The organism is Rhizobium sp. NPDC092011, assembly GCF_044756305.1.
Taxonomy (GTDB): domain Bacteria; phylum Pseudomonadota; class Alphaproteobacteria; order Rhizobiales; family Rhizobiaceae; genus Rhizobium.
Genome location: NZ_JBIVSO010000023.1, coordinates 1 through 56,049 on the forward strand (window position 1 = coordinate 1; position 56,049 = coordinate 56,049).

Annotated in this window: 53 protein-coding genes and 6 pseudogenes (1 of these 59 only partly in view); 16 read left to right on the top strand and 43 right to left on the bottom strand. The window is 58.8% G+C overall.

Annotated elements, in window-relative coordinates:
• The 9 genes from ACIQJ2_RS35700 to ACIQJ2_RS35740 form a co-directional block, all read right to left on the bottom strand.
• A partial coding sequence (locus ACIQJ2_RS35700) for an ACT domain-containing protein (RefSeq protein WP_400677111.1) occupies positions 1-122 on the bottom strand: 122 nt, incomplete at its 3' end.
• A gap of 26 nt (positions 123-148) precedes the next feature.
• The gene (locus tag ACIQJ2_RS35705; RefSeq protein WP_400676930.1) at positions 149-1,297 is read right to left on the bottom strand and encodes a glycine betaine/L-proline ABC transporter ATP-binding protein; all 1,149 of its coding nucleotides are present in this window, start codon (positions 1,295-1,297) and stop codon (positions 149-151) included.
• Positions 1,298-1,307: 10 nt separating this feature from the next.
• Positions 1,308-2,180 (bottom strand): ABC transporter permease, encoded by an 873-nt coding sequence (locus ACIQJ2_RS35710; protein WP_400676933.1) that lies wholly within the window; start codon positions 2,178-2,180, stop codon positions 1,308-1,310.
• Positions 2,181-2,266: 86 nt separating this feature from the next.
• On the bottom strand, positions 2,267-3,262 hold the full coding sequence (locus ACIQJ2_RS35715) for a glycine betaine ABC transporter substrate-binding protein (RefSeq protein WP_400676936.1): 996 nt from the start codon (positions 3,260-3,262) through the stop codon (positions 2,267-2,269).
• A 109-nt stretch (positions 3,263-3,371) separates the two neighbouring features.
• Entirely contained in the window at positions 3,372-4,382 is a 1,011-nt protein-coding gene (locus ACIQJ2_RS35720) for an Ldh family oxidoreductase (protein ID WP_400676939.1), read from the bottom strand.
• Positions 4,383-4,392: 10 nt separating this feature from the next.
• Positions 4,393-4,959, bottom strand: coding sequence for a DUF3726 domain-containing protein (locus ACIQJ2_RS35725; protein ID WP_400676941.1), 567 nt, complete (start codon positions 4,957-4,959; stop codon positions 4,393-4,395).
• Positions 4,956-6,605: a hypothetical protein gene (locus ACIQJ2_RS35730; protein WP_400676944.1), complete on the bottom strand. Its 1,650-nt coding sequence runs from the start codon at positions 6,603-6,605 to the stop codon at positions 4,956-4,958. Before ACIQJ2_RS35730 ends, ACIQJ2_RS35725 begins: the two co-directional genes overlap by 4 nt.
• Before the next feature lie 41 nt (positions 6,606-6,646).
• Positions 6,647-7,642, bottom strand: coding sequence for a membrane dipeptidase (locus ACIQJ2_RS35735; RefSeq protein WP_199150457.1), 996 nt, complete (start codon positions 7,640-7,642; stop codon positions 6,647-6,649).
• A 4-nt stretch (positions 7,643-7,646) separates the two neighbouring features.
• On the bottom strand, positions 7,647-9,098 hold the full coding sequence (locus ACIQJ2_RS35740; protein ID WP_199150458.1) for an aldehyde dehydrogenase family protein: 1,452 nt from the start codon (positions 9,096-9,098) through the stop codon (positions 7,647-7,649).
• A gap of 99 nt (positions 9,099-9,197) precedes the next feature.
• On the opposite strand from ACIQJ2_RS35740, the gene ACIQJ2_RS35745 reads away from it, so the two are divergent.
• Complete coding sequence (locus ACIQJ2_RS35745; protein WP_400677113.1) at positions 9,198-10,091, top strand: LysR family transcriptional regulator; 894 nt, start codon at positions 9,198-9,200, stop codon at positions 10,089-10,091.
• A gap of 206 nt (positions 10,092-10,297) precedes the next feature.
• Here the strand turns inward: ACIQJ2_RS35745 and ACIQJ2_RS35750 are convergent, their stop codons facing one another.
• The 3 genes from ACIQJ2_RS35750 to ACIQJ2_RS35760 all read right to left on the bottom strand — a co-directional run bounded on the left by ACIQJ2_RS35750 (position 10,298) and on the right by ACIQJ2_RS35760 (position 12,676).
• Positions 10,298-10,864: a DUF4337 family protein gene (locus tag ACIQJ2_RS35750; protein WP_199150460.1), complete on the bottom strand. Its 567-nt coding sequence runs from the start codon at positions 10,862-10,864 to the stop codon at positions 10,298-10,300.
• Positions 10,865-11,555: 691 nt separating this feature from the next.
• Positions 11,556-11,840 (bottom strand): hypothetical protein, encoded by a 285-nt coding sequence (locus ACIQJ2_RS35755; RefSeq protein WP_400676949.1) that lies wholly within the window; start codon positions 11,838-11,840, stop codon positions 11,556-11,558.
• Positions 11,841-12,079: 239 nt separating this feature from the next.
• The gene (locus ACIQJ2_RS35760) at positions 12,080-12,676 is read right to left on the bottom strand and encodes a TetR/AcrR family transcriptional regulator (protein ID WP_199150462.1); all 597 of its coding nucleotides are present in this window, start codon (positions 12,674-12,676) and stop codon (positions 12,080-12,082) included.
• Positions 12,677-12,779: 103 nt separating this feature from the next.
• Between ACIQJ2_RS35760 and ACIQJ2_RS35765 the strand changes: the two genes are divergently transcribed.
• A complete protein-coding gene (locus ACIQJ2_RS35765; protein WP_400676952.1) occupies positions 12,780-14,210 on the top strand; it encodes an MFS transporter in 1,431 nt (476 codons plus the stop codon).
• A 753-nt stretch (positions 14,211-14,963) separates the two neighbouring features.
• Here the strand turns inward: ACIQJ2_RS35765 and ACIQJ2_RS35770 are convergent.
• Positions 14,964-15,131, bottom strand: coding sequence for a hypothetical protein (locus ACIQJ2_RS35770; protein WP_400676955.1), 168 nt, complete (start codon positions 15,129-15,131; stop codon positions 14,964-14,966).
• Positions 15,132-15,427: 296 nt separating this feature from the next.
• On the opposite strand from ACIQJ2_RS35770, the gene ACIQJ2_RS35775 reads away from it, so the two are divergent.
• Positions 15,428-16,663 (top strand): glycosyltransferase, encoded by a 1,236-nt coding sequence (locus ACIQJ2_RS35775; RefSeq protein WP_400676958.1) that lies wholly within the window; start codon positions 15,428-15,430, stop codon positions 16,661-16,663.
• Here the strand turns inward: ACIQJ2_RS35775 and ACIQJ2_RS35780 are convergent.
• From ACIQJ2_RS35780 to ACIQJ2_RS35795, 4 genes are all read right to left on the bottom strand, one after another.
• Positions 16,616-17,521 carry a glucosyll transferase family 2 gene (locus tag ACIQJ2_RS35780; protein ID WP_199150465.1) on the bottom strand — a complete coding sequence of 302 codons (906 nt, stop codon included), beginning with the start codon at positions 17,519-17,521 and terminating at the stop codon, positions 16,616-16,618. The genes ACIQJ2_RS35775 and ACIQJ2_RS35780 overlap by 48 nt on opposite strands.
• Positions 17,522-17,527: 6 nt before the next feature.
• The gene (locus ACIQJ2_RS35785) at positions 17,528-18,910 is read right to left on the bottom strand and encodes a hypothetical protein (RefSeq protein ID WP_400676962.1); all 1,383 of its coding nucleotides are present in this window, start codon (positions 18,908-18,910) and stop codon (positions 17,528-17,530) included.
• Between the two features lie 541 nt (positions 18,911-19,451).
• Positions 19,452-19,982, bottom strand: a complete 531-nt coding sequence (locus ACIQJ2_RS35790) for a chromate transporter (RefSeq protein ID WP_199150467.1) — start codon at positions 19,980-19,982, stop codon at positions 19,452-19,454.
• Positions 19,979-20,545, bottom strand: coding sequence for a chromate transporter (locus ACIQJ2_RS35795; protein WP_400676965.1), 567 nt, complete (start codon positions 20,543-20,545; stop codon positions 19,979-19,981). The genes ACIQJ2_RS35790 and ACIQJ2_RS35795 overlap by 4 nt, the downstream gene beginning before the upstream one ends.
• 104 nt (positions 20,546-20,649) lie before the next feature.
• Between ACIQJ2_RS35795 and ACIQJ2_RS35800 the strand changes: the two genes are divergently transcribed.
• The 3 genes and pseudogenes from ACIQJ2_RS35800 to ACIQJ2_RS35810 form a co-directional block, all read left to right on the top strand.
• A complete protein-coding gene (locus ACIQJ2_RS35800) occupies positions 20,650-21,567 on the top strand; it encodes a LysR family transcriptional regulator (protein WP_400676967.1) in 918 nt (305 codons plus the stop codon).
• A 158-nt stretch (positions 21,568-21,725) separates the two neighbouring features.
• A pseudogene (locus ACIQJ2_RS35805) lies at positions 21,726-21,983 on the top strand (hypothetical protein); the annotation flags it as partial.
• Positions 21,883-22,209: pseudogene (locus ACIQJ2_RS35810) on the top strand (MFS transporter); the annotation flags it as partial. The pseudogenes ACIQJ2_RS35805 and ACIQJ2_RS35810, both read left to right, overlap by 101 nt.
• 346 nt (positions 22,210-22,555) lie before the next feature.
• On the opposite strand, the pseudogene ACIQJ2_RS35815 reads toward ACIQJ2_RS35810, so the two are convergent.
• A pseudogene (locus ACIQJ2_RS35815) lies at positions 22,556-22,804 on the bottom strand (type II toxin-antitoxin system RelE/ParE family toxin); the annotation flags it as partial.
• 31 nt (positions 22,805-22,835) lie between these two features.
• Positions 22,836-23,573 carry a response regulator transcription factor gene (locus tag ACIQJ2_RS35820; protein ID WP_400676969.1) on the bottom strand — a complete coding sequence of 246 codons (738 nt, stop codon included), beginning with the start codon at positions 23,571-23,573 and terminating at the stop codon, positions 22,836-22,838.
• Positions 23,574-23,787: 214 nt separating this feature from the next.
• Here ACIQJ2_RS35820 and kdpF point away from each other — a divergent pair, with 214 nt between their 5' ends.
• Positions 23,788-23,988, top strand: coding sequence for a K(+)-transporting ATPase subunit F (gene kdpF / locus ACIQJ2_RS35825; protein WP_400676971.1), 201 nt, complete (start codon positions 23,788-23,790; stop codon positions 23,986-23,988).
• A 278-nt stretch (positions 23,989-24,266) separates the two neighbouring features.
• On the opposite strand, the gene ACIQJ2_RS35830 is transcribed toward kdpF, so the two are convergent.
• From ACIQJ2_RS35830 to iaaH, 13 genes are all read right to left on the bottom strand, one after another.
• Entirely contained in the window at positions 24,267-24,977 is a 711-nt protein-coding gene (locus tag ACIQJ2_RS35830; protein WP_400676974.1) for an IS6 family transposase, read from the bottom strand.
• Between the two features lie 655 nt (positions 24,978-25,632).
• Positions 25,633-26,856 (bottom strand): ATP-binding protein, encoded by a 1,224-nt coding sequence (locus ACIQJ2_RS35835; RefSeq protein ID WP_400676977.1) that lies wholly within the window; start codon positions 26,854-26,856, stop codon positions 25,633-25,635.
• A gap of 503 nt (positions 26,857-27,359) precedes the next feature.
• On the bottom strand, positions 27,360-28,382 hold the full coding sequence (locus tag ACIQJ2_RS35840) for a branched-chain amino acid ABC transporter permease (RefSeq protein ID WP_400676980.1): 1,023 nt from the start codon (positions 28,380-28,382) through the stop codon (positions 27,360-27,362).
• Entirely contained in the window at positions 28,379-29,239 is an 861-nt protein-coding gene (locus ACIQJ2_RS35845) for a branched-chain amino acid ABC transporter permease (RefSeq protein WP_400676983.1), read from the bottom strand. Before ACIQJ2_RS35845 ends, ACIQJ2_RS35840 begins: the two co-directional genes overlap by 4 nt.
• A 1-nt stretch (position 29,240) precedes the next feature.
• Entirely contained in the window at positions 29,241-29,936 is a 696-nt protein-coding gene (locus ACIQJ2_RS35850) for an ABC transporter ATP-binding protein (protein WP_400676986.1), read from the bottom strand.
• A complete protein-coding gene (locus tag ACIQJ2_RS35855) occupies positions 29,920-30,678 on the bottom strand; it encodes an ABC transporter ATP-binding protein (protein ID WP_400676989.1) in 759 nt (252 codons plus the stop codon). The genes ACIQJ2_RS35850 and ACIQJ2_RS35855 overlap by 17 nt, the downstream gene beginning before the upstream one ends.
• Complete coding sequence (locus ACIQJ2_RS35860; protein WP_400676992.1) at positions 30,678-31,985, bottom strand: ABC transporter substrate-binding protein; 1,308 nt, start codon at positions 31,983-31,985, stop codon at positions 30,678-30,680. The genes ACIQJ2_RS35855 and ACIQJ2_RS35860 overlap by 1 nt, the downstream gene beginning before the upstream one ends.
• Before the next feature lie 308 nt (positions 31,986-32,293).
• Complete coding sequence (locus ACIQJ2_RS35865) at positions 32,294-32,734, bottom strand: nitrile hydratase accessory protein (protein WP_400676995.1); 441 nt, start codon at positions 32,732-32,734, stop codon at positions 32,294-32,296.
• A gap of 14 nt (positions 32,735-32,748) precedes the next feature.
• Positions 32,749-33,102: an SH3-like domain-containing protein gene (locus tag ACIQJ2_RS35870; protein ID WP_400676998.1), complete on the bottom strand. Its 354-nt coding sequence runs from the start codon at positions 33,100-33,102 to the stop codon at positions 32,749-32,751.
• Positions 33,092-33,415: a hypothetical protein gene (locus ACIQJ2_RS35875; RefSeq protein WP_400677001.1), complete on the bottom strand. Its 324-nt coding sequence runs from the start codon at positions 33,413-33,415 to the stop codon at positions 33,092-33,094. Before ACIQJ2_RS35875 ends, ACIQJ2_RS35870 begins: the two co-directional genes overlap by 11 nt.
• An 11-nt stretch (positions 33,416-33,426) precedes the next feature.
• Positions 33,427-34,035, bottom strand: a complete 609-nt coding sequence (gene nthA / locus ACIQJ2_RS35880; RefSeq protein WP_400677004.1) for a nitrile hydratase subunit alpha — start codon at positions 34,033-34,035, stop codon at positions 33,427-33,429.
• A gap of 66 nt (positions 34,036-34,101) precedes the next feature.
• Complete coding sequence (locus tag ACIQJ2_RS35885; RefSeq protein WP_400677007.1) at positions 34,102-35,250, bottom strand: alpha-hydroxy-acid oxidizing protein; 1,149 nt, start codon at positions 35,248-35,250, stop codon at positions 34,102-34,104.
• A gap of 59 nt (positions 35,251-35,309) precedes the next feature.
• The gene (gene iaaH, locus ACIQJ2_RS35890; RefSeq protein ID WP_400677010.1) at positions 35,310-36,719 is read right to left on the bottom strand and encodes an indoleacetamide hydrolase; all 1,410 of its coding nucleotides are present in this window, start codon (positions 36,717-36,719) and stop codon (positions 35,310-35,312) included.
• 260 nt (positions 36,720-36,979) lie between these two features.
• On the opposite strand from iaaH, the gene ACIQJ2_RS35895 reads away from it, so the two are divergent.
• Complete coding sequence (locus ACIQJ2_RS35895) at positions 36,980-37,705, top strand: response regulator transcription factor (protein ID WP_400677013.1); 726 nt, start codon at positions 36,980-36,982, stop codon at positions 37,703-37,705.
• Positions 37,706-37,956: 251 nt separating this feature from the next.
• On the opposite strand, the gene ACIQJ2_RS35900 is transcribed toward ACIQJ2_RS35895, so the two are convergent.
• A complete protein-coding gene (locus ACIQJ2_RS35900; protein WP_400677016.1) occupies positions 37,957-38,181 on the bottom strand; it encodes a DDE-type integrase/transposase/recombinase in 225 nt (74 codons plus the stop codon).
• Positions 38,182-38,403: 222 nt separating this feature from the next.
• Between ACIQJ2_RS35900 and ACIQJ2_RS35905 the strand changes: the two genes are divergently transcribed.
• Genes ACIQJ2_RS35905 through ACIQJ2_RS35925 form a run of 5 tightly spaced genes read left to right on the top strand, consistent with a single transcriptional unit; the run spans position 38,404 to position 44,552 of the window.
• Positions 38,404-39,357 carry an arginase family protein gene (locus tag ACIQJ2_RS35905; RefSeq protein WP_400677019.1) on the top strand — a complete coding sequence of 318 codons (954 nt, stop codon included), beginning with the start codon at positions 38,404-38,406 and terminating at the stop codon, positions 39,355-39,357.
• Between the two features lie 41 nt (positions 39,358-39,398).
• On the top strand, positions 39,399-40,937 hold the full coding sequence (locus ACIQJ2_RS35910) for an ABC transporter substrate-binding protein (protein ID WP_400677022.1): 1,539 nt from the start codon (positions 39,399-39,401) through the stop codon (positions 40,935-40,937).
• Entirely contained in the window at positions 40,934-41,932 is a 999-nt protein-coding gene (locus tag ACIQJ2_RS35915; protein ID WP_400677025.1) for an ABC transporter permease, read from the top strand. Before ACIQJ2_RS35910 ends, ACIQJ2_RS35915 begins: the two co-directional genes overlap by 4 nt.
• Positions 41,929-42,789: an ABC transporter permease gene (locus ACIQJ2_RS35920; RefSeq protein WP_400677028.1), complete on the top strand. Its 861-nt coding sequence runs from the start codon at positions 41,929-41,931 to the stop codon at positions 42,787-42,789. The genes ACIQJ2_RS35915 and ACIQJ2_RS35920 overlap by 4 nt, the downstream gene beginning before the upstream one ends.
• Positions 42,789-44,552, top strand: coding sequence for an ABC transporter ATP-binding protein (locus ACIQJ2_RS35925; RefSeq protein WP_400746736.1), 1,764 nt, complete (start codon positions 42,789-42,791; stop codon positions 44,550-44,552). Before ACIQJ2_RS35920 ends, ACIQJ2_RS35925 begins: the two co-directional genes overlap by 1 nt.
• A 47-nt stretch (positions 44,553-44,599) precedes the next feature.
• Here ACIQJ2_RS35925 and ACIQJ2_RS35930 read toward each other — a convergent pair whose 3' ends face one another.
• The 4 genes from ACIQJ2_RS35930 to ACIQJ2_RS35945 all read right to left on the bottom strand — a co-directional run bounded on the left by ACIQJ2_RS35930 (position 44,600) and on the right by ACIQJ2_RS35945 (position 49,314).
• Complete coding sequence (locus ACIQJ2_RS35930; RefSeq protein ID WP_400677034.1) at positions 44,600-45,328, bottom strand: response regulator transcription factor; 729 nt, start codon at positions 45,326-45,328, stop codon at positions 44,600-44,602.
• 104 nt (positions 45,329-45,432) lie between these two features.
• Positions 45,433-47,145, bottom strand: coding sequence for a thiamine pyrophosphate-requiring protein (locus ACIQJ2_RS35935; protein ID WP_400677037.1), 1,713 nt, complete (start codon positions 47,143-47,145; stop codon positions 45,433-45,435).
• 191 nt (positions 47,146-47,336) lie between these two features.
• Positions 47,337-48,290 (bottom strand): ketopantoate reductase family protein, encoded by a 954-nt coding sequence (locus ACIQJ2_RS35940; protein WP_400677040.1) that lies wholly within the window; start codon positions 48,288-48,290, stop codon positions 47,337-47,339.
• 16 nt (positions 48,291-48,306) lie between these two features.
• Positions 48,307-49,314, bottom strand: coding sequence for a carbon-nitrogen hydrolase family protein (locus tag ACIQJ2_RS35945; protein WP_400677043.1), 1,008 nt, complete (start codon positions 49,312-49,314; stop codon positions 48,307-48,309).
• Positions 49,315-49,788: 474 nt separating this feature from the next.
• Here ACIQJ2_RS35945 and ACIQJ2_RS35950 point away from each other — a divergent pair, with 474 nt between their 5' ends.
• Positions 49,789-51,237, top strand: coding sequence for an aldehyde dehydrogenase (locus tag ACIQJ2_RS35950; RefSeq protein ID WP_400677046.1), 1,449 nt, complete (start codon positions 49,789-49,791; stop codon positions 51,235-51,237).
• 561 nt (positions 51,238-51,798) lie between these two features.
• Here ACIQJ2_RS35950 and fabZ read toward each other — a convergent pair.
• The 5 genes and pseudogenes from fabZ to ACIQJ2_RS35975 form a co-directional block, all read right to left on the bottom strand.
• Positions 51,799-52,260, bottom strand: coding sequence for a 3-hydroxyacyl-ACP dehydratase FabZ (gene fabZ, locus ACIQJ2_RS35955; protein WP_400677049.1), 462 nt, complete (start codon positions 52,258-52,260; stop codon positions 51,799-51,801).
• A gap of 608 nt (positions 52,261-52,868) precedes the next feature.
• On the bottom strand, positions 52,869-52,994 hold the full coding sequence (locus ACIQJ2_RS35960; protein WP_400677116.1) for a hypothetical protein: 126 nt from the start codon (positions 52,992-52,994) through the stop codon (positions 52,869-52,871).
• 113 nt (positions 52,995-53,107) lie between these two features.
• Positions 53,108-53,278 (bottom strand): annotated as a pseudogene (locus tag ACIQJ2_RS35965) (L-glyceraldehyde 3-phosphate reductase); the annotation flags it as partial.
• A 58-nt stretch (positions 53,279-53,336) separates the two neighbouring features.
• Positions 53,337-53,915 (bottom strand): annotated as a pseudogene (locus tag ACIQJ2_RS35970) (gfo/Idh/MocA family oxidoreductase); the annotation flags it as partial.
• Between the two features lie 251 nt (positions 53,916-54,166).
• Positions 54,167-54,451 (bottom strand): annotated as a pseudogene (locus ACIQJ2_RS35975) (carbohydrate kinase family protein); the annotation flags it as partial.
• Positions 54,452-54,683: 232 nt separating this feature from the next.
• Here ACIQJ2_RS35975 and ACIQJ2_RS35980 point away from each other — a divergent pair.
• A complete protein-coding gene (locus tag ACIQJ2_RS35980; protein WP_400677052.1) occupies positions 54,684-55,130 on the top strand; it encodes a pentapeptide repeat-containing protein in 447 nt (148 codons plus the stop codon).
• Between the two features lie 220 nt (positions 55,131-55,350).
• Here the strand turns inward: ACIQJ2_RS35980 and ACIQJ2_RS35985 are convergent, their stop codons facing one another.
• Positions 55,351-55,833 carry an Lrp/AsnC family transcriptional regulator gene (locus ACIQJ2_RS35985; protein WP_400677055.1) on the bottom strand — a complete coding sequence of 161 codons (483 nt, stop codon included), beginning with the start codon at positions 55,831-55,833 and terminating at the stop codon, positions 55,351-55,353.
• Positions 55,834-56,005: 172 nt separating this feature from the next.
• Here ACIQJ2_RS35985 and ACIQJ2_RS35990 point away from each other — a divergent pair, with 172 nt between their 5' ends.
• Positions 56,006-56,049, top strand: the 5' portion of a protein-coding gene (locus ACIQJ2_RS35990; RefSeq protein ID WP_400677058.1) for an ABC transporter ATP-binding protein. The gene runs 736 nt beyond the window's last position; only the first 44 of its 780 coding nucleotides appear in the window; its start codon is at positions 56,006-56,008; its stop codon lies off the right edge, out of view.

Here is a 56,049-nt window from a genome sequence, read left to right on the forward strand (position 1 = left end):
TCGAGATCGTCGAACTGGCTGGAATCGACGATGTTGCAACCCTGCTCGGCAAGATAGCCGGTGATCGCCGCGACAATGCCGCGCGTCGATTTGCAGGATACGGTGAGGACATGGGAAGTCATCGGATATCTTCTCTTGAAACCAGCCTTTAGCTCATTCGATCTGCACGAGCCGAGCGAGCCAAAGCCTTGAACGCCATTTCGCGCGTAAGGATACCGGTTGGCTTGCCGGACTCGGTGACGAGGATGGCATCCGCCGCAGCGAGTAGCGGAAAACATTGGCCGATCGCTACCCCGGCCTCCACGGACGCTGCCGGAAGAGCCTCAGCGGAGACACCTCGCGAGAGGAGGCGCGGCGCAACGCCATTGGAGACAATCACACCCTGATGCTGACACAGCAACGCGGCAGATCGCTCAACCGTTGCTTCCGCCTCCGTCAACACCGGCACCTTCTCAAAGGCTTCATAGGCGTACATGGCGCGCGACAGGTCCACCTTCCGCACGAACCGCTCGACATAGTCGTCGGCCGGCCGGAATAGAATTTCCTCGCCCGTGCCCACCTGCCGCAGCTCGCCATCCTTGAGGATGGCGATGCGATCGCCGAGATGAAGGGCCTCGTCGAGATCATGGGTGATGAAGATGATCGTCTTCTTCAGCCGTGCCTGGATGTCTTTCAACTGATCCTGCATGTCGCTCTTGATCAGCGGATCGAGCGCGCTGAATGCCTCATCCATCAAAAGCACCTCAGCCTGCGTCGCCAATGCCCTTGCAAGGCCGACACGCTGCTGCATGCCGCCCGACAATTGGCTTGGAAAGCGGTTCTCAAACCCTTTCAAACCAACGAGTTCCAACTGCTCCATGCCAAGCGCCACTGCGTCACGCCGACTGACGCCCTGCAGGATCGGCCCGCAGATCGTGTTTTCGAGCACCGTCTGGTGCGGCAGGAGGCCGAATCGCTGAAACACCATGGAGATGCCGTGGCGACGAAGCGCCAGAAGCTCTTTGGCGTTCATGTCCATGATGTTGCGGCCGTCGACGAGAATTCGGCCGGCCGTGGGCTCGATCAGCCGGTTAAAGTGGCGAATGAGGGTCGATTTCCCGGAGCCGGACAGCCCCATGATGACAAAGGTCTCGCCGCGGCGGATCGAGAAATCGATATCCCTGAGCCCGACGATGCAGCCGGTCTTTTGCAGCACCTCGGCCTTTCGCGCGCCGGCCTTGAGTTCGGCCAGTGCATCGGCAGGGCGGTTTCCGAAGATCTTGTAGACTTTGTCGACCTGGATTTTGACGTCGGACATGATCACGGCCTCACTCTCCGCCTGCACGATGTTTCTGGGCACGTCGTCCATAGGACTGTGCGATGCGGTCAAAAATGACTGCGAGAAAAACGATGGCGATTCCGGCAATGAGGCCACGGCTCACTTCCAGGCGCTGAATACCCTGCAATACCTGATAGCCGAGCCCACCCGCACCGATCATCGAAGCGATGACCACCATGGAGAGCGCCATCATCGTCGTCTGATTGATGCCTGCCATGATGGTCGGCAAGGCAAGCGGGATCTGAACCTTGAAGAGTTTTTGCCGTGGCGTCGCGCCGAAGGCGACAATCGCCTCCACCACCTCGTCATCGACCTGGCGGATGCCGAGATCAGTCAGACGGATTACTGGCGGAATGGCGAAGAACACGGTGGCGAGAATGGCCGGGATCTTTCCAGGTCCGAACAGCATGACGAAGGGAATGAGATAGACGAAAATCGGCAGCGTCTGCATGATGTCGAGAAGCGGGAGCGTCAGCGAACGCAGCCAGTCCGAGCGCGCCATCGCAATGCCGAGCGGAATACCAAGTGCCACGGCGACCACGGTCGCGGCAAGCATGAGTGCAATGGTCGCCATGGCGTCGTCCCACAGACCTAATACGCCGATAAGGACAAGCATAACGACCGCAGCACCGGTCGCCCTCAGGCTTCGTGCCGCCGAGTAGGTCAACACGGCAACCGTAACAATCGTGACATACCAGGGCAGCCATTGCAGGAAAGCCTCCATGGCGCTCAGCAGTTTGAGCAACGGCATCAACAGCCGCTCGAATGTGTCGCCGTAATTCGTCACGACCCAGCTGAAGCCATCGTCGATGGCGGAGCGAAGGCCGTGAGTGTCGATGAGATCGGGAAAATTGTCTGCCACGATGCAAGCCTTTCAGAGATGAGCTGCCTCTCAATGTCCCGGCAGACGGCACAATTGCTTGATTGCGCCGTCTGCCGGGAAGGCCCTTAGAGCGAGGCCTTCACCTTCGCCGCGACATCGGCCGGAACCCATTTGGTCCAGATGCTCTCGTAGTTCTTGAAGAAGTAAGTGGCGACCTCTTCGGGCGAAGCCTTGTTGTCGTCACCCCAGGCGAGCACATCGCTGATCTCGGCATTCGGCACCTGCATCTTCGACAGAAAGTCTGCCACGGCAGGCGCCTTCTTCTTCAAGCTTGTCGTTGCGGCAACGGCCACTTCACCGACGGCCCAGCCGGTCACCTCAGGCTTCTCACATTTGACGTCGGTGAGGCAGGTGAATTTGGCAGCGTCATAGGCCGGCATTTCCAGTCTCTTGAGCTTGTACTTGCCAATGACCTCGGTCGGGCCCCAGTACCAGCCGATGAAGGGCTTTTTGCGCGACACCTGCCTCGCAATGGTCGCCTTGAGGTTGGCGCCGGAACCGGTTGGATAAATCTCGTAGTTCTCGTCGAGGTGAAGCGCCTTGATAAGGTTGTTGGTGATGATCTCGCAGCCCCAGCCGGGAGGGCAGGCATAGAAGCGGCCCTTGCCAGGCGCGGTTTCGTCCTCGAACACCTTCCAATTGCTCTTCAGGTCGTCGACCGAGCGGATTTCCGGGTGCGCGGCGGCGACATAGTCCGGTATCCACCAACCTTCCTGGCCGCCGCTCGCAAAAATGTCACCTGCCTTGTAAACGGTGCCTTTTGCCAACATCTGGTCCCAAGTCGCTTTGACGGTCGAGACCCAGAGTTCGGGCGCAATATCCGGCTGGCCTTTCGCAAGCATGGAGGACGCCGTCGGCACGGTGTCACCCGGCACAATCTCGGCATCACAGCCGTAACCCTTGTTGAGGATGGTCTTGGTCACATAGGCGAGCGTACCCGCAGAAAGCCAGGTCATTTCCGCGATTGTGATCTTGTCGGTCGTACCGCACTCGGCAGCCCGGGCAGCGCTGCCGCCGAGCGCCATGCAGGAGAGAAAAGCTCCCGCAAGAATCGATGCCATGATCTTCATATCCGTTCCCCTTATTGTTTGTGGTGGTCTTGAAGATTACGATGTCGAAACCACGGACTTTTATCAAACCGAAATAACTGATCTGAATTTCAGAAAAACTTTAGCGAATGAACGCCTCGATGCGTTCGATCAACGATGCGTCAACCAGGACGCCGTCGCGCCCGGTGCGTTCGCGCGCAGCCTGCCTGCGGCCACCGGGAAGGCGGGCGCCATGCTGCGCAGTGATCGCCGCAACCAGATTTGTGACCTGCTGCGAGAAACCCGCCGAGAAGGCCGATGGGTCGAAGGCTATGAAGCATTGACCCGTCCTCGGCGGACCACCTGCCGTGCCGGAAAACGGACTTGCATCCTTGCTGAGGACCGCTCCTGACAGGCAGGACGCAAGAATTTCCACAAGGAGGCCCGCACCAAAGCCCTTGTGTCCGCCGGCCGGCACCATCGAGCCCCTGAGGGCCTCTGCAGGATCAAGCGTCTCCGTGCCGTCGGCATCCAGCGCCCAGCCCGGCTCGATCAGTCTTTCCTCGCGCGCGCGCAGAAGGATTTCCGACTTCGCAACGACACTTGCCGACTGGTCGAGCACGAGGGCCGCTGCCGCCCCAACTTGCCCACCAGGAACCCCAAGTGCGAAAGGATTTGTACCGATAAGGGGCACGCGTCCGCCCGGCGGCGCGATTGAAGCCGGTGCGTGCGTGGTGCAGAGGCCAAGCAGACCAGCTTCGGCAATACGTTCGGCGTGATGCCCAAGCACACCGCAATTGTAGGAGTTGAACACCGTCATCACGGCGACGCCGTTTTGTCGAGCGGAGACGATGAAGCGATCCCAACCGGCATCGATGGCCGGGTGGGCGAAGCCAGTTGCGGCATCGACCACCACCGCGCCGGAGCGCGGTTGCGACACCACGGGACGCGCCATGCCATCAACCTTGCCGCAGCGCACATGCTCGGCATAGATCGGCACATAGAGCAGACCGTGGCTGCGAATGCCATCACGCTCGGCCAGCATCGTCGAGCGAGCAACCGCAGCAGCATTGTCGTGGCTCGCTCCCACCATCGTCAGCGCATCGAGGCACAAGCGCTCGACCGCAGCGAGCGTCATCATCTGCTCCGTCATGACATTATCCCTAATCGTTGTCGGTCGTGCCGGCACCCGCACCGCGGGCGCGCGAGAGATCTGAGGCAGGCACATAGGTTTTCGCCGCAAGCTGCAGCGCTGCCGCGTAGGCTTCTGCATCGATTGCAGCCGGTCGTCGCGCCACATCCCTGTCCAAGTCCTCACAACCCGGCATCAGACGCAGGGTTGCCGGCGCCAGCTGGGCGGCATCTCGCAGGCGCGTCAGCGAAAGGCTATCGCCGCCGCCGAAATCCAACGAAAGGCGCAGTCCCGTCTCCCGTGCTGCCGCTCCGGCAAAGCCCAACAATAGCAGGCTCTCAGCACCGCCACGCAGCGGGACGTCGTCCCTCTCGCCGCAGCACAGCGCGTCGATCGCCGCAAAGCCGTCGAGAACGACAGAGACACCCTGTACGGCCAATGTCCCGACGACGACGCTGATGGCGTCGACACCGCGTGCTGACAACCACACCGCGGCCTGGCCGATGTCATCCGCAGCGCCGTGAGGGAACCCTGCCCCGCGCGCCGCCTTGCGCGCGCTCGACTGCACTTCGTTATAGGAAAGAAGGATGGTCTTCATGACAGCACCGGAAGCCAGCAATTGTCTGTTTCACCGGCTGCAATCTCGCCTGCGGTCGGCGCACCCTGGAAGAGGGTGATCCGTGTCCAGCGATCTGATCGGGGATCGAATTTCGAAGCGCCAAAGAAGGCGAGCTTGCAGCGCAGCATGTCGATCGGCAAGCAGCGATCCGAAAGCAGATTGTCGCGGATTTCCGCATAGGGCGCTGAAGCCGTCGTTTGGACACGGCGAACCGTATGGCGATGCTGCGGAAAGCGGGCAAGGAACGACGCAACTGTCTGCATATCCGGCGCGCCCGAAAGGTCTGCCGAAAGTTGCTGCACCTGCCGGGCGATGTCGAGCGGAAGCTCCAGTTCCTCGCCGGGTTCGGCGGCACGCCTTCCAAGACGCGGCTCCAGCTTTTCCTCGGATACATACCAGAACTGAGCGATTTCCGCCGGCGCATCAAAAGAGATACTCATCGCCCAGGCATAGTGCTCGCGCAACAGACCGCGAAGCGATGCGACGCTCATTCCCGGTTGAAATGCGGTCTCCCGCGCGGCAGCCATGCCTCTCGCAAGATCGTCACTGTCCGCACCTGCCATTTCGATCAAAAGTGCCGCCAGCAACTCCTGAAAATCCACGGACAAGGATTGGGAGCGATCAAGCAACGCCGCAATCGGGTACAATCGAGCCTGGAGCCTTGCAGGATTGATCCAGGCTTCGGCTTCAGCCCACTCTTCACGTAAACGCAGAATGCGTGCCATCAGTGCGCGGTCTTCGACCGACCACTGCGCGATATGGTCGGCCGCCTGTCGCCAGAGGCACGCCAAGCGGCTCATCATCTCTGCGTCGAGCTTGTCCTTTGCCCGCACGCGGGCCAAGGCGGTTTCCCGGGCGAGAACCCAATTGTTCAAAAGCACCGGATGGTTTGCGAGGAAAGGCGCCATGCCGAGGCCGGTTGAATTGCCCACTCCGATATGGCGCCGCAGCTTAGGTGCAAGCGGAACGAAGGTGTTTGGCGCCCTGCAGCGCGCGACATGTTCGACCAGATCGTGAGAGAAGTCGCGGATTAGCCAGACCGTCAGCATTTCCGCCTGGAAGGGTCCATCCAGCCCATCGCGCGCAGCCAGCACGGCACGATCGGCAATGCCGAATTTTCCGTTGCCGTAGACGGCTGTGGTTCGCAGCAGGTAGCCGACGTCACAAAGACGCGCCCGTTCGGGCTGGCGACCATGCGCCAATGCGTCGGCCACATGTTCAAAGAAGCGTACTGATTTGTTGGCCCGGCTCAGCACGAGGTCACGAGGGCCGAACCGCCCCGCCTCCTGCCGTGGCGCATTCCGCCGGAGCCGATCGATCTCGGCGGCATCGGGAATGCCGTCAAAGAGCACAAAGCTTGTATCCCAAGCCTCGGCGATCACCCGGTCGGAGCGCAGGTCGTCGGACAGGGGGCAGGAAAAGGCAACAAGGCTGTAATCATGCGAGCCAAGCGTCAGTGTATAGACCGCATCACCGAAGCCCGCGTCATTCATGTCCCAGACAAGACGCCTGACCATAACCTTGCTGGCCGCAAGGCGACGGATCAGGCTGCGCAGGAAACTGAGCCGCGTCGGGAAGGAGGCACCCATCCGCTCAAGACGCATGACGGCATCAGGGGAACGCATGACCAGCGCCGGCCCCGTGGTGAGGTCAGGGGCGCCGGACCTCATGGCAGCGGCCCGAAGGATGCGTGGTAAAACCGCAGCCAGTTTCCGCCCATGATATCGCCCACCTCGCCCTCACTGAAGCCGACGTGTCGCAAGCCATCGCGCAGATTGCCAAGATCGGCGTTGCTGCCGAACCAGGTCGGTTGTCGCGGAAAGCCTGCTGCGGCCGCCGACCCCTCGCCGAAATCCATCACCTTCGACCAGCGGCCATTGCGCATCCATGTCACCACCGAATCCGGCTGATCCTGGCACAGGTCGCTGCCGATTCCGACGTGCTTCACGCCGTAACGCGATGCCGTCTCGGCCACCATCGCACAAAATCCATCCAAGCTGCAATTTGACCCGTCCTTGAGGTGATGCGGATAGAGCGACAAGCCAAGCATGCCCCCCGATGCCGTCAGCGCCTTCAGGACCGCATCCGACTTGTTGCGCAGCGCCGGATGCCACCAGTAGGGGTTTGCATGGGTGATGGCGATCGGACGCCTGGAAATCTCTATCACCTCCAGGGTGGAACGTTCAGCGGAATGGCTCATATCGATAACCATGCCAACCCGGTTCATCTCCGCGATGGCCTGGCGGCCAAAGCGGGTGATACCTGGATCCTCTTCCTCGTAGCAGCCGGTGGCAAGCAATGACTGGTTGTTGTAGCTGAGCTGCATGAAGCGGACGCCGAGCGTGTGGCAGATCTCGATCAGTCCGATATCGTCCTCGATCGGCGACGGGTTTTGCAAGCCGAAGAAGATGGCCGTCCGGCGCTCTCGCATGGCTCTCTCAATGTCGTCGCCGGAGCGGCCCGGAAAAATGAGATCCGAATGGCGCTCGAAATGCCGATTCCAGGCAATGATATTGGCCACCGTTTCGCGGAAATTCTCATGATAGGCGATGGTGGCGTGAACGGCGTGAACGCCGCCGGCCCGCATCTCGGCAAAGACACGCGGGCTCCAATTGGCGTATTGCAGACAGTCAATGAGAGGGCTGGCAATATTCGCGTCCATGGTCTTACTCCGGCTCTCCCGCCCGAATATAGGCGGTCTTGACCTGGGTGTAGAATTCAGCTGCCGAGCGGCCCTGTTCGCGCGAGCCGAAACTCGAGTCTTTCCGGCCGCCGAAGGGGACGTGGTAATCGGTCCCCGCCGTCGGCAGGTTGACGGTGACACAGCCGGTCTCGACATGGCGACGAAAGTGGGTGGCGCGGGCGAGTGAATCGGTAAAAATGCCGGCGACAAGACCAAAGCGCGTATCATTCACGACCGAAAGCCCCTCTTCATAGGAGCCGATCCTTTGTACCGCGGCGACCGGCGCGAACATCTCCTCACGGTTGAATTCCATCGAATTGGAGGTGCCCGTGACAAGCGCCGGCGACATGTAAAAGCCGTCATGCGCAAGGCGCAGGCGTTCACCGCCTGTCGCAATCTCTGCCCCGGACGCGCGGATGCGGTCCATCCAGGCCAAATTCGCGGCAAGCTGGCGTTCGCTGACGACCGGACCGACCTGCGTGCCGTCCGCAAGCGCATGGCCGACCTTCAGCGCCGCAACGGCCGCGGCAAGCTTTTCAGTAAAGATATCGTGGACCCTATCATGGACGACGAGGCGGGATGAGGCGGTGCATTTCTGGCCCGTGCCGGAGTACCCGCCACCGATCGCCGCCGCCACCGCGAGATCGAGATTTGCGTCGTCCATGACGAGCAATGCATTCTTGGAGCCGAGCTCCAGCTGGAACTTCGTAAGGTTCGCCGCGGCGGCCACCGCCACCTGACAACCTATGTCGTAGGACCCCGTGAAGGTGACTGCATCGACTCCACGATGACTGGCAAGGCCGTTGCCGACAACCGAACCCGGCCCCATCAGCAGCTGGAACGTTCCGTCCGGCAGGCCGGCGCGATGGATGATATCGGCCAAGGCCCAGGCGGAAGCCGGCGTTTCGTTAGCCGGCTTCCAGATAACGGCATTTCCATAGGCAAGCGCCGGAGCAATCTTCCAACTGGCCGTTGCCGTTGGGAAATTCCAGGGCGAGATGACGGCGACAAGTCCCATGGGCTCGCGCCGCATGTCAATCTCGACGCCGGGACGCACCGAGTCCGCGTTTTCCCCAAGCTGGCGCAGCGTTTCGGCGGCGTAATACGTAAAGAATTGCCCGGCGCGAAAGACCTCGCCTCGGCCTTCCGCGACCGGCTTGCCCTCTTCGCGCGACAGCAGTTCACCAAGCTCGGTCGAGCGCTCCATGAGCTCGGCGCCGATCCGGTTGAGGATTGCTTGTCTGTGCTCCAGCCCGGTGGCGCGCCACGCTCTCATCGCGACGCGGCCGGCAGAGACCGCCTCTTCGACATCGGCGGCATCAGCCTGCGCATAGAGGCCGATCAGGTCGGTCACATCCGATGGATTGCGGTTTTCGTGGACGCGTTGGCTTTGCCTCCATTGGCCGCCGATCAGGTTGGCGTAGCGTTCTGCCATCTCAAACTCCGTTCTGTTCGAAGGCAAAATCCGTTAACAACCCGCTTCAATCAAGCAGATATTTCTGTTATCAATTTCAGAAGAATTGAAGTGAGAGCCATGATCAAGCTGGAAGCACTGCGGGTCTTCGTCACGGTCGCGGAGAGCGGCAATATCAAGGATGCAGCCGATGCGGTCGGGCGCACGGCTTCGGCCGTCTCCATGACGCTGAAGCAGCTGGAAGACGAAATCGGCGGACCGCTATTCCAGACAGACCGCAAGAACAGTTTGACGTCCCTTGGCAATCTGATGCTCGATCTCGGCCGCGAGCAGATCCGCAGCTTTGACAAGTCCGTGAGTATCATGCGTGCCTTTGCGCATAGCCGCATCGGCAGCCTGTCCGTTGCATCAGTGCCATCGGTTGCGGTGAACATACTGCCTGCGATTTTGCAGCGCTTTCTTGAAGCTCGGCCGCAGGTGCAGATGGAACTGTTCGATATCGACAGCGTCCAAGTGCGGCGCATGGTCGAAAGCGGCGTTGCCGACATCGGTATAGCCGGCGAAAGCCGCGCCGGCGGCGGCGTGGAATTCACGCCGCTTTTCTCGGACCGGTTCAAGTTACTCTGCAAGGACGATCACGCTCTCTGCCGACTGGAAAGACCAGTGGAATGGAGCGATCTCGATGCGGCGACGCTGATCCGCAACGGCGCATCCGACCGGATAGAGGCCGAGGAGTATAAACAGCTTTCGACGCAGTCGCTCATCACGGTCTACAACGTCACCTCGCTGATGGCAATGGTAAAGGCAGGCCTCGGCTTTACTGTCTTGCCGTCACTGACCATGCTCGGCGCGCATGAGGGCGTGGCAGTGCTTGACCTCGCCGATCCCGCGGCAAGCCGGCGAGTGGGCCTGATCGAGAGGCGTGATGTGCCTCCCTCACCCATCGCTACCGCCTTCCGCGCTTTCGCGCTGAAGGAGATTCCGGCGCTTGTTGCCGAGCGACTTTCATCATAGGCCGGCTTCTATTCCAAGCTTAGCCCGTTGAATTGCGGCATGATTTATCCCAGTTTTTCACTTTTCGTCGATCCGCAAAATCGGGCTATCAAATCGTCGGCAAATACCATTTAAAGGTCTGACTGGGCCACCCCGAAATGAAAAACTGGGGCAGGCTCTCGCGGTGATCGACAGTCGCACCCTCATCTGGGTGGTGGGCGGCGCCGCTATACCAGATAGGCGGCTCCGGCGACGATCGTTCCGATGACGCCCAGCGCAAGCGACGTATACCAGGGCCAGCGCCGACCACCGGTAATGATTGCGATCGTTGCAATGGCGATGGCAATATGGAGAAATGTCGCGGCGATCGTCAGGCGATGGTGCCGCGTCTCATGCAGACCTGCTGCCTGAAGGGCCTCTTCCGATTTCGCCTCGAAGTCCTTTGCGACCTGTTGGATGTCTTGGCTCTCGGCCTCATTGCGCCGGGCCTCAGATCGAAACTCATCAGCTCCCGCTCCGCCCTGGGCCGCGGCGATATCGTACATGTTCTTCTTCAGGCTTTTGGCCTGAAAGAAGTTCCAATTGTCGGTCGCCTTGTTTTGAAAGAGAACAGCCTCGGCTTTTGCTGCCGTCGAGGCGCCGCTCTCGATTGTTTCCAAACTGCCAACGCCTGCTGCTAGTACCGCCAGAACGGCGATGCTGACCGCAACACGAGACAGGAACGCATTGCCGCTGTGTGCAGCGTGCTCGGCATGTTCGGCGTGCTCATATGCTTCGGTTGGTTCGTTTTCCATCAGGCGCCTCGTTGTAAACCGGTACAGAACGTAGTCCTTGCCGAGTTTGATGACAATCATCTGAAATTGATGGCAAATTGGAAGATCCCATGGGCTCCAACCGGCCCAGCCGTACCTCTATTTCAATCGTTAGTGCATCCGCACGACGGGTTATTCGTTTGTTCCTTTTTCACTCGCAAGCGACGGTGCGCTGCCGCCGGTTCCCTCTGTGAGGGCTCTACCCCTCACCGGCTTCCGCAGGACCCATCGTGTTGCTTTCCGGCAGCCGTGCATTTGCTGCCATGCAATATGAGACCCTTGCTCATTTTCGGCCATAATGGTCGTCGCAGCTTTTTAAGTGCCGGGCTCGAGGCCGAGAATGATTACGATCACCTTGGCAGCGGACGTTTCGCATGGCTTCAGCATCGCCCCCGATCCGGTCAATCGATAGAAGTTGAAGCTGATTGCAGGAGCACAGCACTCCGTCACCCAATAGCGTTGCGATGGGTTGGGGCGGCCGGATTGAAAGCGCTGCTAGGTCAATGATGCCCACCATCGCTCCGCCAGCCACTTTTAGTCTTTAAGACGGCGATGCTCGCCGTCTTAACTGCAAGGCCTGTTGTGTTGCACGGGGTCGTGTGGCATTCGCCGTGATTGTGCACGTCAAATCATGCCGCCGGTGATCTGAAACACGGCTTCCCGCAGGCGCCCGTCAGTAGCGATAGTAACGGTGATGACCGTGGTGGCGATTTTTGTACCAGCCACGATGATGACCACGCCAGTAGTGGCTCCGGTAGCTGCGATGCGATCGCCAGTGGTGAGGCCGGTGATGCCGATGGCCGCGCCAATGACGACGGTGATGATACCGGACCGGTTGAACAGATGACTGGATCTCCGGCTTCGTCATGTTTGCGATCGGCGCTGCGGATGCTGCGCCCGCACCGATCAGCAAGCCGATACCAAGAAGCGACGCAAGCAGGCTTTTAAAAATTTTCATAGCGAACCTCCATCATGGTCGTCACCCTGAAACCGGACGGCTGAACGGGGCATGAATGCTATGCTCCGACAAGACACGAACCGCCAACCCTGTCATCAAATCTTTCCTACCTATTGGGGCTCGATTGCACGGGCGCATCGGCTGATGCAATGCAAGGTCGTGCGGGGAACGCTATTTCAATAATCACCTCCCTCTCATCCGTGAAGCGCGTGGAACCAAACTAGGGGCTAGAATCCGGATCACGCGAGCTCAGCACGAAGCGCCAGCATGGCTGTCGGAACCGTCGCCAGCAGGCGCTTGCGTGACACGCCATCGCGCGCCTGCACGGCGATGCCGAGCAGGATGGTCGAATAGTGGTCGGCAAGCGCCTCGGCGTCGGTCTGTGCGCGCAACTCGCCTTCGGCGACGGCGCGCTTCAGGCGCTCCAACAACATGGTCGTGCGGCGTTGGCGATATTCGCTGAGCAACAGCCGCACGCCGTCATTCTCAGCGGCACAATTGGTCGCCGCCAGAACCATCATGCAGCCTTGCGGGCGGCCTTTTCGCGTACAATTTTCAACCGCTTCACGCAAGCTACGTTCAATGGCACGCACGGCCGTCGGTTCCTCTGCCACGGCGCGCTCGGCAAAGCCACCTTCCTCGCCCGCGTATAGCGCCACGGCTTCCCGAAAAAGCGCCTCCTTCGACCCGAACGCAGCGTAGATACGTGCCGATGCAATTCCGAGCGCCTCGACCAGATCAGCCATGGATACGCCCTCGTAGCCGCGCGCCCAGAAGGCGTCGCGCGCCTTTGCCAAGGCTACATTTCGATCGAACTCGCGTGGACGCCCAGCCATAGCTTCTCTCCATTTTTGATCGATTAACAAATAATTCGCTTGACGCCGCGATGCAAGCCTGCATTCTTTGTTGATCGACAAAGATTACTCAATGGAGTTTGACATGACCGCTTTGGAACAGGCCGGCACAACACCGGCGTCAAATATCGGCGCGCGAAGGACAGGGGCGCTGGCGCTGCTAGCCTTCGCCCAGCTCATCTATGCCCTCGACATCAACATCGTCTTCGTCGCCCTGCCGAAGATCGGCGCGAGTTTGGGTTTCTCCGGCCAGACCTTGCAATGGGTGGTCAGCGCCTACATGGTCTTGTGTGGGGGCTTCCTGCTGTTCGGCGGGCGCGCGGCAGACCTGATCGGTCAACGGCGCATGTTCATCCTCGCGCTCTGGCTTTACGCCCTGTCTTCGCTCGCCGGGGGGCTTGCCTGGTCGCCGCAGGTGATCGTCGCCGCGCGCGCCGTCCAAGGTATCGGTGCGGCCTTCCTGTTCCCGGCGACGCTTTCGCTCATCAATCGCCTGTTTGCGGAAGGGCGGGAACGCAACCGGGCACTGGCCGTCTGGGGCGGCGCTGGCGCAAGCGGCCTGAGCATCGGTGCATTGGCTGGTGGTTTTTTGACCGCCACATGGGGCTGGCCCGCCGTCTTCTACGTCAATGTGGTCCTTGCCGGCATCGCAATTATCGCCGCCTTCCTCCTGATCCCGCGCGACATCAAGCGCCAGGAGCGCCGCAGCTTCGACCTGCCGGGTGCCCTGAGCGTGACTGTCGGCGCAACCTCGCTGGTCTTCGCGCTGGTGGAAGGGCCCGAGATCGGATGGCACGCTTCAAGCGTAGCCGGTGCTCTTGCCGTCTCGGCCATCTTCTTCATCGCATTTGCGGTCATCGAGGCGCGCAGTACCGACCCGTTGATGCCTCTGCGACTGTTCGCCAACCGCAATCTTGTCGCAAGCATGCTGATCACCTTCCTCTTCATGGGCACATTCGGAGCGTTGCCCTATTTTCTGACCGTGCTGTTCCAGAATGTGAAGGGACTGACGGCACTGGAAACGGGCTTCGCCTTCCTCGTTCCTTCCGTCGCTATCGCGATTGGCACACAACTCGGCGAGCGCCTAGTAAGAACGCTTTCCATGCGCACCACGCTGGTTATAGGCATGGTGGTTGGTGCTGGCGGCACAGCGCTGCTTGTGCCTGGCACACAGGTCGGAGGCAGCTACCTGACCATCGTTCCGGGTTTGATCGTATCTGGTATCGGTCAAGGCATCGTTTGGACAGCTATGTGGATTGCTGCCGCGACAGGTGTGCATCACGACGAACAAGGAATTGCGTCCGGCATGGCGTCCACCACTCTCAGCGTCGGCAATTCCATTGGTCTCGCGGTCCTCATTGCTCTTGCCAATCGCCATGTCGGCGGCCTGGAGGGTGACGCTCTGCGCGCCGCCGTCGCCGAGGGCACGCAACTCGCCTTCTGGCTGGCGGCCGCCGGCATTCTCGTCAGCCTGCTTGCAGCCCTTGCACTACCGGCGCGAGCCAGGGCCGCGTAAGCATTGGCCGGCTCGGCTTCGGCACTCTGCGACCGCAAGTGCCGAGGCAAATTCCATGCTGGTCCTTACGTTTACGATCAGGTCCGTTACGGTGGTTCAGACAATTGCCTTTCTCGCTGACCGATGGTCAGCGAGAAAGGCAAGAAACTCTGTGTCCGATGCATCTTAAAGGCGGATACCGAGAGGGTTTCCCTTAGCTCTTGAACCAAGCTCGAACCGGCAATGCGTGTTAGCCGCAAGCTAAATGCCAAAACTCGATAGCCTACTGAAACTAATATCACAATTTGGTGAGACCACATGTGGATCGAAATACTGACTGGATCCAGCCTATAGCTATGCCGGAGCAATTGTTTCGGTATCATTGAACGGAACCGATTTTATCCGCGACGCGGCCCGCCGCGCTGCAAATGCCGACTACGGGAATGCAACTCAAATCGCTGTCGGAGCCCTTACGGTTGGAATGAACAAAGCGCATTAGCGCGTTTCACTCGCTGACTTAACTCTGGCTGCTGAGCCTGCCCGCCGACCACAATCGACAGATGGTCTCATGGCCGCAGGGGCGGCATTGCCAAATGGAAGATGCGGGGCCTCAGAATGGCATCGCCACCTGGAGCAGATCCCGCTCAATCCGGGCCATCCCCCGGGAGCCCTGAACTGGTTCGCGCATCCTGCGGGAGTGAAGGGGGTATCAAAGCGCCGACTGCGGCCCACAGGGCGTCGATCCTATCCGTTTTGGCAAGAGGGACCCGCTGCTTACACAAACCGCAGCGCCTGGGCTGGGTTGAGTTTGACGCGTAGCGGATCCGCCAATGCTTGCTCGAACTGGTGGTGGTAAGCGCCGGTTGCTTCTTCTTGCCATCCGGACTCGAAGTCCTGGTTCCGTCCAGGCCTGTTGGACAGAAAGGGGCTGATCGCACCCATCGACGATCCTCCACAACCGAGACAACTTCGATCCATCCCTCTCGGCCTGATCCCGGGTGGGCACCCAGGATCAAGCATCTCATGATGCCAAAGCAGGCGAGAAAGTCATAAGACAACCCCATCACAGCCATTTCTGCAGGGCTGTTCCCTGATCGTCAAATTGCCGCTGCACCCTTCAACGAGCGTTAGCACACGACTAAACCCCAGCGTCATATTTGGTACCTTCGCGGGATGAACCCAATGTTAGGAAAGTTGTGCGATAGCGAGTACTCCACCATCGGTATGGTCAAAGGCGTATGCGCTCCTCATCTCCCGCCCCATCCGTCGTCATTTTCGGCTCCGCACGGCCCGTCACCTGCGCGGTGATGGACTATGCCTATCGCCTCGCCGACGCCATCAATGCACTGCGCCCGGGTTTCGTCGCGGTCCGAACAATCGAGCCGGAACAGCCGTTTGCCTTCATTGCCGCCATTGCCGAGGAGTTGCGTCGGGACCGAATTGTGCATCTGCAGCTGCCGATCGAGGGCTGGGGCAACAAAATCCTGCCCGGCTCGGCACTGATGGCGGCGCGGTTGATGACACGCAAGGGACGGATTGCCATCACCTTGCACGAATGGACCTCGCTCAACCGCCTGCGCCATCTCTCGATGGTGCCGGACATCTTAGCCTGCGACGGCTTCATCTTCGTCTCGCCGCAGCAGCGCGAGAGCTTCCAAACGACTCTATTGGTCGGTAAGGCGAAGAAGCAGGCAGCCCCGGTCATCCCGATCGGTCCCAACATAATGCCGGCGCGGATTGATCCGAAGCGAGTCGCCGCGGAGCGGGCCAAGCTCCGTGGCACCGGCGCCGGCGAGGCCGACATCGTCATCGGTTTTTTCGGCGTGCTCTATGCCAGCAAGCGACCCGACGTCCTGCTGCGCACGACGCAAGCGCTGCACAAACGAGGCGTTAAGGCGCGCCTGCTGATTTGCGGCGATTTCCTCTGGGACAAGCCCAAGGATCGTGAGGCTTTCCTGGCGCTGGCACACGACCTCGGCGTCGCCGACTGGCTCGATTTCCGTGGCCGCATCGACGACGAGGGCGCGCTAATGGCGACGCTTTCCGCCGCGGACGTCTTCCTGCTACCGTTCACCGACGGGATCAGTACGCGGCGTGGCAGCTTCCTGGCGGTCAGCCAACTCGCGATCCCGCTGGTTTCGACTGAAGCCGAGAGGCCGGACGAATTCGCGCTCGCCCCGGCACTGAAGGCGAAGATTGACAACCCGTCGACCGTCCTATGCCCAGTCGACGCCACCCCCGACCGCTTCGCCGAGGCCGTGCTCGTCGCCCAGGCCGGCAAGGCAAAGGCGATCGGCGTCGACCTCGCCAGGCTCTGGGACAACGCTGCCCTCGCTCACCTCGATTTCTACGCCCACCTCCAAAGCCCCGCTCCGACAAACACCGTAGCGCAGGAGACGCGATCGGAGGACAGCCGGGCCGAGCTCTTAATCGAGCGACAGAATGCGTCGCGGGTCGAGGCGACCTCGCAATAGATCCCGCAGTGCCAGCAGATTTCCCCTAAGCCGGCCGCGTCGATCAATTCGGCCCTGGGGCAGCAGGCTACCAACGATGTTGGCTATTAGCGGCGCGGAGGACAGGCGCAAGGCACGAGCGCGGCGCATCGTGCCCTTGCGCGCCAGATACACCGTGTTCGCGATTTGTGAGTAGCCGAACCGCAATCCCGAGGTGCGGCCAAGCTTGACGGCCCGATGGACGCCACGCAACGTCGTAGCGTGCACAATCCGCCCCTCGCCTGCGAGCTGGCTGCAGAAGTCAACGTCCTCTTGCCAGCCGTAGAGCGGCAAATTCTCGTCGAAGCGCGCGCCTGTGCGCCGGATCGCTGCCATCCGAAATGCCATGTTGCAGCCATAGGTGTTCTCCACCGGACGAATATCGCCATTTTCCGGCGGCCGGTCGCCGGCCAAAATCGCCAGCGCCTCTTGCAATCCGATTCCAGGCCCATGAACGCTGTCGGCAAGGACATGACCGGTCGCCGCAACGACATCCGGATTTTGCCGGAATATCAGCTCGGTCTCGGCAAGGAAGCGATCCGTCGGCAGGTAATCGTCATCGAGGAACACGAGCAGATCCACATCGCCGGCCGCATCAAGGATGGCGTTGCGCTGAGCGGTTAGCCCCCGAGAGCCATCGATGCGCTCTGCGGGGATTGTCAGGCTTGCCGCATGATCCCAATCGACGTCATCGCTGGAGGACGGGCAGATCAGGATGCGCTGCGGGCGCAGTTCCTGCCGATCGAGCTGGATAAGTGTGTCTCGTAAAACCTCGCGGCGGCCGGAGGTGGCGAAGCCAACGATGATAGTGGTCGGTCGGGTTGGTATCGTGTCAGTCATGATGCCTCAACGTGCGATCCAGCGGAGGAAAACGAAAGAAGGCGCCGCGCCGAAGACGAGCGCGACGGCAAGGGCGACGCCAGTTGCCAGCAGGAGGTCGCCGGCAAACAAACCTGCGCTCAGCCAGGCAACGATCAAGGCCGCGGCAGACGCAAGCACAGGCCACCAGGGCAGAACGAAAGGTTGCCGGCGCAGCATGAATACGCCGAAGATCGCTGCCGCTGCCGCTCCGCCGGCGGTCCCGGCGGCAATGGCGGCACCGGCGCCGGGATAGAGCGCCGCGGCCACGAAGGCTCCAGCGCAAGTCAAGATGCAGTCGAGCGCGGCCAATCCGACGATGGCCGGCAAGCGGCGCTGCAGATGCGCGGGCGTCGACAGTAAAGTTTGAGTGAGGGATCGAAGCAACGCCACCAGCATGATGAGCGGCGCCGTTTGCGCGAAGGAAGCCTGCATGGCAAGCGGAACGACAGTCGCTGTCGCGGCCCCAAGTAGGGCGATTAGACCGGCGGCGCCGAGCAGGGCGGAGCCTGTCAGCAGGGCATAGTAGCGGCCGAGCTCGACCTGGACGTCTTCAGAGCTGCCCTCGGTATCGAAGCGCGTCACCAGCTCAGGGTAACGCACGGCCTGAAGCGAGGTGATGATCATGCCGAATGGCCGCTGCAGCAGATCTAGCGCCAGCAACGGGCCGGCCGCTGCCGCCGGTCCTAGCCCGCTCAAGAAGATCGTCTTGAGCCCGAGCGGCGCCATCACCCCGACGATTGAGGCGCCGGCCGACACACCGCCATAGACCAGGTGACGCTTGACGAGCTTGCCGTCGCTGGCGCGCGACCAGGGCAGGATGTGGCGCGACAGGACGCAGGCTAAAATGCAGTAGACGAGGTTTCCGACCAGGATGCCAGCCACCACATGCTTAAGATCGCCGCCCAGCGCGGCGCCGGCTAGCGTCGTCGCAGCTTGGATTGTCGCGCGCGCGCCTTGGAGGCAAGAGAACAGCCTGAACTCCTGCCGAAAGCGCAGCATGGTCAGATGCAATTCGCCGCCGCCCTGCAGGATCGCTGCGGTGGCGCCGGCTAACCCTAGCCAGAGCGGAACGTCGAATAGCTGCGCGACTAGCGCTCCGAGAAGGCAGAGGGCCGCGCTTGCGATGAACTCGGCGATGATGACGCCACGCTGAGCCAGTTCACTTTCTTCGTCAGGGCCGGGATAAAAACGGCTGCAGGCGGAGCGGAGCCACTGAAAGCAGGCGATGTCGGCGAACTGGGCGATCGAGATGAACAGCGAATAGGCGACGTAGGTCGGCGCCGCGAGCAGGTGGGAGACTGCGATGAGGAGACAGAAGGCGAGAGCTGATTGGTATAGGTACGACCCTAGCGCTGCGATTTTAACCATCAGCGCCTCAGGTAATACGTTTCAGCGCTGCCATGGCCACGCACATTTCAACCCTCCAAAAGGACTTGCTAGCATGCAAGAGTTGAGGAAAGCTTGCCAGCAGACAGCAACTCAACGCAATGCGGCAAACAATATCGGCGCCAATGCCGTCGCCACCACGCGAGATCACCAATATTTCTGGGGTGCGCACGAACTGCTAGTGTCGGCTGGGTCATCTCGGTTGCCTCGACGAAGAGGCAACGATGGCCGTTGAATGGACGATCACGATCAAGGGAAGAGTGATTTCGGTAATACTTGGCGAAAGGAGGTTCACGTCGACGAGAGCTGGAAGCGTTTGTTTGACCATCAATCGATCCATGCCGCGAGAATGTGGATACAGGTCGTAACCACTCGCGGACGAGCGGCAAACTCGAGCGTCCCTGAGAAAGATCAGGGATGAACGGCACCGCCCGGAGGAAAGTGGGCTGACGCCACGACGCAACTGGGCAACGCAGGGGGTGAGAGCCGGCTATCTTCCAGGGCGCCTGCGATCGGACGACGCTCACATCTGTCCGAGACCGCTTAGCCCGATCAGCGCTCCGGCACCCAGAACGAAGAGGGGATGCACGCTAGTCTTCGTTAGGACGACGGCACATGCTCCCGCGACCGCCGCCAGAACCAGACTGGGCGCCGAGGCTTCAGTGATGACGGCGGCGCTCGCCGTCACGAGGCCCGCGGTCATCGGCACCAGCCCGGATTGGACGATCCTGCGCCATGGCCGATCCTTAAAACGGGTCCAGACGTGCAGCGCGATGCCGGTAACGAGCGACGAGGGCCCGAACTTCGCCGCAGAGCTCACGAACACGCCAGCCCATCCGGCGACGTGCCAGCCGACCAGCGGAACCACCATCAAGTTCGGGCCGGGAGCCGCCTGAGCCAGAGCGAAGAGAGCGCTGAACTCCTCGGCTGTCATCCAGTGATGGATGTCGACGACCTCGCGATGCATTTCTGGAAGAATGGAATTACCGCCGCCGAAGGCGAGGAGCGAGAGTTGGGTGAAAATAGTCGCCAGATCAATCAGGTTGGATGTCATGCTTCCAACCTCCAGGTGGCCAGGATGCTGACGGGAGACAGCACCAGCATGGTCGGCAGCAGAGGAAGCTTGAGGATGGCGATCGCGATGAAACACAACACGGCAACGGCAATCGCGACGGGCCGCTTGCGAAGCGGCATGACAATCTTGATGGCCATGGAAATCAGAAGCCCCGCCGCTGCCGCGGCCAGACCTGCAAACATGTGTGTGACATAGGGATTGTCGTGAAACTGATCGTAAAAGATACCCATGGCGATGACGACCGCCGTCGGCGCCGCGATGAGACCGAATAGAGCAGCCAGAGCACCGGCAACGCCTTGAAACCGCAGGCCGATGGCAACCGACATATTGATGATGTTACCGCCGGGCAGGAACTGACAGAGCCCGAGCAGTTCGGAGAATTCCTCAGCTGAAAGCCACTGGCGTTTCTCGACAACCATTCTTCGAGCGAGTGGCAGGACGCCGCCGAAACCCGTGAGGCCGAGAGTAAAAAATCCCCAAAACAGATCCGTCACGGTGGGAGACAAACGCGGGCTTTGGCGCGGGAGAGAAAGAGTATCCATGGATCGGCCTGTCTTTAGGTCACTGCGGTACGGAGAATTTAAACTTCTCTCGCTTGCATGTCTAATATATGGATAATGGTAATTGCATACTTTTAGGATATGGCATGATTGAGCTTCGGCATCTTCGTTACGCCGTGACCGTCGCGGATGAGGGTCATATCACGCGTGCCGCCGAGAGGCTCGGCATCCAACAGCCGCCGCTCAGCCAGCAAATCCGAAATCTGGAGGATCTGGTCGGGGCGACGCTCTTCCAACGCTTGCCGCGCGGCGTCACATTGACCGAAGCGGGACGAACATTCGTCGACAAAGCCCGGATCATTCTGAAGGATGTCGACCTTGCGGTGGAGGCAACACGCCGCAACGCCCGCGGCGAGGAAGGCAGCCTGGCCATTGGCTTCACCAGCTCCGCCGCCTTCCATCCGCTGGTGACGACGGCGGTGCGTTCGCTTGGCGAGATCTCCCCGGGCGTGCGGATCAAGCTCGAGGAATCCAGCACCAGTGATCTCATCGACGCGCTGCGGGCACAGCTGATCGACGTTGCATTCGTCCGCTCGCCAGTCGAGCTGTCGAAAGGATTGACCGTATCTAGGATCCTCGACGAGGAGATGTTCGTCGCATTGCCCGACAGTCATCGACTTGTCGCCAAGAGAGCGAGGCGGGCGTCGCCTATCCAGCTGTCCGAACTGGCAGACGAGTCCTTCATCCTGTACCGGCGTCCATCCGGTCCTGGGTTTTATGATGCGATCATAGCAGCCTGTGGCCGCGCGGGGTTCAGTCCGCGGGTCAAGCATGAAGCACCGCGCCTCATGTCGACCCTCAGCCTCGTGGCAGCAGGCCTCGGCATTTCGATCATTCCGAATTCGATGACGCGGCTTGAGACCAACGGCATCGCCTATCTGCCTCTCGATCGAAAGACACAGCTTGTGGCACCCCTTCATCTTGCCCACAGGGACGAGCCCTCGGGAGGCGCGCTCAGGCTCTTTATCGATATCGTGCGCCGCTCCGCACCAGAGCTCGGATGACAATCGAAAGACCTGAAGGATCCCGGTCCGGATAAATTTTTTTCAATGCTCGACATTTGCGTCTCGAGGTCGGCGGCGAAGCGAATGGCGAGGAAACCGCCCTACCCGCGAAGATGGCCAGCCACACCTTGAGAGGCTGCAGTGGGAGACGGCCAATGATGTGCATCATCACCATTCCCGACCAGTCGCCGGTCGCCAAGGCCTGTCAGGGATTCGACGCCGACGGGCGTATAAAGCCATCCTCGTATCACGATCGCGTTGTCGACGTCTGCGAGCAACTTGTGAAGTTCATCATGCTGACGCGCGACATGTCAGATTATCTCCGCCGTCTTGTTGCCGGGAGCGCTCGTTATCCTGATCGCCACTGTGCCGTCCGTGCGAGGCGCACTGATCTTCGCGGTCGTCTTCGGCCTTAGTTCCGGCCTTAGCAGCATTGTGGAGGGCACCTTGCCGCCTGAACTGGTCTGCAGCGAAGGCTGCGGGCAACGGCAAGGGCAAGTGCTGGCCATCCGGCCGGTGAGCTCCTCCACCGCGCCATTTCTTCTGGCCTTGATGATGCGGAAAATCGGGGTATCGTGGTCGCTTTCTGTCGCTGCACCGCTTGGGATGGTCGCCGTAGCAGCCTTCCTCGGCATTATGTAGCTGATGCGCACATTCGTTCCATCCGAACCCGCTCGCACCAGGCAATAACAGGTCTCACACTTGTGCTGCCAAACCTTGTAGGCCGAAATAAGCAGGATGACTGCAAGGTCTGGAAGGAGATCAGCGTTCGAGGCGATTCCGAGCAGGGATCCGTGCACAAGAGCGCCGCTGAAATGCCAGAATTAAAATACTCGCCGAGCAATCTTGAAACTGCCGTACATCGCTGCTCCTGACGAGAATCGAACCATCGACAGTTCGCCTGATTATCTATCCCATTGACAAACAAACATTCTTGCATCTCTCCTTGCCGACCCGGAGGCGTCAATCTTCGGGAGGTGCATTTAGCCGCCCCGTGGAGGACACGCAGTACTCGCACTGTCGTCTCCATCACGGCATAGGCGGCGACATACGGCTTACCGGAAACGACCAGTTCGCGTGTCCCCACAATCCGGCCGGGACGACCACTCTCCGGAAAATCCTGGAGTCGGCGGGCCGCAGTCACAATCCGTTCATCAACCGTAATTGCGGCGGTAGGGTTATCAGCCTCAAGATGAGTGAATGTATCGTCGCGACGTGTGGCTTGCTTTTTGGCGATTTAAAAATCTTGCTGACTTTAGCCCGGCCACCTAGACGGCGAGTGCGTCTTGCCCGCCACCAGTAACTGCCTCATCTCGTTCAGGCCTATCGGCGCGGAACAGGTACCCTTGGCCGGGCTGAGTAATGATGTAACTGGGCTTGCCCGGATCTGGCTCGATCTTGCTGCGAAGCTGGGAGACATAGACACGAATACATTGCGTATCGACCTGTTCGCTCCATATCTGTGACATCAAAAAACGATGTGACAGCACCACCTCCGGATTCTGCGCGAACACCTGAAACAGTTCGAACTCCTTCCGGGAGAGAACAATGCTGAGCCCGTCGATGGTCACCGACTGACTAGCAGTGTCAAACTCGAACGCCCCCATCTGCATACGCGGATCTCTTCGGCCGGATTTCACCTTCCGTCGCAGTCGAGCGCGGGCCCGCGCGCCCAGTTCCTCAAGATCAATCGGTTTTGTCAAAAAATCGTCCGCACCATCATCGAGAGCTCTGACTTTGGTGTCGGTGTCTGCCTGGTAGGACATTGCGATTACTTCAGACTGCGGGAACCGACGACGAAGTTCGCGGATCGAATGACGGCCAATACCGACATCCGCGCAATGAAAAATTATGAGATCCGGGTCCGCAACCGCCGCATCCAAAGTTTGAGTATCGAAAGCTGCGGTGAGAGATCGATGCCCCGCTGACCTGAAGAATTCCATAAAGGTCTCGCGCAGCGATGTATCCGGTTCGACGATCAGTATCTTAGGCGTATCGGTCAACATGCTGAGCTCCTGTTGTCTTTCGCCTATCGGAAAGGCGATCGTGAAGCCCTTATCAGTTCGTCCGTCAGGATAACGTCGTATTTCAGCCTGTGCTATAAAGATCGTGTAAATCCGTCCCAGGCGGCCGTCGTTCCTTACACCGTTCTTATGTGAACGTATAAAATCTCGGCACCAACCTTACATGCGACGCAATAGATGATTGTCGGCAACTTCGATGGCTCAAGGAGTCGATAATCATGGACACCATACATCCACCCTCTCTTCGGCAACCAGCCCCGCCGCCTTCTTCGGTCACGCAGCCCATCGGCGAGGCAAGGCCATGACCTCCATTCTGATGACCATCCTGACGGGCGTCTGCTCAATCGGCCTTCTCGTCTATCTCTTCTACGCGCTCGTGAAGCCTGAACGCTTTTGAGGCTGGATCAACACCCCACAACAATTTTTTGAGGGCAATCATGGGCGACCTCTTATTCGTCGCGGTCACGCTCGTCTTCTTCGTCATCACCGCAGGGTTCCTCGTAGCCCTGGAACAGATCTGAGGACGCAGACGTGGCACAAGATATCATTCAGTTCGTCATCATCCTGGCGATCATGACCATTCTGGTCGTCGTCCTCGGCAAGTGGATGACGTACCTCTTCACGGCATTGCCAAGTTGTTTGAGGCTGGTAGCGCGCTGTCTCGAGTCGCGTATTTTACGCCGTCATTTCTGCGGTATAGTCGCCCCACATGGAGAATGCGTCAGCCCTTGCATGGCGGTATGAGATAGCGGCGAGATTGTACCGGCGAGGACGGAAGATCGTATTGATTTGCTCATGGGCTGACAGGAAGCGTTGCGCTTGACGGGGCGATTTGAACCGCCCCATGATCTTCTCCCGCTTTCTGGTCTGACGGTGTGAGTTCTCAATTCTGTTGTTCAGGCCCTTATGAGCCCGATGATCGGCATCTGGCGCCAGATTCTGTATCGGCTTGATGTAGCTGCCAAGCTTGTCCGTCACGACGACGCGCGGCTCACCAAATTGCTTGACCAGCCTTGAGAAGAAACGCCTGGCAGCCTTGGTGTTGCGGCGCGGCTGAACCAGGATATCGAGAGCATCACCATCGGCGTCGATTGCCCGCCAGAGCCAGAATTTCTGTCCGCCAATCGCGATGACGGCCTCATCCATATGCCACTTGTCGTTTGGCTTTGGTCTGTCTCTGCGAATACAGCCAGCAAAATGGCGGCCAAAACGGTTGATCCAGAGGCGAACGGTTTCCCGGCTGACGATAACCCCACGCTCGGCAAGCAGGTCCTCCACATCGGCCGTGCTCAGGGCAAACCGGTGATAGGCCCAGACCGCATAAGCGACAATGTCACGCGGAAAACGGAACCCCTTCAAACGGGGAAAAGTACTCGGCAATTTCATGGCACCTCGATACCCGAACCCCCAGCCTCAAACAACTTGGCAATACCGATCAGAGCTACGATACTCTCTTTGTGAACTACCAGGGCCTGATGTTCGGCAATGGGGAGGTCTGGATCAACGGCATCTGCAAGAACAAGAATTGCAGCGAGATCGAGCCGAAGGTGGTGACCATCCAGAAGGCGCCGCTCTGAGCGGATCGCCGCGCCCCTCCCGCTTCAAATCGAACGCTTAGCGGCGCAGTTGCTCCGGCCCGGAGGCGAACGCTTGTCGTCTGGCACTTAAAACTGCCAAATAATAATAACGTCACACGGCATTTGAGGACCGGCCTCGGCCCGAAGCAGACCTTGCCATCGGACCGATAGTGTTACCCGCTCGCGAGTGATAGGCATGCTTTGCCCCGCCTAGGCACGGAATCCGAAGCTGTCGAGTTTCACGACGTTCTGACCCGTATTTTCACTTGACGTTGATCCATTCAATCTTCGTGAACCCATTGACCAATTTGCTACATCAATATCGTTAGAGGGTCTTGGCGAAATGCAAAACTGGGTGAAATCGTGACACAAATAAATAGATCAGAACCGGGGGCCGATTTTATCGAAACGCTCGAAGTTTCAAGAATGCTCGAGCCTGGAGACTGAAGAGAAACTCCCACGCGCTAACGCCACAATGCCGAAATTGGCACGGCGGATAGGCGTTCTCCGAACGGGACCACCTTGTCATGGTCGTACAGGACAACGCCTGAAACAAACCGCTCTCCACATGCTTCGGCCAACATTCGCAATCCGGAAAAATCGGAAGTCGAGACGGATGCTGCCGCTTTTATCTCGATACCGACAACCCTCCCTCTGCTGTCTTCGATGACAATATCGACTTCGTTCTGCTGCTTGTCACGAAAGTGCGAAAACTCAAAGCGGGTATGTCCGCTGCTGGCGAGTTTAAGGATCTCGCCAAAGACGAAAGTTTCCAGCAGCGCTCCGAACGGCCCCCTGTCATTCCGGAGTCTCTCGAGAGAGAGGTCGCGAAGGGAGGCGAGAAGACCGGAATCTAGGAAATGTATTTTGGGGGTCTTTGTCAGGCGTTTCAGCTTGTTGGAAAACCAGGGTTGGATCGTTCTGGCGAGGAATAGACTCTCGAATATGCCAACGTATTTTTGAGTAGTAATGTGGTTCATCCCAATGGCGGCGCCAATTCCGGAATAGTTCACGAGTTGTCCCGAATGTTCTGCCAGAATGCGTAGCAGACGCGGCATCTGCGCGATCTGCTCGATTTGCGCGACATCGCGAACGTCGCGTTGAACGATCGCTTGGATATAATCTGCATACCAGTCCTGTCTGCGGTTCAGGGTTTTGCGACCCAATGCCTCGGGGTATCCGCCTGCCAGAACCGCGGCGATCAGGTTGTCGCCGATGATTGGTTCTCCGGCTTTAGCTTCGTTTCGGAAGGCGTCGACCAAAAAGCTTCCACCGGCCATTCTGATTTCGCTTTGAGCGAGCGGCAGCAATCGGACGACTTCCATACGCCCTGCGAGCGAGTCTGCCACGCGTGGCAGCGTCATGAGATTGGCTGAACCGGTTAGGAGGAAACGCCCTGGACGCCCGTCGGTATCTACGCTTTCCTTGATCGCCAACAACAGCTCGGGAGCGCGCTGAATTTCATCGAGAATGGCGCGATCCATTCCTCTTACAAAGCCAACTGGATCCCGTCGCGCGGCGTTGAGCGTCGTCGCATTGTCCAGCGTGTAATACTCCATTCCCTCGTTGGCCATCTTCTTGGCCAGCGTCGTTTTTCCGGACTGTCGGGGACCCACGATCAGCACGACGCGCGTATCTGACATGGCGTCGGCAACGCGTTGCTCAACGAGCCTTGGATACAGCGGCATAGCTTCATTCCTTTTGATGACCGTTTGAAACTATGGAGATGACCGATTGAAAGTCAAGGAATAACCAATTGAAATCTACACGGCGGCTGATTGAAACCTAAGCCAATGTAGCTGGCACGCCAGACTGCGGCATGAGGGCAGCGAGAGGCCACGTAGGTGCTGCTGAACCTTCGCTCATTGGTCACCGGAACTGACCTAGCCGATCCTCAACGGAGGGACATCCCCAGAGCGCAGCGAAAGCAAAATCGTGCATATCTCCATCCATCGCCAAGCCGGCCAGCTTTTAACAACCGGAGGGATTGCAGCTATTGATAGGAATCGAACCGTTGATACCCGTGCCCACTTTCTTAAACCGCTGTATAAGTTGGACTTTCGCCCGGAAGTCTCAAAGAGCGGTGAAGGTTAACCATCCCGCAATGCCAAGCGGGCGATTGACCGCTGCTCCTCTGTAGGTCTGCCCGATGACGTTGTGTGCCGCTTCGAGGCCAAAGCGGCACAACTGATCACGAAACACGCGCAACCGGCACAGGCGGCGAGCCGGCCCTTGTGCCCTCGCCCGCCTCCTGCATCTTGCGCCGGATCGGCAGGAGATCGACCTTGATGGCGGATTTCAGCAGGCCCCAAGCGCCACCGGGAATGAACAACGTCACGCAGATGGCGAGCAGGCCGAGGACGATGAAGTAAAGTGAACCGATGTTGCCCATCGTTTCGCGGAGCAGGAAATAGATCGCGACCCCGACAATAGGGCCTTCAAGCGTGCCAATGCCGCCGAGGATTACCACAAAGAGAATGATCGCCATCCAGTTCATCGAAAAGCCTGCCGTAGGGCTGACCTGCAGAGCAACCATGTAATAGCAGGCGCCTGCCGCGCCGCCGATTGCCGCCGCAATCAGCAGGACATATGTTTGCGTCTTGCGAATGGCCACGCCCATGGCCTCCGCAGCAAGAGGACTATCCTTCATGGCACGCAACGCAAGACCGAAACGGCCCCGCATCAGGCCGACGCAGGTCAGCAGAGCAATCAGCAGAATTGCGGCCGCCGTACCGTAGGTTGCGAAAAGCCTGACTGAACGATCAATGCCGCGTACCGTCGTCAACGCGATGCCGCCGCCGCCGCCGAGCGCACTCGAGTGATAGACGATAAGACGAACGACCTCAGAGATCACCCACGAACCGATCGCAAGCTGTGCGCCTGACAGGCGAAAAAGGATCGGTGTGATCAGGAGGGCAAACGAGGCGCAGACCAGCGCCGAAAGCAACACCAATGGAAACGGCAGCAAGCCAAGGCCGTTGGCTGCGACGAACAGGGTATAGCCGCCGATGCCGATAAAGACCTGGAAGCCCATGAAGACAATTCCACCGAAACCTGCCAGCAGGTTCCACATCAACGCGATCGACAGCACCGCAGCAATCTCGGTGGTCAGCAGCACGGCGTAACGGGAGCCGGTAAAAGGCACGACGAGAAGCACCGCGGCGACAAGGCCAACGGCCGCAAGTGAGCGAGCAAGAGGCGAAGCCAGGGTCATGCACGTATCCTTTTGGTGAAGAGACCGCCCGGCATCAGCAACAGGCAGATGAGGAAAACGACATGGCCCACGAGCGGACCCAGGCTGGGAATGATGAAGGTGCCGGCAGCCTGAGCGGTGCCAAGAATGATCCCGCCGGCTAGCGTACCCCATATGGAACCCAAACCACCAAGGATCACGGCCTCAAATGCGAACAGCATGCGCTCCGGCCCGGTTGACGGGTCGAACGTACCACGCATCCCGTAGAAAATTGCCGCGACGGCCGAAATTGCCAGAGCAAAGCCCATGGCGTTGGCAAAAACGCGCCGTGTGGCAATGCCCATCAACTGGGCAACAGCCTCATTGTCAGACGTTGCCCGCACCGCCCGGCCAAACCGCGTGGTCCCGAAGACGGCCGCAGTGAGCGCAAAAATGCCGACGGAGACCACTAATGTCAGAAGCGGAAGCACACCGATGGCAACCGAGCCGATATTGACTGCAGCGGTCCCCAATGGCCCTGGATCGAGGCTCTTGGTGTCGGCGCTGAACAGTTCCAGCATGACGTTCTGCAGAATGACGGAGAGGCCGAATGTCACCAGGATCGGAGGCATCTCACCATGCCCAAGCGTCCGCTCGATGACGAAGCGCTGCAGGGTCCAACCTAGCGCGAACATGACCGGCACGACGATCGGCAGGGCCAATAGCGGATGAATGCCAAAATGGCTTGTGAGTTGTAGTGCAAGAAACGCGGAGAGGACGATAAAGTCTCCGTGGGCAAGATTGATTTGCCGCATCAATCCTAGGCAGAGCGAAAGCCCAAGACCGTAAAGGCCGTAAAGCGCGCCAATCAGTGCGCCGTTGATCAATATCTCCAACATATCAGCGCATCCCAAAATAGGCGTTCGAGATCTCAGCGCGATCCGCCGTGGCGGATGGGCCTGAAAGAACGATCTGTCCGTGCCGCATACAGGCGAAGCGGTCGGCCGTAAGCAGAGCGCGAGCGATGTCCTGCTCCACGATCACCGTCGTCAGCCCCTCGCCTCGCAATTTTCCCAGCGCGGAGTAGACGACATCCACCGCAGCAGGCGACAGGCCAAGCGACAGTTCATCGCAAAGCAGCGCGTCGGGATTGGACATCAGCGAGCGGCCGATTGCGACAAGCTGCTGTTGTCCGCCGGAAAGTGCCGTGGACGGGCGTTTGCGGAACTCCGCAACTGTCGGGAACATCTCGTACACCCGCTCAAGGCTCCAGTCGCCCGATCGGCGCGAATGGGCACCGACGAGTAGGTTTTCTTCAACCGTCAGGCTGGGAAAAAGCTGCCGTCCCTCTGGAACGAGCGCAAGCCCATGGCGGACGATATCCATGGGGCTCAGTCCCGCAATATCGCGCCCATTGATCGCGACGCGACCCGTTTGCGGCTTCAGGCGACCCGTCATGACAGCGAAAGTCGTGGTCTTGCCAGCGCCATTCGCGCCGATAAGCGCAAGCGTCTCGCCGCGCGCAACCTGAAGGTCGAAGCCGAAGAGAACAGGCAACGGACCATAAGAGGCCCTCAGGTCAGTGATCGATATCATCAATGTCAGGCTCCATGCCCAGATATATTTGGCGCACTTTTGGCTGGCGCATCGTCTCGTGCGGCTCGCCACGGGCGATAATGCATCCCTCGCCGAGGACGGCGAGTTCGTCGGCGGCATGCGTCAATACGTGAACGAGATGCTCAATCCAAATGATGGCGATGCCGCTGGCGGCGAGCTCCTTCACGATTGTAGCGACGCCAACCGCCTCGTCATCCGTCAGCCCACCAGCGATTTCGTCGAGAAGGAGAACGGATGGCTTCGTCGCCAAAGCACGCGCCAGCTCCAGACGTTTGCGGTCGAGCAATGGAAGACCACCGGAGATCAGTTCACCGCGATCGCGCAAGCCACACACTTCGAGCGCCTGCAGCGCTGCCTCCTGAGCCTCCTGGCCTTTCAGCCCCGCAGCAAACTCCGCAGCCACGAGCACATTCTCGTAGACCGACATGTGGGAGAACGTCTGTGGCACCTGAAATGTCCGGCCGATACCTGCAACCGCCCGCGCCGAGGCGCCAAGAGCCGTAACCTCGCGTCCAGCAAGGAAAACCCTGCCGGACGAAGGAGCGAACGCGCCGGAAATCACGCCGAACAATGTCGTCTTTCCAGACCCGTTTGGGCCGATGATCCCGAGAATTTTCCCGGGATCAACTTCCAGACTCACTCCGTCCAACACGACCGGTCCACCATAGGACTTTACGACGTTTTCGACAGAGAGCGCCCTGATCGTTTCCGTGACAGACATCAGCCGGCCCTTCCGGCCAGTTCCATGGTGAAGTCAGCCTGGATCGGAACCACGGGTGCATTCTTGTTGTAGGTTATCTTCAGATCATAGGTACCATCGGGCTGAAGACGCCACTGGCCGCCGGCGATTCTGAGCTTGGCGACGTTCTTGATCGGGCTGCCAGCCCAGTCGATATCGCCGACGAGGGTCGTCATCTTCGCTGACTTGATGACGGCCTGAACTGCGTCCGGATCGGTCGGATCCGCGGCGTTCTTGAGCGCATTGATACCGAGCTCCCACATGGCATGGATTACGCCGATCGGCTGCGTCCAGCGCTTGCCCGACACCTTCGTGTATTCAGCGGCCGCTTCCGCGCAGGTCTGGCCGGTCAGGGTCGACTTGAAGGGATAGTTCGGTGTCCACCAGATTTCGGTCGACATACCGTCGCCAGCCTTGCCGAGCGCCTCGATGCCCGACGGGAACAGGAGTGCCTTTGCCGGCGTCGCGATCTTCGGCTTGAAACCGAGCTGCTGCGCCTGACGCCAGAATACGGCCCATTCCGGCGGAGAAAAGAGACCAGTCACGATATCGCAACCGGCATCGCGGAAGGCAACGATCTGACGCGAGAAGTCGTCCGCACCCGGCTGGAACTCGCCGACGTCGACGATCGAATAGCCACCTTTGCCCAGGGATGCAGGGAAGCCGATTTCCGGATTGCCGAAGACCTTGCCGGGAGGATCATTGGACCAGACCGTACCGACCTTCTTGTTGGTCTTCTGAGCATCCCACATGCCGACGAAGGTGGAGATAATATCCTCAATGCCCCAAAAGAAGTGGTTCACGTATTTGAAACCGACATCCGGGCTGCCCTTGAGCGGAAACATCCAGCCCTGCCAGGGGTCCATGGTGGTGATGCTGGGTACACCGGCCGTTTCGCACTGCGACGCGACGGGAACGTTGGTCAGCGCGCCCTGAGCCAGCATCAGGTTGACGCCTTCATTGTTGATCAGCTGGCTCGCCGATGTGGCGGCGCGGTCGGAATTCGACTGATCGTCGATGTCCGTGATTTCCACCTTGTAGGTCTTGCCGTTGTTGACAAGACCATTCTTCAAGACCTCGCGCACCTTGCCGAGGATGAACGGATCTGCCTCGGCGAACGGCGCGAGAGCGCCCGTCTTGGAGCTGATGTAGCCGATCTTGATCGTGGAAGTGGATGCGATGGCCGGAGCAGGCAGAACTGAGGTGACCGCGCCTGCAGCGGCGCCGGCCCCAACGGTCTGCAGGAACGAGCGGCGGGTGAGCCTCATGTTGTCGCGCGAGAATTTCATGGTTCTTCCTCTGTCGATTTTTTTGCCGTCTGAACGGTGTTGCCCGCCTGCGGACCCGTTATTCGTGCGGATCTTGGCATACGGTCGTCGGCATATTAGGCGCCGTTCGTAGAATGCGGGATCAACAGTTTTGCGGATAAGTTGACATCCGGCAAACCCACGGTTTGCCGTTTCAAATCAACAACAGAAGAAATGCGGGACCCTATTGCCCCGCGATCGGCCGCCGGATTTGACCGGCTGATCTGCGCTTTGGACAAGCCGGAGAGTTCGCGGCAAGTGTTGCGCCAAAGTCTGTGGCACACACCACCCTAAGGGCGCGCCGGACTGATTGCAACCGGACGCACATGATGATCGTGACCATCAGCGTGGCAGTGGTCGTGATCCAGTTCTTCCAAAGCTCCTGGCGGAATGGGCTCAAGGTCCTTGTTAAATTCGATCGTCTTGCCGTGTCCGGTGTAGAAATAGGAACGCCGCCAATGTTCCTGATAGTCCGCGACTTCCTCGTTGGAGGTCAAACCGCGCGCCGCGACAATCTTTTCCAACGCCTGCGCCCACTGACGGTAGTAGGCGGTGTTGATATCTTCATCCGCAATTTGCGGAGATGCCTCTATTTCCGCCGAAAATGCACTGACCCAATCGGCCCAGGTAAAATGACCCATGCGCGATAGCTGGATCGTCAGGGCAAAGGCTTCCGCTTGCCAGGGTTCGGAAAACGCGGGCCCCTTGTCGAGCCATTGCGGATCGATCATCAGTTCTGTCTTCATCACGACACATCCTCCGCGAGCAGGTAGCTCTCCCAAAGGCTGAGATAAACTGCGCCCGGCCCATCGCTTCCCTTGCCCCAAAGCGTCTCGCTCTCTAAGCGCACGCGATAAAGATGGTCGGGGCATTCGCCGCGTCCCATCGAATGGGCATCCGGAAGGACATGCGCACCTTCGTAGCCGACGACCGTGCCGCGCTTGTCGCGCGCATAACCCGGCAGGCGCGTGTGGGTGGAGACGTTGTCGTTGATGGTCCTGATGGATTCACCCACCTGAAATTTCGGCGATGTCTCGATGGTGCGCAGGGTGGGCGCGCCGGTGGCTATTGCCACGGCAACCATTTCTTTAGGCAGCATGGCCAGCCTCCTTTGCCGCAAGCTCCGCGATCCGCGTTTCATATTCCTGCTGCGAGAAAATGCCCTTGGAGATCAGCAGGTCTTCAAGCGAATACAGCCAATGTTCGAAATAGGAGGTCGCCAGGTATTCAACCGGCGGCATACTTTCCATCGAATAGCGGCTTTCATCGATATTGAAGCAGCCGGCCGCCAATGAAAGAAGGTTGACGGCGAAGGTCCTGGCCTCCCACTCCGCCTTGAATCTGGTGTCGTTATCGGTGTGGTTGACGGGTCCAAAGCCCTGCATTCCGCCCATATCGGCGATAGATCTCATGACTTTTCTCCTCAAACCGCCGAAGCAGCCAGTGGAACGCCCGTGCCGATCATGGAGTCGCGGGTAACAAGTGCAGCCAACCGCTCTTCACTCCAGCCTTCCGTGCCGGCAGGACGCTCAGGCAGGACCATGTAGCGGATCTCGGCGTTGCTGTCGTAAACCCGCACTTCGCGATCATCGCCGATGTTGAGGCCGAATTCGGTAAGCACTGCGCGCGGCTCGATGACGATGCGGCTGCGATAAGGGGCGGACTTGTACCATATCGGCGGCAGACCCAGCACGGTCCAAGGATAGCAGGAACACAGGGTGCAGACGATCACATTGTGAACTGTCGACGTGTTTTCCAGGATGATCATTGCCTCACCCTGCAGGCCGCCGATCCCCATTTCCTTCAACGCTTCAGTACCATCGTCGAGAAGGCGCTCCTTGAAGGCGGGATCCGTCCACGCCCGCGCGACAACACCGGCCCCGATGCGGGGGCCGAGTTTGTTCTGGAAAATATCGACGATCTCCGCTACTGCGCCGGGGTCAATCTTTCCCCTCTCCACCATCAGTGTTTCGATTGCCTTGATGCGGAGCGCAAGCGTCGATGGTGGCATTGTATGATCGTCGTGGCTCATGGTAATCTCGTGTCACTGGTTTCCGGATTAGCCGCAGTCTAACTGCTGTCCAGCGCCTTTGTATCATCATTTCTGCGGATGCATGTCCTCCGCTCCAATCACCAGATGCTGCCGGGAGAGCGAACCAACGCATCCGCATCCGACGAGTGCCAGCGTATTATCGAGCTCCGCTTTCAGCATGTCCAGTACCTCGCAGACGCCTGTCTCGCCTGCCGCCGCCAGACCGTAAAGAAGCGCTCTGCCAGAAAGCACCAGGGTCGCTCCGGAGGCGACCGCCTTCGCAATGTCCGATCCGGATCGGATGCCGCCATCCATCAGGATCGGAATGCGCAGAGCCTCATGCGCGCGTTGCAACAGATCCACTGGCGCGGCGACGTCCTCAAGCTGCCGCCCGCCGTGATTGGAAAAGACAACTGCGTCCGCGCCCGCTTCCTGCAGCAGCAATGCATTGTCGACAGAGAGAACGCCCTTGACGATCAGCTTATGCGGCCAGAGCTCACGAAGCGCTGCGAACGCGTCCCAGTCGAAGCCGGCGTCCATCTGCCTGGCCATGAGCGCCGCTTGGGATGCCACGTCTGTCGCGTCCGCAGAGGCAAAATTGGCAAGTTGCGGCAGGCCATGCGCAAGCTGGGCAAAGCTCCAGCGCGGGTGCATCGCCGCATCAAGGACGATCTTCGGAGACAGTTTGAAAGGCACCTTGAAGCCCGAGCGCAGATCCCGCTCCCTCTTGCCATTGACTGCGACATCCACCGTGAGGACCAAGGTCGAGTAATCGGCATGAAGGGCACGGCGGACAAAGGCGTGCGCCTGCTCGCGATTGAGGACGTAGAGCTGGAACCACTTTTCGGCATCCGTCGCACGTGCAACCTCTTCTATGGTCGAGGTGGACGGCGTCGAAAGGCAAAACGGAATGCCATAACGGGCCGCCGCGCGCGCCAGCGCGAGATCGCCCCCAGGCCACAAGACCCCATTCAGGCCGCTCGGCGCAATTGCCAGAGGCATGGAATATGTCTTGCCGAAGAGATGCGCTGACAGATCCCTGCGATCCACCGCGACGAGCCGATGCGGTTTGAAAAGGACCTGTTCAAGAGCTGTGCGATTTCGCCTCAGACCCCGCTCGCTGCCGGCCCCACCCTCAAGATAGTCAAAAACCATGGAAGGCAGGCGGCGGCGAGCGCGCCTGCGCATATCTTCCAGATTGACCAGATCGACCATTTCTACCTCCGACAAAAGATTTCAGCGAGCCGTGAGCGCCAAGACACCGCTCATGAGGATTAGGCAAGCTTGGGAGACAGCGCCGGAAACAGACCGTCGATCGCGAGCGAGAGGCCGAGCAAGGCTGCGTCGTTGCCGAAAGGATAGTCCAGCCCCAAACCGACCGGCAAACCCGCAGAGGTGCAGCCCGCTGGGATGCTGACGCCCGGAAGGCTGGCCGCGCTGCCGATGTCGGTATTGTGTATCAACGCGTCGAAGATCGGGAACGGCTTACCGTTGATTTCAATCATGTCCGCCTGATTGAGGACCGGCGCAGGCATCCGGCAGATGGGAAATGCCAGGGCATCAATCCGGTTCGATGCGAAGATGTCGGCATAGGCTGCCTTCAATGCAGGAAGATGCGTGGCGGTCGCAGCGTCATAGGATTCTTTGCTGACCGCCGTCGCCGGATCGAGTTGAGCAAGAAGCAGTTCCCGGACGTCTGGGCTTGCGACCTGTTCGGCCACTTCCGCGAAGGTCAGGAGAAAGTCATGCTCCGCCAGAAATGCCGACAGTGCAACCTTGCCCTCGTAGATTGAAATTGGCATGGACGACAGCGCGTAGGGATGCAGAAGGCCTTCCGAGTCGACCTCGACCACTTCCGCGCCCTCGGACTTAAGCTTTTCGAGCGCCTTCATGCAAACAGCGGCGACCTCATGATCGACCATGTCCCAGAAGTGCTTGTGCGGAATACCGAAGCGAACGCCCTTTACGGCAGAGGCTGTGATGGCCGGCGCTCCAGAAACGACACTGTCCAGCAGAACTATATCGGCGGCGGAAAGCGCAACAGGTCCGGGTGTGTCGCGCGTCGTGGAAATTGGAACCACGTCTGCCGCAGGCCACCGGCCGGTGGTCGGGCGATAGCCCCAGGCGCCGCAAAACGCCGCAGGGATGCGAACGGAGCCACCGGTGTCCGTGCCGATGGAGGCCGGGACAAGTCGGGCGGCGACTGCCGCGCCGCTGCCGCCGCTCGACCCCCCGGCGGTGCGGGTCTGATCAAAGGGATTTCGTGGCGCACCGAAGGCAGGGTTGTCGGATGTCGCGCCATAGGCAAGTTCATGCATTCCGTTCTTACCGTAGGCGATTGCGCCAGCATCGAGAAGACGAGACGCGATGGGCGCATTTTTCGACGGGCGAAAGCTGCGCAGCGAAGGTGTGCCGCCGGTCGTGACATAGCCCTTGACGTTGATATTATCCTTGAAAGCGATCGGCAGGCCGTGCAGCGGCCCCTTAACACGGCCCGACGCCCGATCAGCATCCGCCTGACGTGCATCGCGCAATGCCCTGTCGGCGTCGAGCGATACGAAAGCATTGATCGACAGAAGGTTAGCATGTCGCTTCAACAGATCCGTAACAAGCTCTTCCGAGCCCAATGTTCCCTGAGCCATCGCGCGTGATGCCTTGGTCAACGTAAATTCCTTGAGTGTCATCGTGAAACCCACATAGAAGCTGATGTTCCTGAGGGCTATTCGCTAATGGGAAGGCTCACCATCCACATTATTGCTGGTACTGATGCAACAAGCGATATTTGTATTGCTGCTGGCGGACCAATCAGACGGGCGGAAAAGGCAATCAAAGGGCTGTGTCCACCGACAAACGTCAAAATTCTTGATTTTTGGCGCGGCCTTTGCTTCCCTGGTGAAAAAAGGGAACACAACGGATAAATCAATCCGTTCGTCATGGGTGGCTCATGCTTGGGATTGTTTATGATTTGACGTTCAATGAGGCTAGTCTGTTCGCTGATATCGTCGGCAGGTTGACGAGCCCCAAGGGCCTTGCAATCAGGGAAGACGTCTTTCCTGATATCCTCAGACTTATGCGCTCTGAGGCGCTGGCGTCTTACAAATGGAACCCGAAGTCGAATTGTTACGACGAGCCCTTCGTCATCAATCAATCTCCAGAAAGCATCAAGGTCTATCGGAGCTGGTACCAATACCGCGACCCGATGACACAAAAATTGCGGAGCCTGTGGCGTCCGGCTTATGTCGATGAAGTCATTTCGAAAACGGATCTACAGAAGACGGAGTTCTTCAACGATTTCCTGATGAAAGATGGACTGGACCACGGGATCAACCTGTTCCTCAGGGAGCCGGGACGAGAGCTTGCGGATCTTCGCATCTGGCGCAACAAACATCAGCCGGATTTTGCCGATCGCGAAATCGGATTGCTGAAGGTTCTAGCTCCCATTCTGCGGCGCGCCTTGCTGGTGGCTCCCGAAGTCAGCCTATCCGCGCTCACCGAGCGCGAACGCGACGTCGCATTGCTGATCTCGCACGGTTGTTCAGACAAGGACATCGCACGTGTGCTGAACATCGGCTTTGCAACGGTCCGCACCCATCTCGGTCGTTGCCTGGAAAAGATGGAATGCTCCAATCGTACGGAACTAGCAGCGCTCGTCACGCGCATCTCTCAATAAGCAGGCTCTCTTGCTTTGCGAGCGCTGACCCTGAATCGGCTGCGCCAGCGTCGTCCTGCGGTGGTTCCTTTAACTGCGCCGGAGTGACTCCTCGTGTGACGGCGCATCGATAAGCGGTACGGCATCGATGGAAAAGCGGCACCGTAAATTGACGAAGAAATTGCGGGCTGAAATGTTGCGGACGGTCGTCTCGGCCGATGATTGGACAATTGGAGGGCCGGATGGGCGCCACAATGACCTGCATCGGCAGATCATGACGCATAGGTACTGAGGAAGAGGTGCTTCGCGTCGTTCAGATTGCGGGTCTTCGAAAACAAGAAGTCAACCGCGGCTCCGCTTCTGTCAATTGCCTGGAAGAGATACGTCCAGGTGGCCCTCACCCCGGTGTACCTCTCGTCAACACGCCATTTTCCGCCACCGGCCGTTAGCGGGCACTGAATGCATCGAGCGCTGCGGCGACTAGAACTCCACCCCATGATGGATGGCCGAACGGTCTATCGACTCCCACCGGCGTGGCGATCATTTTCTTCTGGTCCGTTGACCCTGCTCCGGCTTGCCTTGTCGGTCCAGCCTTTTCACGTCAACCGAAGATTCGCGACAGGATCCTCCTTCATACCGATCTCAGCAATTCTGTGGATACCGTGTCGGATACCAGCCATTATTGTCGCTTTTCAGCAGAAAAGAATGGGAACGAAATAATGCCGGTATCCAAAAATGCCTCGCCCGTAACGCTTATCGGGCTTCCATATCACTGCGGGACGCGAGGACGTGTCTTAGGGAACGCAATGGCGGTAGGACCCGAGGTTTTGCTGGCCAAAGAGAATGCACCCGCCGCGTTCGAAGACATGTTCGATGACGTCAGTATAGTCTTTCTGGATCAGGCCGATCGTGCGACCGACAGGGAGACGGGCGGAGATTTCAGACTGATCCCCGCTGGCGATCAGATGGGGCGAATTCTTGTTCAGAACATCCACCTTGCCGCCGCGGTGCGGGCAGCCCGTGCGGCCGGCAGGATTCCTATCGTCTCCGCTGGCACCTGCTCGGCCTCGTTGGGCGTCGTCGGCGGCATTGGAGATGCACAGGGCAACATCGGCCTGGTCTGGTTCGACGCCCATGGCGACGCTCTGACCCCGGACACCTCGACGAATGGTTTCATAGAAGGCATGCTGACGACCACGATCGCCGGACATTGCTGGCCAAAATACCGCGAGCAGATTCCCGGGTTCCGCGTTATCCCCGACGAGCGCATCATTTCGGTCAGTATACACGAAGCTTTCTCCAAGAATCCCCGTGCGCATGCCAGCGTCGCCATCGGCACCGTCGTCAATACTCCCGTAATCGCGAAGCTCGGCTTTGATCGTGCGCTTGGCGCGGCGTTGGACCTGCTCGGCGCCAAATGCGACCAGGTCTATGTCCACGTCGATACAGACGTGCTCGATCCGACGGTGCTTCGCGCCAACCGACATTGCGCGGACGGCGGCCTAACCGACGTCCAGGTTTCGCGCGGCTTCGAGCTCATAGCGGATCGTTTCGATATTCTCGCCGTCAGCTTCTCGTCATTCGACCCGGATGAAGACGAGCGCGGTCCTTCCGTTCTGGTTCCGCTCATGGCCAAGGCCGCAACAGAGGCCGCCCGCAGCAAGCGGGCCTGAAACTGAATCCAAAGTCCAAATAAAAAATAATGGGGATCGATATGTCTGACAATGGAAGAACCGAATATCTGACGACAACACGCCGCGGCTTCCTCGTGGGAGCGACAGGAGCCGCATTGTCGCTGGGTGCCCTTCCCTCATCGCTGGCCTTTGCAGCTGATGGCGCGGGAACGTTGAGAGTGGCTGCGACCGGAAGCAACGCAGATTCTCTCGATCCGCACAGGACGCAAGGTCAGATCACCGACATTGTCCGGTTCATGAACCTCTTTGATGGCCTGAGCGAATACAATCCGGATGCGAGCATCGGATTGTCGCTGGCCGAGAGTTTCACACCGAATGCGGACTCCACCGAATGGACCGTTAAACTGAAAGCCGGCGTCAAGACGCACGAGGGCAAGAGCTTCGGCGCCGACGATGTGATCTTCACAATCAAACGCATTCTTGACAAGACGAACCCGACCAAGGGCTCGGCGCTTATCAACTTCATCGATCCGGCCAACGTGACGAAGATCGACGACACGACCGTGCTGTTCAAGCTGAAGAACGCCTACGGCCCCTTCCGGGATATCTGGGCCAATCGCTATCTTCGAATGGTGCCTGTCGGCTTCGATCCCGCCAAGCCGGTTGGCACGGGTGCCTTCAAATATGTCTCGTTCACGCCGGGACGAGAGTCGGTCTTCGGGAGGTTCGACGATTACTTCCGCGAGAAGGCGAAGGTAAAGACGCTTCTGATCGTGAACATCTCCGATGCCGCTGCATCCATCAACGCGCTGCGCGGCGGACAGGTGGACATGGCTTACAAGATCCCGTTCGCCGAAGCCCGCATCATCGAAGCCGATGCGCACATAAAGTTGCTGAACAACCCTTCGGCCATGTCTATTCCAATGTACATGCGAACCGACGTGGAGCCGTTCAACGATGTTCGCGTTCGCCAGGCATTTCGCCTGATCGCGAACCGCGAGCAGATGGTCAAGGTCGCGCTCGCCGGATATGGGGCCGTCGGTAACGACATGCAGGGACGCTCGATCGCTCCGTGCGGCCCGACGCCTGTCGAACAACGCAAGCAGGACATAAAGGCGGCCAAGAAACTCCTGGAAGACGCAGGCAAGTCCGGTCTGTCCGTCGATCTCGTCACCGTCAATGGCACCGCGGGCATGGTCGAGTGCGCCCAGGTATTTGCGGAGCAAGCCAAGGCGGCTGGCGTGAATATCAATGTCAAGATTACCGAGGAGGCCGCCTATCTCGCGAACTACGGAAACTGGACCTTCGGTGTCGACTTCCTGAGCGATGCCTACCTCCCGGTGGTGACGAGAAGCCTGCTGCCAGGCGGCACGTTCAATACCTCGCACTGGGACGATGCCGAATTCAACGATCTCTATAAGAAAGCCGTAAGCATCTCGAACGCCGATGATCGATGTGACGTGATCCACAGGATGCAGAAGGTCGAATACGAGCGCGGCGGCAACATTATTTGGGGCTTTGCCAACACTCTGAATGCCTACAAGGCGGGCCTCACCGGCATCGAGCCATACGTCGTCGATTCTCCGTTCTATCACCTGCGCAAGGTGTCCCTTGCATGACGGATTTATCGCGCCCGGGTTCGACCGCCAGGTCGAGCAAGATCGGGGGCTGGCTGGCGAGGCGATCCGCGCTGGCTGTCCTCATGCTTCTCGTTGTGTCGCTCCTCATTTTTCTTGCGACCCAGGCGCTCCCGGGCGATGTCGCCCTGATCGTCCTCGGCAAGGAAGCATCCGCCGATCAGGTGCAGATGGTGCGGCAGCAACTCAATCTCGATCAGCCAGTTATGGTGCAATATGTCCGATGGCTCACGGCGCTGCTTCACGGAGATTTCGGAACATCGATCGTTTCGAAAGTTCCCGTCACCGATCTGCTTTTGCCGCGGATTTCGAACTCCTTTTTCATCGTTACGGTCTCGATGTTCATCGCCTTGCCAATTTCATTGGCGCTGGGCGTGCTGACCGCTACGCGTAAGGACGGAGTTACCGATAAGCTCATCATGGCGTTTTCGATCATGGTGAACGCACTTCCTGAATTCGTGCTCGGCCTGTTCCTTGTGCTGCTTCTGAGCACAAGCGTATTTCACTTCTTTCCTGCAGTATCGCTTCTGTCACCGGGTGAACCGATCCTGGCGCAGACAGAACGCCTGGCAATGCCGATCATTACGCTCGTTCTGCTCCAGATTACCTATCTGTACCGTTTGGTGAGAGGAACCGTCATCGATGTCCTGCAAACCGAATATGTTCAGTTTGCTGCTCTCAAGGGCTTGTCGCCGGGACGGATACTCTTTCGACACGTACTGCCGAATGCATTGGTTCCGGCAATCCAGGCGGCGGGAACCATCTTCGCCTTCTCGGTCGGAGGCGTCGTCGTGATCGAATATGTGTTCGGATTTCCCGGGCTGGGCACCGCGTTGGCCGATGCCGTCGGAATGCGGGACATTCCGGTCGTACAGGCGGCGGTACTCACCATTTCGGTCACGTTCTTCATCGTCAACATTATCACCGATGCGATGTCTTTCATGCTCACGCCGCCGGGAAGAGGAGGTCGCAATTGAGTTCACTGTCGTCTAAAAGAACCGCGCCCCAATCGCCCCTCATCCGGGGGCTGAAAAGTTCGAGATCGCTGCTCGGGCTTGGCTTGATCGGCGGCATCGTCGCGCTGGCGATTCTCGGTCCGATACTTGCCCCATATACGCCGTCCGAACTGGTCGGCATCCCCTATGACGGTCCCGGTTCGGATAACCTGCTGGGCACTGACAGCCTCGGACGGGACGTGTTGAGCCGGTTTCTGTACGGCGGCCGCAATCTGGTGTGGATGGCGATCACGGCGACGCTCCTCGGATTGTCGATCGGCACAGCCATCGGAATGGTGTCGGCCTATTTCAGAGGCACGGCCGACGAAATCCTCATGCGCCTAGTCGATATTCAGCTCGCTTTTCCCAGCGTCGTGTTCGCGCTCCTTTTCGTGACCATGCTCGGTCCGAGTCCTGTGCTGCTTGTCATCCTGGTCGGAGCATCGCAAGCACCGAGCGTCGCCCGTATCACCCGTGGAGCAGCCTTGGCCGTCGTAGAACGGGACTATGTTCAATGGGCTCGGGCCGTCGGTCTTCCGACCCGAAAAATCCTGGTGTCGGAAATTCTTCCCAACATCACCTCACCGCTTCTGGTAGAGCTGGGCCTGCGGCTCATGTGGTCCATTTCACTGCTCGCCGGACTGAGCTTCCTCGGCTTCGGAATTCAGCCTCCCAACGCAGACTGGGGCCTCATGGTCAACGAGAGCCGCAACGCCCTCACCATTCAGCCATGGGCAGTCTTGGCCCCGATCGTCGCGATCGCCACATTGTCGATCGGCGGGAACATGTTCGCAGAAGGAATGTCGAGGGCCATCGGTCTAACGGAAGGATCGAAATGATGAAGGGTGTCAAAGTCGCGTCCCTCGGGGTCTCGCTGCGGCAGGGAATAAAGATCGTGGACGAAGTCTCGTTCGAGATCGAACCCGGCGAGGTCCTCGGCCTGGTGGGAGAAAGCGGCTCGGGAAAAAGCACGATCGCCAAGGCTTTGCTGGGCTATGCGGGACCGGGAGCAAAAATCGCTTCAGGAAGCGTGATCGTCGACGGCGAGGATATACTGGCGCTCAGCGAGACAGAGCGGCGGGAGCGCCGGGGCCGGGTCGTCAGTTATGTGCCCCAGGATGCCGGGATGTCTCTTAATCCGGGACTTGCGATCGGAACCCAGCTCATCGAACGACTGATCCACGGTCGTCACGCGGAGAGCCGTGCCGAAGCCCTCGGGCGGATCGCAAGCGTTCTGGATGCCGTACGACTGCCGGCGGACCGAAACTTCCTCGCGAGATATCCCAGCGAACTTTCGGGTGGTCAATTGCAGCGCATCGGGCTTGCCATTGCCGTCGTCAGCAGGCCGCGACTTCTGGTCCTCGATGAGCCGACGACCGCGCTCGATGTCGGCACACGGCACGAGGTTCTCAAACTGGTGTCAGAACTCTCGAAGGAGATGAACCTGTGCAGCGTCTACGTCTCTCATGACCTGGGTGTCATTTCCGCCGTAGCGGATCAGGTCATGGTGCTCTATGCGGGCCGGATAATGGAATATGGAAGCTCGAACAAGGTACTTGGTGCGCCGGCGCATCCTTATAGTCGCGCTCTGCTCAAAGCCGTGCCAACGACCTTGGAGCGCAAGCAGTTGCAGGGTATTCCGGGAACAGCCCCGGATTTGAAAAGCCGAGAATCGGGTTGCGTGTTCGCAGCGCGCTGTCCGATCGGCGATGATCTATGTGCCACTGTAGAACCGGGCCTCGTCATGGACGGAGCATCCAGCATCCGCTGCTATAAGCCGAATGCGCCGGAGAACGGAGCACATGTCATCGCTCTACCCCTCACGAGACCACACGGTGAAAGGATATGTTCGGTCCAGAACCTAGTCGCCCGATACGGCCCTCTTGAAGTCGTGCGAAACGTGTCCCTCGAGATCGCCAAGGGAGAGTGTGTCGCCCTGGTCGGGGAATCGGGCAGCGGAAAGTCCACCTTTGCCCGTTGCCTCATTGGCTTGCATTCGAATTACGATGGCGCGGTCAAATTCTACGACAGGACCCTGCCACAGAAGGCCGAGGGAAGGGATAAGGACTGTCATAGGCGAATACAGTATATTTTCCAGGATCCATACGCCTCGCTGAATCCCAGACGTACTGTCGGCGATAGCATCGGATGCGCCGTCCGGCATTTCTTTCCGGGTTCGAAGCAGGACATCATACGGGCAGTCCTAACAGCAGCCGTGCGCGCTGGCCTATCTCCTGACTTGATGTCTCGCTATCCGTCGGAGTTGTCGGGGGGCGAGAGACAACGGGTAGCAATTGCGCGGGCACTGGTCTGCCGGCCGGACCTGCTGGTTTGCGACGAGCCCACATCGGCGCTCGATGTGTCGGTACAGGCATCGATCATCGAACTGCTGCGCGGGCTGATGACAGACGGCTTGGCAATGCTGTTCGTGACCCACGACCTTGCCGTTGTAAGGAGCATCGCTGACAGAGTTGTCGTGCTGCAACAGGGAGAGATGGTTGAATCTGCCACGACGGAGACGATGTTCTCATCGCCAAAAACACCCTACAGTAGAGACCTGCTCAGCCATGCATTGAACGTCCAGCCCGCGGTCGCTTCATGAGCCTGCAGACTGTCCGCGGCAACCCAGAGGACCGGCCTGGTGATGGCTTAATGCGATAGTTTGGAGACCTGTACCGCCACTTCAGCCCGGTTGGAACATTCGAGTTTGGCAAGGCAGCTTCCGACATGCGTCCTGACGGTGGCGAAACCGATGCCGAGAACGCGTGCGATGTCCTTATCGGAACAGCCTCGCGCAACCAGAAGGGCGACGTCCCTTTCCCTGCCGGTGAGCATGTCAAGACTGACGGAAGGTGCCGTCGATAGCGCCCGGCGTATGAATGGCGCGAGAATAGTCAACAAGTCTATTTCCCGGTCGCTGAAATCGGGTCGGCTGCCGTAGCGCCATACCCTAAGATCGGCAAGCTCGCGGCCATTTGCCTGCATGAACAGATTGACACCGTGCTGCATGCCGTCGTGGGCGAGAAAATCGTTATAGAATTCAGTCTTGCTGAGGTCGCGCTTGGCGATAACTTCCTCGACATGGGCCGCTCGTCTCAACCCTCGCAGCTTGTCCGTCATGGGATCGCGGTACTGGAACCATTTGCGGTATCGAACCACGTTTTCTGGATCCTGATTGATGATGAACGCATTGCCGTAGGAGTTGGAACGCCCGTTCCATTCGAAAGAGGCCAGTACATCGGCCCTCAACAGTTTCAGGATATCAGGAAAAATTTCCTCGCGAACGTCGACGTTAAGATTACCGGAGGAGAGCACGCCAACTATGTTTGCGAAAATGCGCGCCTCCTGCCCTGACATGTCGTAGATGTGGCCCGTCATTCCTGACCTCGCGATGGTATTCAGGCGTTCGAAAGTTAAGCAAAGATTACGCCAATACGCAAGGATGCCGGGGGTCCTTCCTCCCCGGCCTGCGGATTCATCGGTCAAAGATGAGAAATCCAGACATCCAGCACTGCGCAACGCTTTTCGGTTCTGACCACCTCCAAAGCCTCTCTGATTGCCGCGCGGACTTCAGAAGGATTTCGGACTTGCCTGGCATATGCGCCGCCTGCGGCCGCGGCGATGCCCGCATAATCCGGTGGAGGATCGAATGACACGTCGATCGAATTGGCTTTTGAAGCGAATCCGTCAGGATGAACCGCCAAGGTCGAAAGCTTTGGCGATTTCCAACCCCTGTTGTTGAAGACGATCTGAAGAAACGGTGTTTGATAGCGCGCCGCCATCCAGTGCACCGACGACGGGACGCTGAACATGTAAGAGCCGTCACCGCATAGAGCGACCACAGTTTTTTCGGGCTTGGCAAGCTTCACGCCGATCGCGGCGCCACCATTATAGCCGAGCGAACCGCCGCCGCTGGTAAAAACCGTCAGAGGATCGCTCTGGCTAAGGTGGTTGAAGACCGTGTGATAATTGGAAATGCCTTCGTTGACGAAAAGCGCGTCGTCGCCGATTTCTTCGCGCAGGCAGGCCACCGTGAATTCCGAGGTGATCACACCGTCTTCGGGCTCCTTCTCTAACACGGCCAGTTCGCCGGCGCGCACATCGTGAAGTGTGCGCCAGTGGTCCGCCCGTCCGGCGATATCATCCGCTTCTATTGGATTCTCCGTGAGCCATTCGTTGAGCTCTGATAGAGCGGTCGCGGCATCCGCCTGCCAGGATGCAGTTGCATCGATGTGCCACAGCGGCATTTGCGTTTTGAGCGGATCGACATCGATGTGGAAAATAGGAACATCAGGAGCGGGCCTGTTGTGCACGGGAATCCAGGGCACGTCGCTGTCGATCACGAGGACGAGGTCGGCCGAGGCCAGCGCCTTGTTCTGCCAGGGATGGTTCCAGTGGTTGCCCTGATACATCGGATTCGAATGCGGGAAGTTCAGCCAGGTCGGTACGGATTCCAGAACTCCAGCACCAGCCCTACGGCTGAATTCGACCAACGCGTTGAATGCAGCTTCGCTGCGGCCAAGGTATGTCGTTAAGACAAGCGGTCGGCGTGCCTTCCGCAAAGCTTCGCCAAGCACGGTCACGGACTGTTTCGTGAGCCCGGCAGCCTGGACGGGCGGCCACATCGGAACCGAGGGTTTCGCAGGAACTTCCTGCTCCATGACCTCGCGCGCGCCCATCAGATAGACAGGGCCTTTCGGGTCCGAATACGCGAACTGAAGCGCGCGATTGACGATATCCTTGATATTGAGACCTGTCCGCAGCTCGTTGTCGTACTTTGTATATCCCCGAACAATGCCGCGCTGGTCATGGACGTCCTGGATCCATTGAATGAACTCATTGCGTGAACCCTTCAGTTCTCCACTCTGGGTAAACGGAGATGCACCTGCGAAGATCATCATCGGGGCACGCCCTTTGGCGGCATTGTGGACCGCACCGGCAAGAGCCTGGGTGCCGCATTCCACATGCACCACCACCGCTTGCGCTATGCCGCTCACCTGCCAAAATCCATGTGCGGCGCTCATGCCTACCATTTCATTCGGGCAGGTGATGACCTCGGGAATCGATCTGCCGTTTGCCCGCGCCTCTGCGATCGCTTCAACGAGTGCCGGATGATCGCTGCCGAAATTCGCGAAGATATAGGATACTTTCGCATCCGTCAGTGCGTCCAACAGGGCGCTGCTCGCCGTGTACATTGACGTTTCCTTCCTTAAAGACATCTGGATTTTAGTTCGGAGAGTTGCTCTGCGGGGCACATGGCCGAGTCAAACAGCAACCGGTCCGAGCCCGAGCGCCGCTTGCGCGAGGAGACGAGAGATGCCAACTCTGGCACCTCAATTCGGCTGTTCATCTTCATCTCGTTCGAGGCCAATCTGGCATGGGCGCGTCATTGCACTTGAGGTGGGGACTGGACATGCCGGACAAGCTTTAAGACCACGGATGTGACCGGTGTTTCGATCCCCACGGCGGCGGCCTTGCGGACCACCGCACCGTTGATCGTTTCGATTTCGGTCATGCGTCCGGCGAGAAGATCCTGGAGCATCGATGGCTTGTGGTATTTGTGGTGGGACAGAGCATGTTCGACCATGCCCTCGATACGGTCGATGTCCACGGCTGTTCCGCTGGCGATCGCCGTTCGGCAAACTTCGCCGACGATCGAAAAGACAAGAGAGCGGGCTCCCTCGTCAGCACCGACCTGACCCACTGTTGAGCGTGTAATAGCACAAACGCTATTGAGTGCCGCGTTGAAAGCGACTTTCTCCCAAATCGCCCCCTCCACGTTGGGGTCGTAGATCAAGTGGAGTCCGGACAAGGCGAACGTCGAGATAAGGACGTCCGCAATTGGCGGCTCGCCGGATGTCGCCGCTGCGAAGCGCGCGACGCCATTTCCGTGTGACTCGACATGTCCCGGACCCTTGAGATCGGCGGGATAGGTGGTGACGCCGATCAGCACCCGATCCGGTGCAGCGAACTCAAGCAGGGCCTCCTTGTTCTCGAGCCCGTTTTGAAGACTAAAGAGATACGTCTCCGGCCCGATCGCACCTGAGATACCCGCTAGAGCCGAGCGCGTGTTTAGTGTCTTCGTAAACACGAGCACGACATCAAAACGTCCGTCAATCGCCTCCGGCATCACAATGGGGACACCAAGCCGTCGGTCACCGCCATCGTCGGCAAGCCTGAGGCCGTGTTCCCGGATGGCAGCGATATGTGCGGGATTTACGTCGATCAGCGTGACGTCCGTGTCGCCTCCTTCGAAAAGGCAACCTCCAAAGAAGGAGCCCATGGCGCCTGCGCCAACTATGCCGATCCTGAGAAAGCGTTTGGATGCCATATCTGACATTGATTGCGGCCCTCGCCTATTCTGCTTCCTGGAAAACTCGCAACACGGCCGGCGTATCCATGCGATTGAACTCCGACATCACTCGCCGCTTCTCCTTGTTGATGACGAGACGCAGGACGTCCGGCCGAGAGTAATGGCCGCGTGGATCAGCAGCCACCTTGGCCATGTCGATCATGGTCGGGTCAAGGTCGGCGTAGAGCAGGCCCTCCGCGTCGTCAGCCAGGGGTTCGCACATGTCCCTGCCGTCAGGCCCGTAGATCATCGCATAGCCACCGCCAGGCTTGCTCGTGCGTGGATTGAGAAGGTGAGCTCTTTCCGGGTCCCGCGCCATGATGTCAAACATCTCCTGGCTGACGGTCGCGCACGGAGCGACGACGTAGCAACTGCCCTCGACCGCATAGGTTCTGGAGAAGGAATTGTTCACCTCCGGTCCGAGAGCATATGCCATGTCACGATAGAGGCAGAAGCTCGGCCAGGCGGCGACATGAATGTCTTCGCCCTGGGCATGCATCGCCATCCGCACAAGCGGCTGAGCATGCTCCCAGCAATTCAGCGCTCCCAATCGTCCGATCGACGTCTCCATGACCTCGAGGTCGGATCCGTCCCCTTCTCCAAAAACAATGCGTTCGGCAAAAGTTGGCTTCAATTTGCGTCGCACCTGGAGCAGGTCGCCCGCATCCGAGAGAGTTGCCTGCGACATATATCTCGATCCTCGTTCGCGTTCGGAAAAGCCCATGACGATGAAAATCTCGTGCCGCCTTGCCATGGTCTGGAGGCGGCGCATTTCCGGCGCGTCTATGGCCATGCTGTTCTGATGGTAGTCCGCGAAATATTGCATCGACTCCGCCGGAGATGACAGCCACACGAACCAGGGATATCCAGGCAGCCAGGTTTCGGGAAATGCGATGAGCTTCGCGCCGTTGGCGGCCGCTTCAGCAACCAAGGTTTCGGCATTGTCGATCGAACGATTGAGGTCCATGAAGGCTGGCGCGGCCTGAACCGCGGCGACTTTGATCGGCTTCATTCACTATCTCCTGAGTTTTCAGCTTGGCGGATGGCAATGCCGGAGGCTCCGCCGATGGTTTATGGGCGACCGGAAGAAGGCGATCCGTATGGCTCTCCTGACGGAGGCCCTACGCCTTCAGGCAGGAAGATGGTGGCGACGACCGCCAACAGGCCGCTGATTACGAAGTATCCTGGTGCCGCACCGGACAGCGTTTCCCTCAACAGGAAGCAACCATTCCGGCCGCCTCGGCGGCGGCGGGCCCCAATAGTGAGCGACGCGCGATGAACGTGGGATTTCGTGTCGTAATACTCATCTGAGTTCCCTTATTTTTGCGCGATACGATCCTTCCAATCGAGGCTCCGCACCATCCACTAGAATGTGGATGCTTCTCTAGAGACTAAACCGATAGGTTTCTGTCCTTAGGCAGCCGGAGACAGATCAACCTCTCCGATCTGAATGGCCGGACGGCAAGAACCACGCGGGAGGTACGACATGCGGGAAATAAAGCAGATCATCGGGGGCAAGCCGGTCGCGGCGGTATCCGGTAAAACCTTCGACAGGATTGACCCATTCACGGGCAAGATCGCGACCCGCGCTCCGGCATCTGGCGTCGAGGATGTCCGACAAGTGGTGGTGGAGGCGTATTCCGCCTTCCCTTCCTGGTCGAAGACAGGCCCGGGTGAACGTAGGGCATTGCTTATGAGGGCCGCCGACTGCCTTGCGTCCAAGGCAGAGGAAATCACCAAAATGTTGATTGAAGAGACGGGCGGCACAGCGCCTTGGGCTGGCTTCAACATAATGCTTGCAGCCGGCATACTGCGCGAGGCTGCTTCGATGACAACTCAGGTTGGCGGCGAAGTCATTCCGTCGGACAAGCCCGGTAGTCTGTCGATGGGGGTGCGCCAGGCCGCGGGCGTTTGCGTGGGGATCGCTCCATGGAATGCCCCTATCATCCTCGGAACAAGGGCAATCGCTATGGCGCTTGCCTGCGGCAACACCGTCATCCTCAAGGCATCGGAGGTCTGCCCGGGATTGCACATGCTCCTTGGTCAGGTATTTAACGAAGCGGGATTCCCCGCCGGGGTTGTCAATGTCATCTCGAACGCACCGGAGGACGCGGCCGCTGTCGTCGAAGCCCTGATTGCTGCGCCAGAGGTGAGGCGTGTGAATTTCACCGGCTCGACTCGCGTCGGGCGCCGCATCGGCGAGCTTTGCGGCAGACACCTCAAGCCGGCTCTCCTGGAGCTCGGTGGCAAGGCGCCACTGATCGTTCTGGACGATGCTGACATCGATGCCGCGGTCAATGCAGCTATTTTCGGGGCCTTCGCGAACATGGGTCAGATCTGCATGTCGACGGAACGCATCATCGTTCAAGAAAAGATTGCCGACGAATTTGTCGCCAAGCTTGCCGACCGCGCCGCCAAGCTACCTGCTGGCGACCCTCGCGGCCACGTCGTTCTTGGCTCTCTCGTTACCAGTGACGCGGCATTGAGAATGGTGGAGATCGTCACAGACGCCGTCGCCAAAGGGGCCAAGCTGGTGGCTGGCGGAAAACGCACCGGATCTATCATGGAGGCGAGCTTGCTCGACCATGTGAAGAGCGGCATGCGCTGCTACGACGAGGAAAGTTTCGGTCCGGTCAAACCCATCATCCGCGTCGCCGACGAGGAGGAAGCGATCCGCGTCGCCAACGACACCGAATACGGTCTATCAGCGGCGGTTTTCAGCCGCGATCCACAACGCGCGATGGCAGTGGCTGCCCGGATCGAGAGCGGAATCTGCCACATCAACGGGCCTACGGTCCATGACGAGCCGCAGATGCCCTTCGGTGGGGTTAAGAACTCTGGTTACGGCCGCTTCGGTGGCGCGGCAGCGATCAATGAATTCACGGATCTGCGCTGGATCACTATCGAAGACCCACACCAGCATTATCCGTTCTGAGGCAATCCACCCTTGCCGAGCGTACCGAAGCGTTCATGATAGAATGATTGAGTAGTATCACGAATTTTGATAGCCCCGATGAGGAGGCGTGAAGCTACAGGAGCCGGATCGTTCCGCGAGAGAGGCAAGTCCAGACCTTCAAACAGCAGTTTGGCACGAGCGGTCTGGGTATCTGCAACAAGCCGGGTCGGCGTGGTCCCCTGCTCCCTGCAGTATGGACGCGAGAATTCGCGCTCGCGCAATCGACAGCTCTTTCCGATTGAGATCAATCTGAGCTCTTGAATCGGAATCGAACCGTAGGTCCTGAGCTTAATTTGATTAAGCCTCTGATTTTTATGCAAGTGCGCCACATAAGACTCTATTGTGGAAATTGTCAGGCGCCGCCTGCAGTCAGCTACCTTAGTGCGGATCCAAAAACGAAATACCGACGCATTGGCAAATCAATTCCGAAGGGAACGAAAATTCCAAGCTTCGAATTGAGGCTGATCTCAGGAGCAGGTGTGAACAGTTCAATTGCGCTTGCCAAGCCGGAACCAAGCAGCATTCGGAATTGAAGCCAACTCATCCGAACTCACAATAGACACCAATCTCAGCTTCAGCGACGAGTTCGTCATGAACACGCGCTTCTCCCCTGTAACGCCAAATATTGCGACGATAAGCGAGCTTTGTGAGGTGGTACTCGACCACATCGCTTGGGCGCACGGGAATCCAAAATTTCGCGTTTTCCACGGAAAGCATATAGATAACCTTTGGCGTCAATCCTTGTGCCCGCTTTGAAGCAGCGCATGCGATCCCAGCTGTTTGCGCCATACCTTCAACGATAAGCGTCCCTGGAAAGATCGGGCTTCCAGAGAAATGTCCTTGAAAACAAGGCTCATTGATCGAGACGTTTTTGCGACCAATGCACTGATCCTCACCGTTCATTGAAACAATCATGTCGACGAGAAGAAATGGATAACGGTGAGGTATGCAATCGAATATTTTGACGATGTCGCAAGACTCCAAATCAATTACCGCGTTCATGTAATCTTTCTGCTTTCCAAGATGATACCTCAACCAACAGTTCACGGGATACAATGCCGTCCGGGGCGTCCGAGATGTGAGGGATGCTGAGATTTCAAAGCAGAATAGTGGCTTGCTTTTGTCAAGAAATTGAAGGTGTTCTGTTAAGGATTTGCGAAGGCGAGCATAGTCGGCGAGCGCTGCAGATATGGATTCTTCGCCCTTTTGATCGTTACCGCTATCGCGCGGCTTGGCCTGAGAAGCGCACATTGCCAAACGTACCTAATAGACAAGGGCAATCAACTCGTGATTTTCTCGCCTCTCTTCATCCCAGCGCTCTATTTCGCCATCGAGAAGAGCGACAAATTCGGAGGCATGAGCCAGGCCGAGATTAGAGCCTATGGCAGCACAGCTGCAGTCGCAAAGAACTGTTGAACGGCTTACTTCAAGTGGGATGCCTGTGAATATAGCCGAGCGCTTGGGGAAGGCTTCTTCTTCGAGATCGTTCAGCGTACCGGATATCGAGGTTATGGTGCGCCGAACGCCATATTCCGGATCGCAGCCCCCAAGAAGGAGCTGCGGCCCGAGGGGATGCCAAAGGTACAGAGATGTCCCGATACCCTTTCGTCTTAGCGCACCAGAATTGCGCGAAAGTCGTTGATGTTGCTCTTTGTCGGTCCGGTCGAATTAAGATCGCATAATGCATTGAAAACGGTCCAGCTGTCGTTGTTGGCCAGAGCTGCCTCAAGATCGATTTGAGGGCACGCATTCGCTGCACGCTAAGGTCATCTATACACACCCGCGTTCTCCTCGGTACTGCCTATACCGTCCGTATGTGCAGAGAACACCTCCACTCCCGAAGCTCGTTCAGGCCGAGATCGAAGACCGTGCGGCACATATCGATGTTGCGATCATGCGGCGTGTCACCGCCGAAATTGTGCCGGAGGCCGAACGAGACGGTCGGCAGCTTCAGGCCTAAACGGCCTGGGCGGTTGTACTTCATCTTCGAATGGCGGTCGTCGGTCGAGACCCACGTCATCTAGTCCCCATTAATGCTTTGCGGGCGCCGCCACGCATAAGCGACACCCGGAGTCGAGTTATGCCAAGAGGGCTTGAGCTTCTTCGATGCCGAGCGCAGCCGGCTGCGTGCACGTGGTTATCAAATCCACAAAACGGCCTTCCTTCCCGGAAACAAGGATGGAGGTCATCACGTCCACCGAATGCAGGGTTCTATCGAGAGAGCACCTTGGATCGTTGCCCTCACCGAGAGCCCCGATGAGGTCGGCGAGGCCGGCTGTTCGATAGTTCGCGCGCGGACCTTGAGGGCCTTCCTGGTTGAAGATGCCGAACGGATGCTCCCAACCGTCGAGCGGCTTGATGTCGTTGTCGCGGCCGCTTGTCTCTGCTATGCCGCCAAAAGAGTTCGGATCCGGGACGAAGATCGAACCTTCGGTGCCATATAGTTCCATGTTGGCATGACGGTGGGACCACACGTCCCAACTCGCCGTCAGCGTAACCGTGGCGCCGCTGACGAATTCGAGAAGTGCCAGGATGGTCGTGGGCGTCTTCACCGATATGATTTCACCCTTGCGCGGCTCGCTGGTGATCTTGCGGGTTTCGAACGCCATTCCGCTCATGGCGCCAACGCGCTTTACCGGACCAATCAGGTTGGCGATAAATAGAGAGCCGCTACGATGAGCGTGCCGTAGACGATGATGTTGCGTCAAGAAACGACCGCCTGCGGTTTATTGCCCTGCGGTCCGGGCAGCAGACGGCTTTCGCGAAGGGTAGTAGGCTGTTGGTTATGGGATGGCCCGCCCTTCCGAGGACATCGAGTTTGATGATCCGTCATTGAAGGAAGAGGAGCCGATCCATGACGATTTCAATTTTGGGTACAGCAAGGCGGTTTCTGGCTCGTTAATTGCCGTTAGGTATCAAAGCTTGCAACAAGCCCGAGTACGCGCTCCACCTCTTCCAGGCGGGGAATTGCAGGCTGTGCCAAAGTTTGCGTGCACGCCAACGCAGCGGCGCAGACCGCACGCTGAAGCGATATCGAAAAGTCGAGGCCCTCATCGAGACCTGCGGTGAGATAACCACAGAAGGTATCACCTGCGCCCACTGTATCCACAGCGTCGATCTTGAGGCTCGGCGCGCGATGAAAGACGCCGTCCCTGGCCGCAATGACACCGGCGGGGCCGAGCGTCACCGTGATGCAATCTAACGCTGCCATCGCTCTCCAGGCCAAGTCGTCGCCCGTGCGGCCGCTGAATATCGTTCCCACCAAGGCTTGAACAATGGAGCGAAGGATTGCCATCACGGCTCTGCCGCGAAAACCAGGGGCGGACTCACTACGCCCCATTCGACTTGGATCAGTTCACTGCCGCGACGGGTCGTGCAAAAGGCTCCCAGATCGATGAAAGCCTTGAATCATGCCCCGTTGAGCCGTGGAACCGGTCGGGGCAAGAATACCGGGAAATCCTAATCAGCCGAGAGCTGTTGACCCGTGCGAGTTTTTGATCTTTTGTCATCGCATGCCAGACGATGCGACGTCCAAGAACATTCTCGCTCGCTACGCTGCGGGGGAGCGAGACCTTCGAGATTTGGATCTCGATAACCGCTTCTATTACTTCGGCAATTCCAACCTTCGTGGCGCAATCTTCGCGGGAAGCTTTATCCTGGCCAGCTTCAGGGACTCTGATCTTGAGGGCGCAGACCTCTCCAATTGCAATGTGAAAACCTGCGATTTTTCGGGAGCGAAACTCACCGATGTAACCTTCCACGGATCGGCAATCGATGCGACTGTCTTTGATGGAGCCAATTTAAGCGGCGCCAATTTCGAAGGAGCAAGCGCGCAAGGATACGCGTTCACCAAGGGCGAACTGCCAGGATAAAGATCCTTCCTGTTTGAAGGACCTGGATTTGTGAGTTCGCGCCCCAGTCTTCGTGGTGCCTCCTTTAAACGGCGATCAACGCCTCTATTTCGGCAAGCGAATGCCCTCGATGGACGTTCGCCCCATCAGAAGCCCGCCGGGCCGTTGTGGAGCGCGCACCGACTTCAGGCGGCCAAAATCAAACGCGGCGGATGCCGATGAATGATTGCGTGTTCTTCGATCAGCGTGGATCACCGCCATCTGCGAGCGGAACGAACAGACCGAGCTTGATGTCACGCAAGACCACATTCGTGTGCATGCGGCGGATTTGCGGGTTCTCCGCCATGATCACGGCGGCGATGTCGTCATAATGCTCGACATCTCGCGCGGTGACGATGGCAATGAGGTCAACGGCGCCCGTCACATAATAGACCTGCTGGATATGGTCCTGCTTTTCCGCCCACAGACGGAACTTGGCAAGTGCATCATAATTGTCCCGTTCGATCTCCATGCCGACGATGAACACCATCGGGGTTCCCGTCGCCTTGCGGTCAACGACCGCAATTTCCGCCCGGATGACGCCATCCTCACGCAGACGTTTCAGCCGTCTCTGCACAGCGGAAGTCGAAAGGCCGACCTCTTCGGCAATCGCTTCAGCGGTGAGTTGGCAATTGCGCTGAACGATATCGAGGATATCGCGATCAAAACGATCCAGACTTTCCACTCTCACCCCTCCGAAGGCTCGTCGAGCAATTGCGACGACATTTGCATCCTAACATAAAACAGGCGCAGAAAATATTTTTTTGCCTTTTTTAGGCATTTTAATTGCTAATTGCGCGCAAATTAAGCGCATCCTCGCGATATTCTCCGCAAAATATTTTCTATTGGAACAGGGTATGACAGAGCTGTCCTCCCAGGCGCTTTGTGTGGAAGATCTTCA

Excerpts from the sequence above, each read along its gene's own strand:
- ACIQJ2_RS35945 (WP_400677043.1), bottom strand. The coding sequence starts at position 49,314 with ATGAAGCCGATCAAAGTCGCCGCGGTTCAGGCCGCGCCAGCCTTCATG.
- ACIQJ2_RS35950 (WP_400677046.1), top strand. The coding sequence starts at position 49,789 with ATGCGGGAAATAAAGCAGATCATCGGGGGCAAGCCGGTCGCGGCGGTA.
- ACIQJ2_RS35760 (WP_199150462.1), bottom strand. The coding sequence starts at position 12,676 with ATGGCTGGGCGTCCACGCGAGTTCGATCGAAATGTAGCCTTGGCAAAG.
- ACIQJ2_RS35910 (WP_400677022.1), top strand. The coding sequence starts at position 39,399 with ATGTCTGACAATGGAAGAACCGAATATCTGACGACAACACGCCGCGGC.
- nthA (WP_400677004.1), bottom strand. The coding sequence starts at position 34,035 with ATGAGCCACGACGATCATACAATGCCACCATCGACGCTTGCGCTCCGC.
- kdpF (WP_400676971.1), top strand. The coding sequence starts at position 23,788 with ATGGCTCAAGGAGTCGATAATCATGGACACCATACATCCACCCTCTCT.
- ACIQJ2_RS35720 (WP_400676939.1), bottom strand. The coding sequence starts at position 4,382 with ATGACGGAGCAGATGATGACGCTCGCTGCGGTCGAGCGCTTGTGCCTC.
- ACIQJ2_RS35845 (WP_400676983.1), bottom strand. The coding sequence starts at position 29,239 with ATGTTGGAGATATTGATCAACGGCGCACTGATTGGCGCGCTTTACGGC.
- ACIQJ2_RS35775 (WP_400676958.1), top strand. The coding sequence starts at position 15,428 with ATGCGCTCCTCATCTCCCGCCCCATCCGTCGTCATTTTCGGCTCCGCA.
- ACIQJ2_RS35730 (WP_400676944.1), bottom strand. The coding sequence starts at position 6,605 with ATGCGTTCCCCTGATGCCGTCATGCGTCTTGAGCGGATGGGTGCCTCC.
- ACIQJ2_RS35915 (WP_400677025.1), top strand. The coding sequence starts at position 40,934 with ATGACGGATTTATCGCGCCCGGGTTCGACCGCCAGGTCGAGCAAGATC.
- ACIQJ2_RS35835 (WP_400676977.1), bottom strand. The coding sequence starts at position 26,856 with ATGCCGCTGTATCCAAGGCTCGTTGAGCAACGCGTTGCCGACGCCATG.
- ACIQJ2_RS35925 (WP_400746736.1), top strand. The coding sequence starts at position 42,789 with ATGAAGGGTGTCAAAGTCGCGTCCCTCGGGGTCTCGCTGCGGCAGGGA.
- ACIQJ2_RS35885 (WP_400677007.1), bottom strand. The coding sequence starts at position 35,250 with ATGGTCGATCTGGTCAATCTGGAAGATATGCGCAGGCGCGCTCGCCGC.
- iaaH (WP_400677010.1), bottom strand. The coding sequence starts at position 36,719 with ATGACACTCAAGGAATTTACGTTGACCAAGGCATCACGCGCGATGGCT.
- ACIQJ2_RS35850 (WP_400676986.1), bottom strand. The coding sequence starts at position 29,936 with ATGATATCGATCACTGACCTGAGGGCCTCTTATGGTCCGTTGCCTGTT.
- ACIQJ2_RS35785 (WP_400676962.1), bottom strand. The coding sequence starts at position 18,910 with ATGGTTAAAATCGCAGCGCTAGGGTCGTACCTATACCAATCAGCTCTC.
- ACIQJ2_RS35705 (WP_400676930.1), bottom strand. The coding sequence starts at position 1,297 with ATGTCCGACGTCAAAATCCAGGTCGACAAAGTCTACAAGATCTTCGGA.
- ACIQJ2_RS35795 (WP_400676965.1), bottom strand. The coding sequence starts at position 20,545 with ATGGATACTCTTTCTCTCCCGCGCCAAAGCCCGCGTTTGTCTCCCACC.
- ACIQJ2_RS35935 (WP_400677037.1), bottom strand. The coding sequence starts at position 47,145 with ATGTACACGGCGAGCAGCGCCCTGTTGGACGCACTGACGGATGCGAAA.
- ACIQJ2_RS35895 (WP_400677013.1), top strand. The coding sequence starts at position 36,980 with ATGCTTGGGATTGTTTATGATTTGACGTTCAATGAGGCTAGTCTGTTC.
- ACIQJ2_RS35770 (WP_400676955.1), bottom strand. The coding sequence starts at position 15,131 with ATGGGTGCGATCAGCCCCTTTCTGTCCAACAGGCCTGGACGGAACCAG.
- ACIQJ2_RS35735 (WP_199150457.1), bottom strand. The coding sequence starts at position 7,642 with ATGGACGCGAATATTGCCAGCCCTCTCATTGACTGTCTGCAATACGCC.
- ACIQJ2_RS35725 (WP_400676941.1), bottom strand. The coding sequence starts at position 4,959 with ATGAAGACCATCCTTCTTTCCTATAACGAAGTGCAGTCGAGCGCGCGC.
- ACIQJ2_RS35765 (WP_400676952.1), top strand. The coding sequence starts at position 12,780 with ATGACCGCTTTGGAACAGGCCGGCACAACACCGGCGTCAAATATCGGC.
- ACIQJ2_RS35830 (WP_400676974.1), bottom strand. The coding sequence starts at position 24,977 with ATGAAATTGCCGAGTACTTTTCCCCGTTTGAAGGGGTTCCGTTTTCCG.
- ACIQJ2_RS35865 (WP_400676995.1), bottom strand. The coding sequence starts at position 32,734 with ATGATCGATCCGCAATGGCTCGACAAGGGGCCCGCGTTTTCCGAACCC.
- ACIQJ2_RS35860 (WP_400676992.1), bottom strand. The coding sequence starts at position 31,985 with ATGAAATTCTCGCGCGACAACATGAGGCTCACCCGCCGCTCGTTCCTG.
- ACIQJ2_RS35715 (WP_400676936.1), bottom strand. The coding sequence starts at position 3,262 with ATGGCATCGATTCTTGCGGGAGCTTTTCTCTCCTGCATGGCGCTCGGC.
- ACIQJ2_RS35900 (WP_400677016.1), bottom strand. The coding sequence starts at position 38,181 with ATGGGGTGGAGTTCTAGTCGCCGCAGCGCTCGATGCATTCAGTGCCCG.
- ACIQJ2_RS35740 (WP_199150458.1), bottom strand. The coding sequence starts at position 9,098 with ATGGCAGAACGCTACGCCAACCTGATCGGCGGCCAATGGAGGCAAAGC.
- ACIQJ2_RS35790 (WP_199150467.1), bottom strand. The coding sequence starts at position 19,982 with ATGACATCCAACCTGATTGATCTGGCGACTATTTTCACCCAACTCTCG.
- ACIQJ2_RS35875 (WP_400677001.1), bottom strand. The coding sequence starts at position 33,415 with ATGAGATCTATCGCCGATATGGGCGGAATGCAGGGCTTTGGACCCGTC.
- fabZ (WP_400677049.1), bottom strand. The coding sequence starts at position 52,260 with ATGAACGCGGTAATTGATTTGGAGTCTTGCGACATCGTCAAAATATTC.
- ACIQJ2_RS35745 (WP_400677113.1), top strand. The coding sequence starts at position 9,198 with ATGATCAAGCTGGAAGCACTGCGGGTCTTCGTCACGGTCGCGGAGAGC.
- ACIQJ2_RS35840 (WP_400676980.1), bottom strand. The coding sequence starts at position 28,382 with ATGACCCTGGCTTCGCCTCTTGCTCGCTCACTTGCGGCCGTTGGCCTT.
- ACIQJ2_RS35930 (WP_400677034.1), bottom strand. The coding sequence starts at position 45,328 with ATGACGGGCCACATCTACGACATGTCAGGGCAGGAGGCGCGCATTTTC.
- ACIQJ2_RS35855 (WP_400676989.1), bottom strand. The coding sequence starts at position 30,678 with ATGTCTGTCACGGAAACGATCAGGGCGCTCTCTGTCGAAAACGTCGTA.
- ACIQJ2_RS35800 (WP_400676967.1), top strand. The coding sequence starts at position 20,650 with ATGATTGAGCTTCGGCATCTTCGTTACGCCGTGACCGTCGCGGATGAG.
- ACIQJ2_RS35755 (WP_400676949.1), bottom strand. The coding sequence starts at position 11,840 with ATGAAAATTTTTAAAAGCCTGCTTGCGTCGCTTCTTGGTATCGGCTTG.
- ACIQJ2_RS35820 (WP_400676969.1), bottom strand. The coding sequence starts at position 23,573 with ATGTTGACCGATACGCCTAAGATACTGATCGTCGAACCGGATACATCG.
- ACIQJ2_RS35780 (WP_199150465.1), bottom strand. The coding sequence starts at position 17,521 with ATGACTGACACGATACCAACCCGACCGACCACTATCATCGTTGGCTTC.
- ACIQJ2_RS35905 (WP_400677019.1), top strand. The coding sequence starts at position 38,404 with ATGCCGGTATCCAAAAATGCCTCGCCCGTAACGCTTATCGGGCTTCCA.
- ACIQJ2_RS35940 (WP_400677040.1), bottom strand. The coding sequence starts at position 48,290 with ATGTCAGATATGGCATCCAAACGCTTTCTCAGGATCGGCATAGTTGGC.
- ACIQJ2_RS35750 (WP_199150460.1), bottom strand. The coding sequence starts at position 10,864 with ATGGAAAACGAACCAACCGAAGCATATGAGCACGCCGAACATGCCGAG.
- ACIQJ2_RS35870 (WP_400676998.1), bottom strand. The coding sequence starts at position 33,102 with ATGCTGCCTAAAGAAATGGTTGCCGTGGCAATAGCCACCGGCGCGCCC.